The organism is Candidatus Accumulibacter contiguus, assembly GCF_012940005.1.
Classification (GTDB): domain Bacteria; phylum Pseudomonadota; class Gammaproteobacteria; order Burkholderiales; family Rhodocyclaceae; genus Accumulibacter; species Accumulibacter contiguus.
The window spans coordinates 1-49,588 of sequence record NZ_SPMX01000055.1 but is presented as its reverse complement, the minus strand read 5'-3'; the positions used below and the strand labels follow the sequence as shown (position 1 = coordinate 49,588).

The 49,588-nt window shown below is 59.3% G+C and carries 47 protein-coding genes and 1 pseudogene; 17 read left to right on the top strand and 31 right to left on the bottom strand.

The genetic code is table 11. The features are described 5' to 3' along the window. Positions 1-266, bottom strand: a 266-nt coding sequence (locus tag E4Q08_RS17130) for a DUF6431 domain-containing protein (RefSeq protein WP_248594977.1), incomplete at its 3' end; no start/stop codon positions are given. A gap of 125 nt (positions 267-391) precedes the next feature. Between E4Q08_RS17130 and E4Q08_RS17125 the strand changes: the two genes are divergently transcribed. From E4Q08_RS17125 to E4Q08_RS17090, 8 genes are all read left to right on the top strand, one after another. Next, positions 392-589 carry a hypothetical protein gene (locus E4Q08_RS17125; protein ID WP_169071255.1) on the top strand — a complete coding sequence of 66 codons (198 nt, stop codon included), beginning with the start codon at positions 392-394 and terminating at the stop codon, positions 587-589. Between the two features lie 80 nt (positions 590-669). Then, positions 670-942: a hypothetical protein gene (locus tag E4Q08_RS17120; RefSeq protein ID WP_169071254.1), complete on the top strand. Its 273-nt coding sequence runs from the start codon at positions 670-672 to the stop codon at positions 940-942. Between the two features lie 168 nt (positions 943-1,110). After that, entirely contained in the window at positions 1,111-2,187 is a 1,077-nt protein-coding gene (locus E4Q08_RS17115; protein WP_169071253.1) for a hypothetical protein, read from the top strand. 39 nt (positions 2,188-2,226) lie between these two features. Beyond that, entirely contained in the window at positions 2,227-4,128 is a 1,902-nt protein-coding gene (locus tag E4Q08_RS17110) for an ROK family protein (protein ID WP_169071252.1), read from the top strand. Between the two features lie 264 nt (positions 4,129-4,392). Next, positions 4,393-5,106 carry a hypothetical protein gene (locus E4Q08_RS17105; RefSeq protein WP_169071251.1) on the top strand — a complete coding sequence of 238 codons (714 nt, stop codon included), beginning with the start codon at positions 4,393-4,395 and terminating at the stop codon, positions 5,104-5,106. A gap of 47 nt (positions 5,107-5,153) precedes the next feature. Beyond that, positions 5,154-5,960 (top strand): LysR family transcriptional regulator, encoded by an 807-nt coding sequence (locus E4Q08_RS17100; protein WP_169071250.1) that lies wholly within the window; start codon positions 5,154-5,156, stop codon positions 5,958-5,960. 392 nt (positions 5,961-6,352) lie between these two features. Then, the gene (locus tag E4Q08_RS25830; RefSeq protein WP_169071249.1) at positions 6,353-7,999 is read left to right on the top strand and encodes a B12-binding domain-containing radical SAM protein; all 1,647 of its coding nucleotides are present in this window, start codon (positions 6,353-6,355) and stop codon (positions 7,997-7,999) included. Positions 8,000-8,784: 785 nt separating this feature from the next. Further along, positions 8,785-9,534 (top strand): UTRA domain-containing protein, encoded by a 750-nt coding sequence (locus tag E4Q08_RS17090; protein ID WP_169071248.1) that lies wholly within the window; start codon positions 8,785-8,787, stop codon positions 9,532-9,534. A 185-nt stretch (positions 9,535-9,719) separates the two neighbouring features. On the opposite strand, the gene E4Q08_RS24965 is transcribed toward E4Q08_RS17090, so the two are convergent. Beyond that, positions 9,720-10,391: an IS66 family transposase gene (locus E4Q08_RS24965; protein WP_248594976.1), complete on the bottom strand. Its 672-nt coding sequence runs from the start codon at positions 10,389-10,391 to the stop codon at positions 9,720-9,722. Between the two features lie 1,555 nt (positions 10,392-11,946). On the opposite strand from E4Q08_RS24965, the gene E4Q08_RS17080 reads away from it, so the two are divergent. The 4 genes from E4Q08_RS17080 (at position 11,947) to E4Q08_RS17065 (ending at position 15,655) form a co-directional block, all read left to right on the top strand. Next, positions 11,947-13,041 (top strand): isocitrate/isopropylmalate dehydrogenase family protein, encoded by a 1,095-nt coding sequence (locus tag E4Q08_RS17080; protein WP_034912885.1) that lies wholly within the window; start codon positions 11,947-11,949, stop codon positions 13,039-13,041. Between the two features lie 212 nt (positions 13,042-13,253). Further along, complete coding sequence (locus E4Q08_RS17075; protein ID WP_169071247.1) at positions 13,254-13,964, top strand: alpha/beta hydrolase; 711 nt, start codon at positions 13,254-13,256, stop codon at positions 13,962-13,964. A 136-nt stretch (positions 13,965-14,100) separates the two neighbouring features. Further along, the gene (locus tag E4Q08_RS17070; protein ID WP_034912882.1) at positions 14,101-14,865 is read left to right on the top strand and encodes a ParA family protein; all 765 of its coding nucleotides are present in this window, start codon (positions 14,101-14,103) and stop codon (positions 14,863-14,865) included. Between the two features lie 145 nt (positions 14,866-15,010). After that, entirely contained in the window at positions 15,011-15,655 is a 645-nt protein-coding gene (locus tag E4Q08_RS17065) for an NAD-dependent epimerase/dehydratase family protein (protein ID WP_034912879.1), read from the top strand. A 147-nt stretch (positions 15,656-15,802) separates the two neighbouring features. Here E4Q08_RS17065 and E4Q08_RS17060 read toward each other — a convergent pair whose 3' ends face one another. The 9 genes from E4Q08_RS17060 to E4Q08_RS17020 form a co-directional block, all read right to left on the bottom strand. Then, positions 15,803-17,032, bottom strand: coding sequence for an esterase/lipase family protein (locus tag E4Q08_RS17060; RefSeq protein ID WP_169071246.1), 1,230 nt, complete (start codon positions 17,030-17,032; stop codon positions 15,803-15,805). A gap of 82 nt (positions 17,033-17,114) precedes the next feature. Next, complete coding sequence (locus tag E4Q08_RS17055; RefSeq protein ID WP_034912875.1) at positions 17,115-17,690, bottom strand: sugar transferase; 576 nt, start codon at positions 17,688-17,690, stop codon at positions 17,115-17,117. A 44-nt stretch (positions 17,691-17,734) separates the two neighbouring features. Beyond that, on the bottom strand, positions 17,735-19,681 hold the full coding sequence (gene rpoD, locus E4Q08_RS17050; protein WP_211203471.1) for an RNA polymerase sigma factor RpoD: 1,947 nt from the start codon (positions 19,679-19,681) through the stop codon (positions 17,735-17,737). Positions 19,682-19,733: 52 nt separating this feature from the next. Further along, positions 19,734-21,479 carry a DNA primase gene (gene dnaG / locus E4Q08_RS17045; RefSeq protein WP_169071244.1) on the bottom strand — a complete coding sequence of 582 codons (1,746 nt, stop codon included), beginning with the start codon at positions 21,477-21,479 and terminating at the stop codon, positions 19,734-19,736. 89 nt (positions 21,480-21,568) lie between these two features. Further along, the gene (gene rpsU, locus E4Q08_RS17040; protein ID WP_034910746.1) at positions 21,569-21,781 is read right to left on the bottom strand and encodes a 30S ribosomal protein S21; all 213 of its coding nucleotides are present in this window, start codon (positions 21,779-21,781) and stop codon (positions 21,569-21,571) included. A 159-nt stretch (positions 21,782-21,940) separates the two neighbouring features. After that, on the bottom strand, positions 21,941-23,308 hold the full coding sequence (glmM, locus tag E4Q08_RS17035; RefSeq protein ID WP_034918910.1) for a phosphoglucosamine mutase: 1,368 nt from the start codon (positions 23,306-23,308) through the stop codon (positions 21,941-21,943). A gap of 102 nt (positions 23,309-23,410) precedes the next feature. Continuing rightward, entirely contained in the window at positions 23,411-24,235 is an 825-nt protein-coding gene (gene folP, locus E4Q08_RS17030) for a dihydropteroate synthase (protein ID WP_034918907.1), read from the bottom strand. Positions 24,236-24,297: 62 nt separating this feature from the next. After that, positions 24,298-26,181, bottom strand: coding sequence for an ATP-dependent zinc metalloprotease FtsH (gene ftsH, locus E4Q08_RS17025; RefSeq protein WP_169071243.1), 1,884 nt, complete (start codon positions 26,179-26,181; stop codon positions 24,298-24,300). 126 nt (positions 26,182-26,307) lie between these two features. Then, complete coding sequence (locus E4Q08_RS17020; RefSeq protein ID WP_034909157.1) at positions 26,308-26,928, bottom strand: RlmE family RNA methyltransferase; 621 nt, start codon at positions 26,926-26,928, stop codon at positions 26,308-26,310. A gap of 45 nt (positions 26,929-26,973) precedes the next feature. On the opposite strand from E4Q08_RS17020, the gene E4Q08_RS17015 reads away from it, so the two are divergent. Then, positions 26,974-27,333, top strand: a complete 360-nt coding sequence (locus E4Q08_RS17015; protein ID WP_034909155.1) for a YhbY family RNA-binding protein — start codon at positions 26,974-26,976, stop codon at positions 27,331-27,333. Positions 27,334-27,389: 56 nt separating this feature from the next. Here the strand turns inward: E4Q08_RS17015 and E4Q08_RS17010 are convergent, their stop codons facing one another. The 4 genes and pseudogenes from E4Q08_RS17010 to carA all read right to left on the bottom strand — a co-directional run bounded on the left by E4Q08_RS17010 (position 27,390) and on the right by carA (position 32,750). Continuing rightward, entirely contained in the window at positions 27,390-27,854 is a 465-nt protein-coding gene (locus E4Q08_RS17010) for a DUF4149 domain-containing protein (RefSeq protein ID WP_034909154.1), read from the bottom strand. A gap of 5 nt (positions 27,855-27,859) precedes the next feature. Beyond that, a complete protein-coding gene (greA, locus tag E4Q08_RS17005) occupies positions 27,860-28,336 on the bottom strand; it encodes a transcription elongation factor GreA (protein WP_034909153.1) in 477 nt (158 codons plus the stop codon). 59 nt (positions 28,337-28,395) lie between these two features. Beyond that, a pseudogene (gene carB, locus E4Q08_RS17000) lies at positions 28,396-31,609 on the bottom strand (carbamoyl-phosphate synthase large subunit). Then, positions 31,593-32,750 (bottom strand): glutamine-hydrolyzing carbamoyl-phosphate synthase small subunit, encoded by a 1,158-nt coding sequence (carA, locus tag E4Q08_RS16995; protein ID WP_169071242.1) that lies wholly within the window; start codon positions 32,748-32,750, stop codon positions 31,593-31,595. Before carA ends, carB begins: the two are co-directional and overlap by 17 nt. A 367-nt stretch (positions 32,751-33,117) precedes the next feature. Between carA and E4Q08_RS16990 the strand changes: the two genes are divergently transcribed. Together E4Q08_RS16990 and E4Q08_RS16985 are read left to right on the top strand one after the other, a co-directional pair. After that, complete coding sequence (locus E4Q08_RS16990; protein ID WP_169071241.1) at positions 33,118-33,594, top strand: CBS domain-containing protein; 477 nt, start codon at positions 33,118-33,120, stop codon at positions 33,592-33,594. 116 nt (positions 33,595-33,710) lie between these two features. Continuing rightward, positions 33,711-34,844, top strand: coding sequence for a cation diffusion facilitator family transporter (locus E4Q08_RS16985; protein ID WP_248594974.1), 1,134 nt, complete (start codon positions 33,711-33,713; stop codon positions 34,842-34,844). An 18-nt stretch (positions 34,845-34,862) separates the two neighbouring features. Here E4Q08_RS16985 and E4Q08_RS16980 read toward each other — a convergent pair whose 3' ends face one another. Together E4Q08_RS16980 and E4Q08_RS16975 are read right to left on the bottom strand one after the other, a co-directional pair. After that, positions 34,863-35,570, bottom strand: a complete 708-nt coding sequence (locus E4Q08_RS16980) for a DsbC family protein (RefSeq protein WP_034918424.1) — start codon at positions 35,568-35,570, stop codon at positions 34,863-34,865. Between the two features lie 27 nt (positions 35,571-35,597). Continuing rightward, complete coding sequence (locus E4Q08_RS16975; RefSeq protein ID WP_034918428.1) at positions 35,598-36,767, bottom strand: UbiH/UbiF family hydroxylase; 1,170 nt, start codon at positions 36,765-36,767, stop codon at positions 35,598-35,600. A gap of 85 nt (positions 36,768-36,852) precedes the next feature. Between E4Q08_RS16975 and E4Q08_RS16970 the strand changes: the two genes are divergently transcribed. Next, positions 36,853-37,233 (top strand): hypothetical protein, encoded by a 381-nt coding sequence (locus E4Q08_RS16970; RefSeq protein ID WP_169071239.1) that lies wholly within the window; start codon positions 36,853-36,855, stop codon positions 37,231-37,233. A gap of 43 nt (positions 37,234-37,276) precedes the next feature. Here the strand turns inward: E4Q08_RS16970 and E4Q08_RS16965 are convergent, their stop codons facing one another. From E4Q08_RS16965 to ribBA, 14 genes are all read right to left on the bottom strand, one after another. Further along, positions 37,277-37,480, bottom strand: a complete 204-nt coding sequence (locus tag E4Q08_RS16965; protein ID WP_169071238.1) for a PsiF family protein — start codon at positions 37,478-37,480, stop codon at positions 37,277-37,279. A gap of 49 nt (positions 37,481-37,529) precedes the next feature. Then, a complete protein-coding gene (hprK, locus tag E4Q08_RS16960; protein ID WP_034918435.1) occupies positions 37,530-38,474 on the bottom strand; it encodes an HPr(Ser) kinase/phosphatase in 945 nt (314 codons plus the stop codon). A gap of 2 nt (positions 38,475-38,476) precedes the next feature. Further along, the gene (gene ptsN, locus E4Q08_RS16955) at positions 38,477-38,923 is read right to left on the bottom strand and encodes a PTS IIA-like nitrogen regulatory protein PtsN (protein WP_169071237.1); all 447 of its coding nucleotides are present in this window, start codon (positions 38,921-38,923) and stop codon (positions 38,477-38,479) included. 98 nt (positions 38,924-39,021) lie between these two features. After that, positions 39,022-39,348 carry a ribosome hibernation-promoting factor, HPF/YfiA family gene (gene hpf / locus E4Q08_RS16950; RefSeq protein ID WP_034918439.1) on the bottom strand — a complete coding sequence of 109 codons (327 nt, stop codon included), beginning with the start codon at positions 39,346-39,348 and terminating at the stop codon, positions 39,022-39,024. Positions 39,349-39,364: 16 nt separating this feature from the next. Continuing rightward, complete coding sequence (locus E4Q08_RS16945; protein ID WP_372703768.1) at positions 39,365-40,681, bottom strand: RNA polymerase factor sigma-54; 1,317 nt, start codon at positions 40,679-40,681, stop codon at positions 39,365-39,367. Between the two features lie 189 nt (positions 40,682-40,870). Further along, positions 40,871-41,605 (bottom strand): LPS export ABC transporter ATP-binding protein, encoded by a 735-nt coding sequence (gene lptB, locus E4Q08_RS16940; protein ID WP_169071236.1) that lies wholly within the window; start codon positions 41,603-41,605, stop codon positions 40,871-40,873. A 3-nt stretch (positions 41,606-41,608) separates the two neighbouring features. Further along, positions 41,609-42,043, bottom strand: a complete 435-nt coding sequence (gene recX, locus E4Q08_RS16935) for a recombination regulator RecX (protein ID WP_034918253.1) — start codon at positions 42,041-42,043, stop codon at positions 41,609-41,611. 9 nt (positions 42,044-42,052) lie between these two features. Further along, positions 42,053-43,066 carry a recombinase RecA gene (gene recA, locus E4Q08_RS16930; protein WP_034918250.1) on the bottom strand — a complete coding sequence of 338 codons (1,014 nt, stop codon included), beginning with the start codon at positions 43,064-43,066 and terminating at the stop codon, positions 42,053-42,055. Between the two features lie 149 nt (positions 43,067-43,215). Further along, entirely contained in the window at positions 43,216-44,988 is a 1,773-nt protein-coding gene (locus E4Q08_RS16925) for a type IV pilus assembly protein FimV (RefSeq protein ID WP_169071235.1), read from the bottom strand. Positions 44,989-45,120: 132 nt separating this feature from the next. Continuing rightward, positions 45,121-45,630 carry a CinA family protein gene (locus E4Q08_RS16920; protein ID WP_034918245.1) on the bottom strand — a complete coding sequence of 170 codons (510 nt, stop codon included), beginning with the start codon at positions 45,628-45,630 and terminating at the stop codon, positions 45,121-45,123. Positions 45,631-45,684: 54 nt separating this feature from the next. Further along, positions 45,685-46,644: a thiamine-phosphate kinase gene (gene thiL / locus E4Q08_RS16915; RefSeq protein WP_034918242.1), complete on the bottom strand. Its 960-nt coding sequence runs from the start codon at positions 46,642-46,644 to the stop codon at positions 45,685-45,687. 41 nt (positions 46,645-46,685) lie between these two features. After that, on the bottom strand, positions 46,686-47,180 hold the full coding sequence (gene nusB, locus E4Q08_RS16910) for a transcription antitermination factor NusB (RefSeq protein ID WP_034918240.1): 495 nt from the start codon (positions 47,178-47,180) through the stop codon (positions 46,686-46,688). Continuing rightward, a complete protein-coding gene (gene ribH, locus E4Q08_RS16905; RefSeq protein WP_034918259.1) occupies positions 47,180-47,659 on the bottom strand; it encodes a 6,7-dimethyl-8-ribityllumazine synthase in 480 nt (159 codons plus the stop codon). Before ribH ends, nusB begins: the two co-directional genes overlap by 1 nt. Before the next feature lie 36 nt (positions 47,660-47,695). Further along, positions 47,696-48,832, bottom strand: coding sequence for a bifunctional 3,4-dihydroxy-2-butanone-4-phosphate synthase/GTP cyclohydrolase II (ribBA, locus tag E4Q08_RS16900; RefSeq protein WP_169071234.1), 1,137 nt, complete (start codon positions 48,830-48,832; stop codon positions 47,696-47,698). 364 nt (positions 48,833-49,196) lie between these two features. On the opposite strand from ribBA, the gene E4Q08_RS16895 reads away from it, so the two are divergent. Further along, on the top strand, positions 49,197-49,588 hold a 392-nt coding region (locus tag E4Q08_RS16895), incomplete at its 3' end, for a hypothetical protein (protein ID WP_211203469.1).

Here is a 49,588-nt window from a genome sequence, read left to right as displayed (position 1 = left end):
CAGTCATACCAGCGCCGCGGTGCGATGCACTCCGGTAGGCGCGAACACGTGCGCTGGCATCCGCTGCAAAGGTAGCGGCAGATCGGCACCGGATTGAGCGACCGCTGCTCCAGTTGCCGACCGGCCTTGCGCTCATAGTGCCCGTGCCGCCAAAGGAGCTTGATGCCGCAGTGGGGGCAGCACCGCGGCCGGTAGTGCTCGGGGTTGGCCTTGACTGCCTCGATATGCTGCTCAAGACTGGTGATGCCGATTACAATTCGTCGCATGGGCTGGGCTCCTTTCTATCCGGGTGGTCTCGATAACTTCCCACGATAGCAGAGGTGTCCCAGCCCTTCCTCTTCCCCCTTCGTCCCGACCTCTTTCAGGCAGTGCTTCTTTCTTCTTCCCGACCGTGCGCGGGATATTTCGAGCCCTTAGACCTCAGCCAGGGGAGGACGTAACAGCACCGAGCCGACGACCTTCGACATCGTGCACCTATCTGTATTTCTTCTACGACATCGATGTCGAGATCGTCGTCGTCGAGATCGCCGACGACGATCTCGACCTGCGGCAGGTCCAGGACACGCTCTACCGCTTCGGGCGCGCCTAAGCGCCCTCGGATAAGTTCTCCGATCTTCAGAAGGCTACGGGCCTCGGCAAACCGGGCACGGAAGCACGGAGAACTTTTTGATGGCCGCTTATCCGCCCTACTGGGACGACGACGGCAGCGGCGGCCACTGCCTTCGGCGTGCCGAATGGCTGACATCGGACGGCAAGGTTCTGGCTGTCTCCGATTACGAGAAGCGCAGCAAGTACCTCTCCTTCGTCAGTCGCTTCCGCGCGCCGTGCATCTCGTCCCACTGGGAATTCCTGTTGCGGCCGCTGGTCCTGCACCATTCCGACGAGGACGGCCCGGTCCGTTACCGACAGATCGAGTATCACCGCATGCCGTTGCTCGCCTAGCTCCCTGATCCTCCCAAGATGATGCCGACCCTGCCTTTATCAGACTGGCCATCTGGTGTATAGATAGTACAAGTAAACGGATATATACGCCTTTGAACCGTAGAATAGCTTGACATTTGCTGCATAGATAGTACACTTAGTTCAGTAGCAACGTGGAGGGGAATAGAGATGAAACCGAGAGATCTCTGTGGTTTGATCGTTCCGAAGACTGAGACTGTCCGTAACGACACGGAGCGGTTCTTTGAGGCGCTATCCGACGAGCAGGCTGTCAACACCGATGATTGGATCTTGGCCTGTAAGGGGAAGCAGTGGGTGCAGGACTTTCTGCTGGAAGCGGTCCGCGCGCGCTTGGAGGGCTCGTCGCAGCGCCTGGGTGCTCTCTTGGCCGGCACATCAGATCAAAGTCGCGAGGAGATGTACCAACTCGAACCCGACACCGATCTGGGGCGGACATCTTGGGCCGCCTTGACGTACCTCGCGGTCTTGCACAGCCACGATAGCTGGCACCAGCGATGGCACCATGATTTCTACTCCGCCGACGCTGCCTGGAATTCACTGCGCGGAAAACTCGGAGATAAGTCAGCAAGGCGGGTCTGCGCGATGATCGCCTTCCAAAATACGCTGCGCGGAATGCTCCATTCTCGACTTTCGTGTGAGGTGTCGACCTATGGACCTCCCAAGACGTTTTGTGATGACGGTGCGCGCTGCCTGGGCAAACTCAAGACGGTTATTTCAGCGGCGCTGGGCGAGACGCTTCCAACATCTTATTGGCGCTCCTGCGCATATGCGGCGCTTGCCCTCGACGGCCGTCGTCGGGTTTCCTCGGGGAATACAAACTCGGACCTGGACGACGACCTGCAGGAAGTCGAGAAATTCGTGGGAGCAGAGGAGGAACCCCAGGCCAAGCCTGAGGATTCCGCCCTCCTTTCATTCGAGTACGGCAATTATCTTGAGGAGGCTCTTTGTAAAATACGGCAGCTAATAGTGGAAAAGGTCCTAACTCTTTCTCAGCCAAAGCAGCATTTCTGTTCAATCAGCTTAGGCCGTCACTGGCGCAAATCTGACGTGGAAAACTTGCATATGGCAATTTGTGACAAGGAGTTTACAGTGGATGTCGATAGCGTCTCACGACGGTGGTGTGCTACTACCACTTCGAATAATTATTCGTTCCATCATGTCCATCTGCTAAAGCCCTTCAATCTTTGGCTTGACGTCAGAATCCCCGAACCCAGCACTGGCATGTAATGGTTCGCCATCGCCCAATCAGACGAGAGGAGCGCCACAATGAGCAATGACACGACTAGCGATCTTGATCCTTGGTCCCTTATCGGAAAAGGGCTCTTAAAGTATATAAAATGGAGCGCCCGATCTTGGGAATTTGGTGGCCATCATTTCCTGCCGGTTCCGTATGTGGACCGGCTGCTTCGGGAACTTCATCGAGAACATAGCAAACAATTTTGCCTGATGACGTTGAGGTGGTCGGCACCGGCGAACGAGAAGTTCACTGTTAGGGCTTTTGCACTGCCCCTACCATTGATCGCTCCAAAAACCCGCGATCTCCAAAGCACAGTCGACCGCCTGCCTGGGCCAGATAAAGGCGCAGAGCCGAGCACGGTTGCGGAGCTCTATAACAATGGAGGCTGGTGGAATCCGAAACTTGTAGTCGCTCGCTGTGCTGCTGCAGCATGGGTTAATCTTCGCATGTTGCTCGGACCAGGGGATCTTGAAGTCGACTTTTTGCAAGCAGAGTCTGGCAACAGAATTAATTCCGCTCGCCGGGACCAATGGATCAAAGCTATCAAGTGGGTTCAGGAGAAAGACAATCATGAAACTTTGCGGGCCTATTTGCTCCAGGTTGGCTGCCAGCGTTATCTCAATTTAGCTGACCAACCTGTCCGTACCGGAATTCAACATAACGCAGGTGATAAATCTCCCTATCTCCTCGGTATCGACATTGGAGGCACGAGCATCAAATGGTGCCTCTACAAACACGTCAAGGTTGAGGGCAAGCCCTCCGCCTTCGAACCATTTATTCCCGGTAAACTGCTCACAGAACGAGGAACAAAGTATAGGAACGGTGAGGATTTTTGTACGTATGTTTGCGGTCATATAAAAGCGGAGCTAAAAGCGAATCCAGAAGCGAAGGATATAGATCTGAAGGGCCTATGCGTGGGAGTAACGTGGCCGGGCCCGGTGCGGGGTGAGCCAGGACGAGAGTACGTCGCGGGGACGAGTGGGATTCTCGCAAAGTTTGAGAAGCTTAGCTCGACCATCAAGGACAATTCGCCCGATGATATTCACGGTTTGAAAATCCGCGAGGGTTTTGTAAGTCAATTTGGGGATTATGTTCGACTGATTAACGACGGTGACGGCCACGTCAACGCAGCTCGGGCCAGACTATTAGGCGAGTCGTGGACAGGGAAACGCCTGATGGTCGTGGTGGCCGGAACCGGAACGGCACTTGGGCTCGTCGAACACGACAAGATAACCCCATTTCTGAACGAAATCGGGAAAATGATCATCAATCTGGTTGAGCCGTTTCTTGACTACCAGAAGGGAGGCAACTTTCCTGCTGGGGTTGCCAATCAGCTATTCTCAGAAAAGACAAATCCTCGGATCGCAAAGGATCTTTTCAATTCCCCCATGAGCAACAGGGAAGTGAGCTGGCTGTACGAACTCTCCAAGTCCAATGAGAAGCAGTTTAACACCAACGAGTGGGAGAAGGAGGTTTTCGATAACTTGCCTGCGCATTTGACATGGATGAAGGATGACTGTAAATGCAGGGAATTGCTTAAGCAAGTGCGCGAGCAACAACTTAGCGGGTATTTGAGCAGCATGAGCAATCTGCTGGAAAGAGCGTCGTGGCTAACAGCGGATCTTATTGCTATGTGTGCCGACATCCTCAAGGCAGATGCTGTCTATTTGTCGGGTGGGCCTGTGACCGTTATCGGTGAAAAATTGGGGCAGGAAGCGAAGGAGCACTTGAAGACATTCTATGGCTTCGAGACCGAAAGCCCGGATGGGTCTCATGCTATCAAGGGCTTGAAATTTCTGCGATGCGAAGCAGGTGAAACTAATGCGGCGGAGGGAGCCGCACGCGCGGCATGGGAGACTTTTTTCTCTCCTTCGTCGTCGAGCGGCGGCGACGACTCGATCCGTGAGATCGACCCCGTGTTCCTTGTCTGAACCTGCGAAGACCGATCCGTGGCTTGTTTCGCCCAATTTGCACTTCTCGATCTCCCGGCGGGGACACCGGCCCGCGCGTTCTTCCCTGGAGCGGCGGCTGTGTCGAGTCCAAGCTACGGGTACGTACGATCATCCTTTCGGGCCGAACGTATTGCCCTGGCCCGGAACGAAGAACCACGCGTTGAACTCCCTTGGCGCGATTACGGCTCCGATGTCCGGTGCGCAGCCGATGTTCTGGCCCGCAGCGAAGGACGGGGGCATTCGATGCTTGTCGGTGCACGCAACGTGTTGAACGAGTTCGGTTTCCGGCTGCGCCTCAAAGGATCCTGGTTCGGTCGGGCCGGCGATCCGCCCCTTGATCCCTGCTGGCCGGTTGCGGCGCTTGGCGGGAGTGGTGTCTCGTTCCATCCATTGGGCAGCCTTCCGGAGGAACCCGATATCCTGACCGGACTGCCTCTGGTTATCGATGGCAGGCCTGTGTCGCGATCCTTTGTTGTTGCCAATTGCTCCGACCCCGCCCACGCCTACGAGGTGCACCCGAAAGGCTTGATCGGACCGTCGGCGCAGGCTTGGCATGAACTCGCTGATGCCTGGGAAGTCGGTAAGCAGGATGGCCTTGATGACGAATCCATTTGCATGCGGATCGATGCGATCGCGGAACGCCATCGCGCGAAGCCAAGCCGTAATATCCTGCATGGCGTGCTGGGCGGACGTGCCGACGGGTCGGTGCTGTGCGCGGCAATAACCGGCTCGCTGACCGACATCGCCTGCAGGCTGGTGGCTTTGGACATAGAGCAGGCGATTGTTCTGGATAACGGCGGCAGTGTCGGCTGGTATTACTGCCCGAAAACCGGCGCCACGCCGGTTGTCGTCGTCGCCGGCCCTAATCATCGTCCTTCCGGCACGGTATTCATTATGTTCGACTTGGGCAGCTTTCCGCAGCCGGTGAGTCATCCCGTGCTTGGCGGTCACTTGTAGGTAGGGAAGCGATGCCTCGCGAAAGGATGAGCCTCACGCGGCGAGACATGGATTCCCTCGTCCGACTGGTAGCGAGGAAACCTGCCTCCAAGAGCGAAGCGGCCATGTTTCTTGGGGTGGACCGAGCCTCCATCGACCGCCTATTAAATCGGATAGACGAGGTTGTCGGCGACACCGGCCTAAGCTGGAATGAAGGACACCGGTTGGTCTTCCCCGCAGAGGTCAAGCGGTTGGCTGAAGCAATTCGGCGCAATGACGACGAGATTGCCGCTGCCATACGGTTTCCTCGCGTTTCTGCGGGCAGTCTGTCGGCAATGCTCGTGCGCCAAGTCTTTGCCAGACTGGATTACACACCTCGCGCATTGCTTCTACGGTCGACGGCAGCGGTAGACGCCCTGCGCGACGGCGACATTGACCTTGCCATCGTGCACCGAGGCTCGGCAACCACGATCGACGAAGATATTGCTATGGTTTCTCTCGCCCCGTGGAGGGCCGTCATCGCCGCCCCACGGGGAACCAGCGCAAGAGTGCTCTCGACGCTGACCTGGGAATCCGGCGGTTATGGGGAAAAACTTAACCACCGCGTTGCGCTGGTCGAACCAGAGGTTATGACGCCTCACGGACCGCTCGCAACCTCCTACCTGTCCGCGCTCGAGATGGTTCGGCGCGGGCTGCCCTACCGCTTAGTGCTGCCCGACATCTATCTCAGCAAATTCGACTGGGAATACCTGTCGGTCAATCGTCCCGCGCGAGACGTTGTCGATGAGTTGGTCGCGCTTCATCGAAAGGTGGACGAGCGCAGACTAGGTGGCGTACTAGAACCGGACTTGTGGAAGGAGGTTGTGAAAGCATGAACACGACACGGTCGTCCACTAGCGAAGAAAGCCCCACCGGGTCGATGACAGGGCTCGTGGCACCTGGTTTCCCCCCGCCCACGCACTACCGGCTAAAGCACCTTCGGTCATCCATAGAGGATTTGATCAAAGTGTGTCCCTTGTCAGTGCGTCCACTGCGGGAGTTCGCACCCCAGATCAATCACAGCAACTCACCATCACGTCTCGTCATTGTCGGTAACCCCTCTGCTCAGGCTGTCTCCGGTCGGTCCATTCAGCCACCATGCGCGGCTGATTCAACTGGTTCGCACGGGAGCAACGCGTTCGCAAGCCACAGCCAACCTTTTCGGCGCTACTCCTTTCGCTGTAAAGGCGTTGACTTCCTGGTCGCTTGCGATGGGGATGCGATCTACGTGAGAGAGCAGCTCTTTAACGAGTTAGGTGTAGATTCCGATGATCTGCGTCAGTTACTGCTCTTTGCCGCATGTTACCACTCGCTGACGAGTCAAAATCGTCGCGACCCCGTGCCCGCCGGCACGCGTCGCTGGGTGCTCGATCGCCTGATAGTGGTAAACCAGCAGAGCCCAGGCCACGGAGTTACGCCTCTCCAAGCAGCCGAGCTTGCGTCCGATGAGGACTTTCTGGACAAGCTCGACCTCTTGCCTGGCATGGGCCGTCAAGTTCGCGCCAATGCCAGTTACTTCATCGCAGAGCGTCGCGCGAACGGCTTTCGACGCACAATTGGGCCGGACGATGGGCTCGTGCGGGACGCACTAGCTGATATCCTAGCCAAGGAGTTTCCCATCACGCCGACAAGCATCGAGTTCGTGACGTTCGGCTCTCCATGGCACTACGCCTTGTGGAATAACCTCAGCGTCGAAACGCTGACCGGTGATTTGCTTGGGGAGTATGGCGACGAAGTCGCCATCACCGTGCGTCGGCTAGATCGTCTCGACTTAGTCGATAGAGCATTCAATCGTGAGCGCGCTGCTTTCCCTGCTATCGTCGGATTGTCGGTCGAGCTCGGGACGCTACAGCTCGTAGACCGTTACCTTGACCTGTATAGCCAAGATCCCAGAGCACAGGGATCGATTCTTGTTCTTGGCAATCAGCTGCCAACCTATTTCCCTGAGCGCTTTCTAAATGACTTGCGCATACCTACGGCGATCGTCTGCCTACATGAGGGGGAATTGGTCATGCGCGGCCTCGTCGAGTTCATCCGCGGGCGGACCCAGCTCCAGTACATCAACAACATCGTTTACCGGTGCAATGAGACGCGCGCAATCCATCGCACACCACTGGTCAACTTGGACCTAACCGCGCTTCCGCATCCTCCGTCAGCCGACACGGTCAAGCCGGGCATCACAAACATGATCCAGACAAGCCGCGGCTGTGTGTTTAGCTGTACCTATTGCACCCGCTGGCGCAGCTTCAACGCCTCAACCAAGATTGACGCCATTGGCGACGTGACCACTCCGTCGCCCTCCACAAAGTGGCGGCATTTCTCCCTTGAGCGAGTATTTCAGAACGTCGAGATGTTCGTTTCTCGAGGAATTCGGGAAATCGAGTTCTGCGATGACGAGTTTTTCGGCGGCCGAAGCGTGACCGCTCTGAACCGGATTCATGATTTTGCCCTTGGGATGGCGTCGATAGCCCAGAAATGGGACACTCAGGTCTCGTTCCGAATTTTTACGACGCCTCTGATCATTTCCAGGGAGCCAAGAACGCAGAAGATCGCCGAAGAAAACAGGAGAATTCGATATGCGCTCCAGCTTCTTCGGAATGCCGGGTTGACCCGTGTCTATATTGGGCTCGAAAGCGGCAGTTGGGCGCAGAAACTCAGATACAACCGAAAAGAGACTATCGATGATACGTTGTGTGCTTTAAAGGTGCTTCAAGAGTTGGATTTAGACATTGATGTCGGCTTTATAATGTTCGATCCAAACTTAACAATTGAGGAACTTCTTGAGAACATCGCCTTTTTTCAGAGCGAACGGTCTCGTGCGCTACAACACATGGCCGTTTCGGCCACTAGTGGTCAACGAGGGGACTGCTATTAAGCAGACGCTAGACAGCCAGGGCCTCCTGACCGGGGAACAAGATCCGAACTTTATGTCATCCCGCTACCGGTTTGCTGACCCGCCAGTCGCCCAGTTAGCCGAGGCCGTTCACAGGATATCTCGGTCTAGTGCTCCGGTCTTCTACGCCTTAAAGACCATCTCGAAGAGCCATTGGCACGGGGGGAGATGAAGCGGTCGACTTCGCGACACAAACCGTTCAGGCTAATGCTGAGATCTATCTCGACATGATGGAGAGTCTAGGCGAGGCAGCCGTGATCGGTGGTATGGATGATCAGCTTGGGCAAATCTGCACCCAGGCGGAACGTGAAGTACGTGACCTTGTGAATCAAGTGTCGCAAATGATCGCTAGAGGTGTTTTTCGAAAGAGGAGTGAGGATGAGGCCATTCTGTTACGTCATATCGAGGCATATAGTAGAGAGCTCGATCGGCAGCACCTGCCGGTCGAGTAATTCAAGAACAAGACCCCGGGAACAAACGTGATAGGCGGGGTACGAGTTCTATCGCTGCTCACCGATCTGCCGAAGCCATCCAGAGTTGTCCTCACTACAACTCTCGCTGGTGCTAGGCAACCGGTCACAAAGCATGACAGTAGCTCCAAATACAGCAGCCATAGCGCTGCTCGAGGGTGAAGGCTGCAAGCCGCGGGGAAGAGGTATTCCATCAAGGAGTTGGCCAAGAAATCCGGCCACAAAACTATCCAAACACCAGGGACTGGGATGTTTATGACAAACGATCAGCATTCAATACAGGCACGAATTCAGCACTTGATCAGCGAGAAAGGCCTGGGCGAAGGTGCCTCCCTTCCGAGCACGGCAGAACTTGGCAAGATGTGGGGATGCAGCAAGGAGGCCATCACTGAAGGGCTAGAGGCCGCAGCGCAGAGCGGCTGGATCAAGCTTCAAGGGGACGGCTCTGCCATGGTGTTGTCCGCGCTCATCCACCATGAGGCTGAAGAGTTCAGCTTCACACGATCAGCCCATCTTCTCGGAGAAGAGGTAAGAACGGAGGTCATCGCGAGAGAAATGGTAATGCGTTTGCCATTTGCGGATAATCCCTTAACGCAAATGGAAACGCGAGCTTATACCGCTCTGGGCTTAATGGAGCCAGAGCCTTTCATAGTAATCCCACGGATACGCTATCTGGGGGGGAAGCCTCGAGCCCTCCACCGCGTTTACTTAGACCCAAAACGATTCAGTCCGACCTTCTTGGCCGACCATGACTTCGCGAAGGAGTCGCTAATCACTGTCTATGAGTCATATGGGTATACCTTGACTTCGCGAGACACAATCCTCACAGCGCGCTTCCCCAATCGCCTCGAATTGCACGATCTCGCTCTCCAAAACGAACCATCGTATACGCCGGTTCTCGTCGCCGAGCAACAACTTTTCGCGCTCGATCCCGCGACCAGGACTCCCTTTACTTTGGAGTTTCTGCAAGGCACGTACTTGCATTGGCAATACCGAATTCAAGACAGACCTCCACCTCGGATGCTTAAGAAAAACTCGGGTCGATGATTAAGCCGCTTAGATGCGTCGGACTGCAGTTACCCCAAAACTGCAGAGCGTTTGTAACCGTTCACTCCCCCTATGCGTAATCGTTCACTCCCCCTAAGCGGTCTTGGATAAGTTCTCCGACATTCCGAGACGGCATTTCCTCATGGATTAGCTGTTGAAATGTCGGAAGACTTCTTCACGACCGCTTATGCTGCTGCCGGGATGGCTGGGAGCGGCGGGAGCGGCAAGCCCTTGCGCGCGGCTGCGATGACGGTGCCGAGGTAGCGCCAGGAGGATGCCCCACGACGGCGGCAGGTTTCGATGACGCTGGCCAGGAGCGCGAAGGCGCGAGACCCCGCTTCGGAGCGGGTACCGTGGCTGATGTGGCGTGCAATCACCCAGTGGCGCAGCGCCTGTTCGGCAGCGTTGTTGGAAAGCGGCAGAGGGGGCTCGGCGACCGGGCGCAGGATCACCTCCCAGTCGTAGAGAAATTCGCGCACGACGCTGCGTAGCGCCGGGTGGGCATCCATCCAATGCGCCTCGCATAGGTGCCGGAGCCGCGCGATGTCGACCGCGTAGCGCACAGGCAGCCCTTCCGGCGGCGGATCGATCCTCGCCGCGTAGATGGCGTCCATCAGCGTTTGCATGAGGCCTTCCATTTCCTTGCCGACCCCGGCCACCCGTCTATCGGTCGATTCGGCCAGGCCTCGCAATTTGCGCATCAGATGCGGCCAACAGCGCAGGCGGTTTTTCCAGGCGCGGTAGACCACGTAGCCATCGCTGATGAGCATGCCGTGATAGCCGTCTTGCAAGGCGTTCTCCAGAATTTCCGCGGTGCGCGGGCCAATGAGGAACCGCACCGTGTGGGTCGTGACCAAAGCCCACAGCCACAGCAGCAGGCCGGATTCCTTCCATGAGGTTTCATCCCATTCAGTTGCGGCGCCGGCACGAGGTCCGCTACCAACCTATCCTCCAGCGGGAAACTGGCGCGCCCCGCTTCCCGGATCGTCTCGTCGATCACGCCGGTGCTCAGCATCAGGCCGAATAATTCCATCAGCCCCTCGCGAATACGCGCCCGCGACAGGCGCATGCGCAGCCCGAGGAAGACGAGGACTCCGGCCAACTGGGGGCCCACCAAGCGCCACTCGCCCAGCTCGACCTTCTCCCACTGGCTGTCCGGCGGCGCCCGCCAAGGCTGCGCACGGCTGACATGACCACAGGTACACTCCACTTCGAGCAGGAGATGACGCGTGACACTGAACAGCAGCCCTATCCTGCCTTCTGCCGGCGGGGCAATGTCGATTTCGTCCCAGCCCGTGTAAGCCTCTGACTTGGCGTCCGCCGCCAGCGCTAGCCCACACGCCGCACAGTTCTCCGGTCGGTGCTCGCAAGTGGCGGTGACCGTCAGTTTCTGGGTACGGCCAAAGCCCTGACTGCCGAGCGGCTTGCCGGCCTTCTTCTTTGCCGCCTTCGGCGCTGAGGGGGACTTCTCTTCCGATTGGGCCGTCTCTTCCCTTACCTCCCCGGTTTCCGTCTCCCCTTCATCCGCTTCTACCGGGTTGGTCTCGCTTGGCGAATCCTGGCCCACCTCCGCGTCGCTGGCTCTCTCCCAAGGGGCCTGGCTCGTGGGCGGGCGCGAGCTGTTGTCCGGGTTTTGGTTCAGCCGATCATGTCACTCTTTGACGTCGTCCAGCAAACGCTTCGACACCTCCAGCAATCGCTCCGCCGGCAGCTTCTTCAGCCACTCGTCGTTCATTTGCAGAAGGTCGTGCTTGCGCAGGTGCATCGCGTCGTGTCGTCGTTACGTTACGCCAATTATGACATAGAACTTGCCGCTGCGCGTGAATTTTTGCGGGGGTGTGAACGGTTACCCCGGCCGCTTACTTCGCCACCGACACCCATCTCGACCCCGGATCGTCCTACAAGATCAACCGCACCCAGGCGATCGACAAGATCAAGCGCCAGATCGGTCGCTGGCTGCTTCTCGGAACGGCCACCACGCGCAGTCTCCAATCCCTGATGCAGGAACTCGCCGCGAACCTTCAAAAATTCGTCCCCGATCGGTCCCGGCCTCGAAAACCTCAGCCCAAGCCTCATCTCTCCATGCCTATAAACTATTATGACAAAGTGCTAAGTTGTGAGGATTGATGCTTGCGCCCGGCTGCACGAAAACCGGGACATGCGGCAAAAAGCCCTTGACCGCGCGGCGCGTTTTCATTAAGTGTGCACGGATGTGGCCAGCATGGACGGCGGGCATGACCTGCGGCTGACGGATCTGGTACCCTTGCTGCAGCACCGCTGTCTGGCATGGGCGAGCAGCGCCATGCACGGGAATTGTGAAAGCACTTGCCTGACAATTCACTTGCCCATATCGTACTGGCCCGCAAGGGTCGTTCACCTCAGCAGCATTGCACTTTCAGGATAACGGAAACCATGAAAAGAGATTCTCGCTTTCATATCGCTGTCATTCCCGGCGACGGTATTGGCCCTGAAATCGTGGCTGCCAGCCTGCAGGTTCTCGACATCCTGCAAGAGCGCCTGGGTGGCATCGGTTTCGATTTTCGTCACCTCGAAGGTGGCGCCACTCTTTACCAGAAAACCGGCAACGCTTTCTCCGACGAGAGCATGGCCGTGTGCAAGAAAGCCGATGCCGTGCTATTCGGCGCCATTGGCCTGCCGGATGTTCGTTATCCCGATGGAACGGAAATCTCCACTCAGTTTGATCTGCGGGTTGAAATGGATTTGTACGCCGGTCTGCGCCCGATCCGCAGCTATCCCGGCTTGCCGCGAGTGCTTACCGACAAGCGAGCAGCGCTGATCGATCTCGTTCTCGTGCGCGAGCAGACCGAAGGGCTCCTCTACTCGCGCGGGCGAGGGACGCTGGAGGAAGACCGGATCGCCTGGGAGACGATGAAGATCTCGCGCAACGGCAGCCGCCGGATCTCCGAGTTTGCCTTCCGTATCGCCGCACGACGCTCCAAGAGCCGGCGGCGTTCGGGCAAGGTCACCTGTGTCGACAAGGCCAATGTGCTCTCTTCGATGGCCTTTTTCCGCAAGATCTTCGCCGAGGTGGCAGCCAATCATCCTGAGGTCAAGGCCGAGTATGCGTATGTGGATGCAACGGCCATGAACCTGGTCAAGGCGCCTTGGGAATTCGATGTCCTGGTAACCGAGAACGCTTTCGGCGGCATCCTTTCCGACCTCGCGGCTGGCGTCGTTGGCAGCCTCGGTCTGGCACCATCGGCCGACATCGGGGACAAGCACGCCGTTTTTCAGCCTGCGCACGGCAGTGCCCCGTACATGGCCGGTCAGGGGATTGCCAACCCGATAGCCCAGATCCTTTCGGTGGCGCTGATGCTGGACTGGCTGGCCGACCAGCATGGCGAACCCCGACTGGCGCATGGCGCACGCATCCTGGAGCGTGCGGTTGAAAAAGCACTGACCATGATCTGCCCGATCGAATTCGGAGGACAGGACGGAACGGCAGCAATTACCAAAGCAATCATGACCCAGATCCGCAAGGTCTGACCACTAACGGTCATGGCTATTGCAGGCACCCCCGATCATGAAAGGCATGACCGTTTCCCACTCCCCCGCCCCCTCACCCGCAAGTGGAGAGGGAGCCCTTCGACCAGGCTCAAGGCAGGATTCGTGAGTCGCGGATGCGATTTTCACATTAATCGATGCATGCGGTGCGACTGCTACAATGGCGACTACCGACAAGAACAAGGATCCCTTCAATGACTGCCAAGCCGACCCCTGCCACCGCTGATCGCCAGTTGCTGCCCACCGTCGAGCGGCAAACCGGGGAATCCCCAAGGTGCGCGATCATCTGGCTGCACGGCCTCGGGGCCGACGGGCATGACTTCGAGCCGATTGTCGATGAGTTCGACTTTGACCGCTTGCCAGCGCTCCGTTTTATCTTTCCGCATGCGCCCATGCGCGCAGTGACCATCAATGGTGGCTACGTGATGCGCGCCTGGTATGATATCGTCACGCTCGATTTTGCGCCGGGACGAGAAGAGGCAGAGGGTGTGCGTACATCGGCACGACAGATCGAGGACCTGCTCGATCGGGAAAATGCACGCGGGATAGCGGATGCGCGAATCGTGCTTGCCGGTTTCTCACAGGGCGGAGTGATTGCCTTGCACACCGGCCTGCGCCATCCACGGCGCCTGGCGGGGATCCTGGCGCTGTCGTGCTATCTGCCGCTGGCCGATACCCTGGCTGCAGAAGCGCAGCCGGCCAACCGCGATGTGCCGATCTTCATGGCGCATGGGCGTGCCGATCCGGTCATTCCCTACGACCTGGGAAAGCGTTCAGCCAAGTTGCTGAAGGCAGCGGACTATCCGGTACAGTGGCACGGCTACGCTGCCGAGCATACGGTGTGCCTCGAAGAACTGCATGACATCGAGGCCTGGCTGAGCAAAGTACTGGCAGACGTCTGCTGAGCATCCTGTCCTTACTGGGCGTAGCGCAACAACCTAGATCGAGTTGATGATGCCTTCTCGGGCATGCGTGCTCCTCGACTCGCCCCGCGGATTTGGCTACACTTCATGAAATCCTTACCATTCATGGGGAAATGTCATGCGCCGAGTCGTTTTCAATCAGAAGGGAGGCGTTGGCAAGTCGACGATCGCCTGCAACCTGGCGGCCATTGCCGCTGCGCAGGGCAAGCGAACGCTGGTGGTCGATCTAGATCCACAAGCCAATGCTTCCCGCTATCTGCTCGGCAAGGCACTCGACGAACAGACCAAGACCCTCGCCAATTTCTTCGAGGACATTCTTGGCTACAAGCTGTTTCCCGAGACACTCGATGCCTACGTTGTCCCCACACAGTTTCCCGATCTTGCCGTGCTGCCTTCTGACGCCAAGCTGGAGGAAGTGCAGTTCAAGCTCGAGTCACGCTACAAGATGTACAAGCTGCGGGAGGCGCTGGAGAAGCTGCAGGGGTATGACGAAATTTTCATCGATACCCCGCCGGCCCTGAACTTCTTCTCCCGCTCGGCGCTGATCGCCGCCGACACCTGCCTGATCCCGTTCGATTGCGATGATTTCTCGCGTCGCGCCCTGTACTCGCTGTTGGACAGCGTGCGCGAAATCCAGACCGACCATAACCGTGGCCTGCGGCTGGAAGGCATTGTGGTCAACCAGTACCAGGCACGTGCCAAGCTGCCCTTGCGTCTGGTCGATGAACTGCGCGCCGAAGGACTGCCGATCCTGGATGCCTTCCTGTCGGCGTCGATCAAGATTCGTGAGTCACACCATCAGGCGCTACCGATGATCCACCTCGACCCTCGGCACAAGCTGACCTGCGAGTTCACGGCTCTCTACGACCGGCTCCTTCGGTAGGTACGTGAAAGCCGTGACGCCATGACCGTTGACGCTGCTCCGACGCATTCCCGGCCGCATCTGCTTGCAGTTGTGCATCCAGAAAAGCATTCTGCTCGTATGCAGATGCATCGACCCACTCAACAATTCATCCGGGAAGGGCAAGATGCACGTATTCGTGACCGGCGGCACAGGCTACATTGGCAGCCACCTGATTCCGGAATTGCTCGCACGCGGCCATCGGGTTACGGCGTTGACGCGGCAGGAGTCGGCAAACCGGCTAGCACCCGGCTGCCGCATCGTCGTCGGCGATGCGCTCAATGCCGCAAGCTACGTGCAACAGATCGAGGGGGCCGACGTCCTGGTCCATCTGGTTGGGGTTGCCCACCCAGGGCCGAGAAAGGCTGCGGATTTCCGGAGCGTCGATCTCGCCTCCGCAGGCGCGGCGCTGACCGCAGCGATGGAGGCCGGAATCAATCACCTGCTCTACCTCAGCGTTGCCCAACCGGCACCGGTGATGCAGGCCTACATTGCCGCGCGTGCCGAGGGCGAAAGATTGATCCGCGCCAGTGGCATCGCAGCCAGCTTTCTTCGCCCGTGGTATGTGCTGGGACCCGGCCATCATTGGCCGTTGCTGCTTCTCCCAGCCTACCGCCTGTTCGAGCACCTGCCGCCAACACGCGAGGCGGCAAGGCGCTTCGGTCTGATCGACATCGAGCAGATGGTGAGAGCGCTGGTACGGGCAGTGGAAAACCCGCCCACAGGTGTGCGCATCTGGGGAGTACCAGAAATTCTGCTGGCAGCCGGGTAGACGAACCGGGCGGCGACGGGGCCAGCGTGCAATATGCCGGCGATGTACGGTCAGCTCAGGTGTATGCAACTTGACGCCGGCAAAGGGAAAGCAGGATCCCGCCTCCTGTCCTGCCTGCAACCCGAGACTGCGGCACTCATTGCGGCATCAGCGTTCTACCGGCGTTTCGGCTTCGTACAGCACACCGAGCCATTCCCTGATCTGCCGATAGACGCGCGTGTCGTTCAGCAATCCCAGGTGACCGAGTTTGCCGATCCTGGCGCTTTCGACGTCGCCTTCAATTTCGTGTGTGATCGCGCTACTCAGAGGCACCAGCCCATCGCCAAGGAATTCGCTGAGCGGATGCTCGACATTTTTGGCGAGACTGGCGCCAAGAAAGCGGAAAGCAATCGTGTGTGGCTCGGGTAGCGTCTGCGGAGCACCGGGACCTCGGCGCAGATCCTTGATGCCTTGGCTGCGCGTCGCGGCAATATTCCCGAGGGGACGGGTGACTGCGCTGAGTTTCAAGGCGGTGGTTGCCAACTGACCGAGTCGCTCAAGTGGTGAACCGAGATGCGGAGATCCGAGGCAGATCAGCATCCGTGTCGACTGCGGCCATTGCATTCCCGCCGCCACCGCCTGATCGCAGGCGCCACGCGCGATCAGTCCGCCCATGCTGTGACCGATGATCAGCAGTTCACTGGCTGGCTGCGGCCAGGCAGTCAGCAAATCCTCGAGAAAAACTGCCAGTTGCGCACAATTTTCGGCAATCGGCAGGCCGGTGTTGTAGCGCAGGTAGAGCGGTGTGCAGGCGAATTCCGCTTGCAGCTGGTGTCCAAAATGGCTTTCGCACGCGGCTGCAGGTTCGCCACGATCGGTACATTCCCAACAATGTTCGTCACAACCCAGTCCGTGGACGAAAACGCACAGGCGCCTGTCCGCTTCGGGAAAAGCGCTGCGCAGCGCATCGGTATTCAGCGGCACGCTGTTGCCGTGTACCCGAATCGCCATGTTAATCGCCAGCAAGTTGTTACTGGCAGCAAGATGGTCTCCGAAAGCGCCATTGAGTGCGCTGTGCAGGCCGCTTGCGAAGCGCCCCGGTGGCTTGCCAGGGGAAGAGTGCTGCCTTTCGAGTATTGCCGCAGCCTCGAGAATACCGCCGCTACCGTGGTGAATTGTTGCGTAGACGCCTGCTGAAATGCTGTCATGAACGGCTTGCACGAGCTGAGCCGGCCAGCAAAGCAGCGGAATTCGCCGAAAGACATTGAAAGATTTGTCGGCAATGGCGCCATGCATTTCCTTGACACACAGAGTGGTTTCCTGAACCGCAACTTTGGCGACCTGACTGTAACCAGTCCTCTGCGGCGTTGATCCGAAGTCTTTTCTGCCATGCGGCATGGGTTATCCTTCGCGGGTGGTGATTGGGAAAGATGAATCCGTGGTCAGTGCGTCCGTACTGCTTGTGCCCGAACAGCGACCGTCAATGAGTTACCCCCTCTCTGCGCAGAACCTTGGCAAAAGTCAGCCACAGTATCCGAATATCCAGCCACAAGGATTGGCGTTGCAGGTACTCGCTATCGAGCTTGACCTTTTGGGAAATCGGCAGTTCATCGCGGCCGTTGACCTGTGCCCAACCGGTCAGTCCCGGTAGCAACTCATGAACCCCGAGTTCGCTGCGCAGGGCAATCAAGTCATGCTGGTTATACAGGGCCGGACGCGGCCCGACAAAGCTCATGTCGCCGACCAGAATGCTCCATAACTGGGGCAGTTCATCGAGGCTGGATCTGCGCAGGAACGAGCCCACGGGCGTCAGGCAAGCCTGCGCATCCCTTAGTAGATGGGTCGCCACGACCGGGGTTCCAACCCGCATGCTGCGGAATTTCGGCATTCTGAAAATCCGGTTGTGACGTCCGACGCGATCAGACCAATACAGCACGGGTCCGGGCGACGTCAGCTTGACCAACAGAGCGAGCAGACCCGCAGGGAGCAGTAGCAAAACCGCCGCCAGGCAGGCGAGTGACAAGTCAAGAAGGCGCTTGACTGGAAAAAGCGGCATGTGCATGTATCTGCACCCTGCGGGAAACGGCGCAGCTGCAGGTGCTAGCTGTTGCCGTTGTCCAGAAAGCTGCGCAACTTGTCTGAGCGTGATGGGTGGCGAAGCTTCCGGAGCGCCTTGGCTTCGATCTGTCGAATTCGCTCACGGGTCACGTCGAACTGTTTTCCGACTTCCTCAAGGGTGTGGTCGGTGTTCATTTCGATTCCGAAGCGCATGCGCAATACCTTCGCTTCGCGCGGAGTCAGGGTGTCCAGCACGTCCTTGGTGATGAAGCGCAGGCTCGAGTAGAGGGCAGCCTCGGTCGGTGCGAGCGTCGCATGATCCTCGATGAAGTCGCCAAGATGCGAGTCATCGTCGTCGCCGATCGGCGTTTCCATCGAGATCGGCTCCTTGCTGATCTTCAGGATTTTGCGAATTTTCTCTTCCGGCATCTCCATCTTCTTGGCCAGTGTTGCCGGATCGGCTTCCAGACCGGTTTCCTGCAAAATTTGCCGGGAAATGCGATTCATTTTGTTGATCGTCTCGATCATGTGCACTGGGATGCGGATGGTGCGTGCCTGATCGGCGATCGAGCGAGTGATCGCCTGGCGGATCCACCAGGTGGCATAGGTCGAAAACTTGTAGCCGCGCCGGTATTCGAATTTGTCAACGGCCTTCATCAGACCGATATTGCCTTCCTGGATGAGATCGAGAAATTGCAGGCCGCGATTGGTGTACTTCTTGGCAATCGAGATCACCAGTCGCAGATTGGCTTCGGTCATTTCCCGTTTGGCGCGGCGTGCCTTGGCTTCACCGGTAGACATCTGCTTGTTGATGTCCTTCAATTCGCGCAACGGAATGCCGATACGGTCCTGCAGAGCAAGCAATTTCCTCTGCTCTTCCTTGATGTTCGGCGCGTTGCGCGAGAGGATCGCGCCATAGGTCTTGCCGGCCGTAGCGATCTCGGCATCCACCCAGTCGATGTTGAGTTCGTTGCCGGGGAAGACCTTGATGAAATGCGCCCGCGGCATGCGCACCGTGTCGACACAGATCCGCTGGATCTTGCGCTCGCAGGCACGCGCCTCATCGACCATCGCGCGGACCGAGTCGCACAGACGCTCAATCGTTTTCGAAGTAAAGCGAATGCCCATCATCTCTTCCGAGATCTGCTGCTGGAGCCTGAGGTAGGTTTTGTCCTGGGAACCTTTCCTGGGCAAAACGCCATGTGCTTGTGCGTAGTGCAATCTGATCAGTTCAAGGCGTGCAAGCCCTTCCGTCTTGAGTTTGAGCAACGAGGCGGCAGCAGCAGCGCCCTCGACCGCCTCGCCGCCTTCTTCCTCGTCTTCCTCATCGTCCTCAGCCACCTCCTCGGCCAACTCTTCGAGTGAGTTGTCAATTTCGGGGTCGATCAGCCCATCGATCAATTCATCGATGCGCATCTCATCGCGTGCGATCTTGTCGGCGCAACTGAGGATCTCGGCAATCGTTGTCGGGCAGGCGGAGATCGCCTGGATCATGTGCTTGAGGCCATCTTCGATGCGCTTGGCAATCTCGATTTCGCCTTCACGGGTCAGCAACTCGACCGAACCCATTTCGCGCATGTACATGCGTACCGGGTCGGTCGTCCTGCCGAACTCGGAGTCCACCGTTGACAGCGCCTGTTCCGCCTGCTCTTCCACATCGGCATCGTCTGCACCGGCCGCCGGGGTGGCATCCGACATCAGCAGCGTTTCGGCATCCGGCGCTTCATCATAGACCTGGATGCCCATGTCGTTGAAGGTGCTGATGATGCTTTCGATCTGCTCGGCATCGACGACATCATCAGGCAGATGGTCATTGATTTCGGCGTAAGTAAGAAAGCCTCGTTCCTTGCCGAGCTTGATCAGCGTCTTGAGACGCATCTTGCGCGTTTCGTCGTCAACCGGTACCGGTTGGCTCCCGACTTGCGCCAGAAGGTCTGCCGCTGCCTTGGCTTTCGCCGCCTTCGTAGTTACTACCTTTTCCCTTATCATGACCATTTCCCGAATAGCGTTAGACTGGAAAAACTCTTGATTGTATCATCCCTTATACTCCGGTGCCGTGCCGCCCACGCGCAGTGAGCGCCGCTAGATATTGCCGCTTTTCTTCGCTCGAGAGTCCGCTCACCCCAAGCCTCTGAGCCTTCTCCTGCAACTGCATGAAGACTCGTTTGTGTGCGCCTTCGAGTAGCTGCTGGACCGCGCCAGTAAATTCGGCATCAATCTCGTCTTCGGCAAAAGGCTCTTGCATTAGTTCAGCCGCGGCTGCACGCAGGATGCCCTCACATTCGCTGCCTCTGAGCTTTTCGATCAGGCTTGGGTAGGCCAGTGACTGGGTGCCGGCAGCAGCAATCGTTTCACATATCAGACGCACCGCTCCGGCTTCAGTCGAGTTGCCGGGAAGCAGGTCGAGTGGCAAGCCTGAGGCCAGTTGCGGTTTCTGGAGCAACAGGCGCAGCAATGGCCGTAGCAGCGAAGGTGCTTGTCGTGGCGCGCGCGCCGGCTCTGGCTGCGTCAGTGGTCGCAGTTCGCACAGCCCTTCCACCTCGGCTTGCGAAAAACCACTGACCTGTGCCAGGCGCTTGACCAGTTGCAGTCGAAGCAGGGAAGACTGCAGGCGGCCCAGCAGCGGTTTAGCGTCGGCGACCAGCCTCGCATTGCCTTCGGCACTGCTCAGATCGCAGTGTGCCGACAGTTCACTCAGCAGAAAATCGGAGAGCGGTGTCGCCTGCGCGATCATCTGCCGAAAAGCCTCGCCGCCGTGTCTGCGAACAAAACTATCGGGGTCCTCGCCGTCCGGGAGAAAGACAAAGGCAATGCTTTTCTGTTCAGTCAACGCCTCAAGACTGTTCTCCAGGGCACGCCACGCGGCCTTACGTCCGGCGGCATCGCCATCAAAGCAGAAAACGATCCGCTCCGCCTGGCGCAGCAGTTTCTGTACCTGCATGCTCGTGGTGGCTGTACCGAGCGTGGCAACCGCATTGCCGTTTCCGTACTGCGCGAGAGCCACGACATCCAGATAACCTTCGACGACAATCACCGTATCGCGCTCGCGTATGGCCGCGCGTGCCTGCGGCAGCCCAAATACCTCGCGGCCTTTTTCGAACAGAGGCGTTTCGGGAGAGTTCAGATATTTCGGCTCGCCCTGCCCAAGTACACGGCCGCCGAAAGCGATCACCTCGCCCTTCTGGTTGATGATCGGAAACATCACTCGCTCGCGAAAACGGTCGTAGAGACGCCCTCGCTCATTGCTGATCACCAGGCCCGATAGTTGCAGATCAGGACTGCTGTAATCATCGAAAGCGGCAGCGAGGTTCTGCCATCCCTCTGGCGCATAACCGAGGCCAAACCTGCGGGCAATTTCTCCGCTGACCCCCCGTTCCTTGAGGTAGCGGATTGCCTTTTCGGAACACTTGAGTTGCTCGTAGTAATATCTGGCGGCCCGCGCCATGCTTTCGGCAAGCGCTTGTGATTTCGGAGCGTGTGCTGGAGCATGTCCCTGATCCTCGGGAAACGGCATGCCGGCGTGAACAGCGAGTTCCTTGATGGCGTCAACGAAGCCCAGGCCGGCGTACTCCATAAGAAAGCTGATTGCATTGCCGTGCGCGCTGCAGCCGAAGCAGTGGTAAAACTGCTTGCTCGGGCTGACCGTGAAAGAAGGCGACTTCTCGCTGTGGAACGGGCAACACGCGGCAAAGTTGGCGCCCGTTTTCTTCAGCGGAACGTAGCCGTCGATCAGGTCGACCAAGTCGACGCGATACAGCAACTCCTGAATGAAAGTGTCCGGGATCAATGGGGCTCCCTTGAACAGCTACAGTTTCAGAAGCGACAAAAGCCGCCCGTCTACAGACGGGCGGCTATCCAGGCAACGCCAATCCGGTGTCAGTACATCTTGGGCGGCAAGGTCTGGCTGCGCATCCGCTTGTGATGACGTTTGACCGCTGCGGCCAGCTTGCGCTTGCGCTCGGCAGTGGGCTTTTCGTAGAACTCGCGAGCTCTCAACTCGGTCAGCAGACCGGTCTTCTCGACGGTTCGTTTGAAACGGCGGATCGCAACTTCGAACGGCTCATTTTCCTTGACGCGAATAGCAGGCATCGACTCTTCCCAGGTTCAAAAACATCAAAATATAGTTTAGCCGCATATTATAAACAGACTTGCCGCGGAACTCCAGGGAAATTTTTGAAGGATTTCGGTATCAATGCACATGCTGCATGTGATCGGTCAAAGCCATGCGCGCACCGCTGCCCGCCCGGATCAAGAAGAAACGGCTTCACGCACAGCGCTTGCCAACTTCTCGGCCGCTCGACAGACTGTCGCCAAGTCCTGACCCTCGACCATCACGCGCAGCAGCGGTTCAGTCCCCGAAGCACGCAGGAGCACCCGCCCACAACCATCGAGTTCGCTCTCCACCTCGTGCTGCGCGGCTCCGATCAGGGGGTGGTCTTTCCAGGGAAAGCCCTTGCTCAGCGCAACATTGATCAGCTTTTGTGGATAGAGCTTCAGGTTCCCGAGGAGTTGTTGCAGATCGCCCCCCGCGTCACGCAGCCCAGAAAGCACCTGCAGGGCGGAAACGATGCCATCGCCAGTAGTGTGTCGGTCGAGGCAGAGAATGTGCCCCGAATTTTCCCCACCATAAAGCCAACCCTTTTGCCTCAGCATGTCCATCACGTATCGGTCGCCGACATTGGCGCGGACAAAAGGTACATTGAATTCAGCCAGCGCATGCTCAAGGGCGAGATTGCTCATCAAGGTGCCCACGACACCTGCCACACTGCCCTGGCGCAGCCGGCTCCGCACTACCGCAAACAGGAGTTGATCACCATCGTAGATATTGCCGACAGCGTCAACCATCATGACCCGGTCAGCGTCTCCATCCAGCGCAATCCCGAGGTCGGCACCTTGTGCCACGACAGCGTCACGTAGGGCTCCGGGAGCCGTGGCACCGACCTCCTGGTTGATGTTGAGGCCGTTCGGTTCGGTGCCGATACTGCTCACCTCGGCGCCCAGTTCGTGGAAGACATGCGGTGCGATGTGGTAAGCCGCACCGTTTGCGCAGTCGACAACGATTTTCAGCCCCCGCAGATCCATTTCAAACGGAAAAGTGCTCTTGCAGAACTCGATATAACGACCATCCGCATCATCGATTCGCCGTGCACGGCCAAGACCGGCCGAAGGCACACAAGTCAGCGGCTCGTCGAGCGCTGCTTCAATCTCGGACTCCATCTCATCGGGCAACTTGGTGCCCCCTGCCGAAAAGAACTTGATTCCGTTATCATAGTAGGGATTGTGCGAAGCAGAAATGACGATTCCCGCCTGCAAGCGCAGGGCGCGGGTGAGGTAAGCAATGGCTGGCGTGGGCATTGGCCCGACCAGGCAGACATCGACACCGGCGGCAGAAAACCCGGCTTCCAGCGCGGCTTCCAGCATGTAGCCGGAAATACGTGTGTCCTTTCCGATCAGGACCGCTGGCCGCTCTCCCGCCTTGACATGGCTGCGCGCCGTGTCGCGGGCAGCGAGCACCCTTCCTGTCGCATGCCCCAGGCGCATGACGAAATCCGGCGTGATCGGGACTTCCCCAACACGCCCGCGTACGCCGTCCGTCCCAAAATACTTTCTTGTCACGATTTTCTCTCCCTCGGAGCGCAGATGAGTCGACGTCTGTCGAATGGGTTCCATTCTACGCAAACGCCGGTGAAGCGACTGTCAAGAAAGACACAAACAGGCTTATTGATCTTCCACGGCTTGCCAGATGGCCAGAGCGTCGCGTGTCTGCGCGACGTCGTGAACACGCAACAGGCGTGCACCGCGTTGCACGGCCAGCAAGGCGGCGGCGACGCTGGCAGCCAAGCGGTCTCCGACCGCCCGCGCGGTAATGGCACCGAGCATCGATTTGCGTGATATGCCCGCCAATACGGGCAGTCCGGCAAGCGGTAACTCGGCGAAGCGACGCAGAAGTTCGAGGTTGTGCTGCAGCGTCTTGCCGAAGCCAAAACCCGGATCAAGCACCAGACGATCACTCGCTATCCCGGCTGTTCTGACCTGCGTCACACGGCTATGGAGAAAGTTCAGGACCTCGGCGACGACATCGGTGTAGACGGGACTCTCCTGCATCGTCAATGGCTCGCCGCGCATGTGCATCAGGCAGATTGCACAGTTGCTGTCGACCACCGCAGCAAGTGCACCGGGCCGGCGCAGCGCGTAGATGTCATTGATCATCGAAGCGCCGTGCAGTAACGCTGCACGCATCACTTCAGGCTTGTAGGTATCGACCGAAATCGGCACACCGCATCCGTCCAGCGCATCCAGCACAGGCAGCAGGCGGCTGAGTTCCTCTTCAACGGTTGTCGGAATGGCACCTGGGCGCGACGATTCGGCTCCGATATCGAGCAGATCTGCACCTTCTTCGATCTGTCGGTGAGCGCGCACGATTGCCCTTGCGGCGTCGCCCGCCAAACCGTCACCGGAGAATGAATCCGGGGTCAGATTGACGATGCCCATCACCAGAGGACGGGCGAGTGTGAGTTGAAAATCCCCGCAGCGAAGCAGCATAAAAAAGCCGAACAAGCGTTGGACCGGACCCGCTGACGCGGGTCCAACTGGCGCTACTCCACTCAGGCCGGCGCGGTTGCGCTGGGCGCGGCATCCGGCGTGTTGTGGTCCGGCTTGCTCGGCGACGGTGCCTGTGGCTGCTTGGGTGGGCGTGGTGGCTTGCCTTCCATGATGTCATTGATCTGGTCGGCGTCTATCGTTTCCAGTTCAAGCAGCGCTGCTGCCATTGCCTCGACCTTGTCGCGATGATTTTCGAGCATTCGACGCGCCAAAGCATACTGCTCGTCGATGATCCGGCGTATTTCCGCATCGACCTTCTCCATCGTCGCTTCGGACATGTTCTTGTGCGTGGTCACCGAGCGTCCGAGAAAAACCTCACCATCGTTTTCCCCATAGACCATCGGACCGAGTGCATCGGACATGCCGTAGCGGGTGACCATGTCACGCGCCATTTGCGTTGCCCTTTCGAAGTCATTCGACGCCCCGGTGGTCATCTGGTTCATGAACAGCTCTTCAGCAATACGGCCACCGAACAGAACGGCAATCCGGCTCATCAGGTAGACGCGGTCGTAAGCGTAGCGATCCTCCTCCGGCAATTGCATGGTCAGGCCGAGCGCACGACCGCGCGGGATGATGGTCACCTTATGCACCGGATCGGATTTGGGCATCAACTTGGCGACCACTGCATGCCCGGATTCGTGATATGCCGTATTGCGCCTCTCGTCCTCGTTCATGACCATGCTGCGACGCTCGGCGCCCATCATGATCTTGTCCTTGGCCTTTTCAAAGTCTTCCATGTCGACCAGGCGCTTGTTGCCACGCGCGGCGAACAGGGCCGCCTCGTTGACCAGGTTGGCCAGGTCGGCTCCGGAAAAACCGGGGGTCCCGCGGGCGATGATGTCCGCTTTGACGTCGGGGGACAGCGGCACCTTGCGCATATGCACCACGAGAATCTGTTCCCGCCCACGGATGTCGGGAAGTGGGACGACGACCTGACGGTCGAAACGTCCCGGACGCATCAGCGCCGGGTCGAGCACGTCGGGACGGTTGGTGGCGGCGATCACGATGACCCCGACGCTGGCCTCGAAGCCGTCCATCTCGACCAGCATCTGGTTGAGCGTCTGCTCGCGTTCGTCATTGCCACCGCCAAGTCCGGCGCCACGCTGACGACCCACCGCATCCAGTTCATCGATGAAAATGATACAGGGAGCATGTTTCTTGGCGTTTTCGAACATGTCGCGAACGCGCGCAGCGCCGACACCGACGAACATTTCGACGAAGTCGGAACCCGAGATCGAGAAGAAAGGCACCTTGGCCTCGCCGGCAATCGCTTTGGCGAGCAGCGTTTTACCGGTACCGGGGTTGCCAACCAGTAGCACGCCCTTCGGGATACGCCCACCGAGTTTCTGGAATTTTGACGGATCGCGCAGGAAATCAACGAGTTCCGAAACCTCCTCCTTGGCCTCGTCGCAACCGGCAACATCGGCAAAGGTAATGGTATTGGTCGATTCGTCGAGCAGCCGTGCCTTGCTCTTGCCGAATGAGAAAGCGCCGCCGCGTCCGCCGCCCTGCATCTGGCGCATGAAGAAAATCCATACGCCGATCAACAGCAACATCGGGAACCAGCTGACGAAGATGCTCATCAGGAACGATTGCTCTTCCTCGGGCTTGGCCTCGATCTTGACTCCGTGTTTCAGCAGGTCGGAAACCATCCATAGATCCGGTGGCGCGTAGCTGGTCAGTTTGCGGCCGTCGGTCGTCGTTGCCTTGAGCACACGCCCCTCGATGACCACCTTGGCAATCGTACCCTTGCCCACTTCCTCGATAAACTGCGAATACTCCATCGACGACTGGGTTACTTGGCGATTGTTGAACTGGTTGAACACCGTCATCAGAACAAGACCGATCACCAGCCAGACTGCCAGATTTTTGAACATGTTATTCAATGCGTTACCTCTTCCACGTTACCCGATCCGGGATTTCTCGCGAAACCTTGCCATTTCACAAGTTCACATTAGTACATTCTAAACCGATTCGCCCCTGCTGAAGCAAAAGCGACATCGAAGATACTCTCACTCTTTCAAGGTCCTGCCCAGCAGATATACTTCCGGGCTGCGATCACGCGAGGCGTCCGGCTTGCGTGCGGACACCACATTGAAAGTCTTGCGCATTTCCAGCAGAAAATCAGTAAAACCCTGACCCTGAAAAACTTTGACCAGAAAAGCGCCTTCGGGTTTCAGCCAGTTGCGGGCGAATTCCAGAGCCAGTTCGGCGAGGTGCGAGCCACGGGCCTGGTCGCAAGCCGCAACGCCGGATATATTGGGCGACATGTCGGAAAGAACAAGCCCTGCTTTCTCACCCCCGAGCAGGTTTTCGAGGACATCGAGTACTTCCTGCTCGCAGAAGTCTCCCTGGACGAAGGTCACACCGTGCAAAGGCACCATCTCCAGCAGATCGACGGCGATGATGCGGCCCCGGCCCTGCATCCTCTTCGCTGCGACCTGCGACCAGCCACCGGGGGCCGCCCCCAGGTCAACGACCACGTCGCCAGCGCGGATGAGATGATCCTTGTCATCCATCGCAAGCAGCTTGTAGGAAGCGCGCGAACGATAGCCTTCAGCCCGCGCCCGCTGCACATACGGGTCGTTGACATGTTCACGCAACCAGGCATTGCTCGATCTACTTCGATTCATTCGCCAAAACCCGCTAAAATGGATGCTTCAACAAAGGTACCCTGCATGCTCAACCTCAGTTCCAACGAGCGACGCGCCTTGCGCGCCCGCGCGCATTCCCTGCATCCCGTGGTCTCGATCAGCCAGAACGGCCTCTCCGAATCGGTCGTCAAGGAGGTCAACGCCAGTCTCGCCAGTCATGGGCTGATCAAGATCCGGGTCTATCACGATGACCGTGAAGTCCGTGAGCACTTCCTCGCGACAATTTGTGAGCAGCTCGACGCGGCGCCGGTCCAACATATCGGCAAACTGCTGGTGATCTGGCGCCCGCCAGCGGACAAGCCAGCCCAGGCTGCCCGGCCACACACCAGACCCCTTGGTCGGCGCCCCAGCAAGCGCAGCTTCCAGGGAAATTCGGAGCGCTGATTCTGCTGTGACCGGGGAAATCGCCGGAGGAGGTGTCTCTCGGACAGCGCACGTCCTTATCTGCCGCCGCGCTCGGCACGGGTCACGAGCAGCAGGCCGAGCACGCTCTGAACAAGGTAGAGAATGCTCGAAACGCCATGCCAGGCAGCGAAGCGGTTCCGCAACACGCTCTCCATCACTTCGCGCGGCAAGGCGTCGGCCCTGAGCTGCGCCAACAGCGGCTGCAGTCCGAACAGACTGACCGCGGTGAGTACGAGCATCAACAGCAGCAACCAGAAGTTCCAGCGCCGCATGACCACGCTGCCGCTACGCAGCAACAGGAACAACAACAGGTAGGTCGCACAGGCCAGGCCCACCCAGCCCATCAACTCGAAGAGCTTGCCGGCAAGCATGCCTGCCGTCTGACGGTCTCTACTCATCGCGGCGAACAGGGTCGGCGCCACGAGATAGCCGATCGTCCACAAGCCACCAACCCAGAGGGTCAGCGCCACGTCGTACAGTGCATCCGCAAGGCGTCGCATGCTACCTACTCGTAGCGGACTTCAATGATTTCGTATTCGCGAATACCACCGGGGGCCTGAACCTCGGCGATGTCACCGGCAAACTTGCCGATCAGCGCACGTGCGATGGGCGAGTTGATCGAAATCTTGCCCGCCTTGATGTCGGCCTCATCCTCACCGACAATCTGATAGCTGACGCTGAGGCCGGTTTCCTGGTCCTCGAGATCGAGCGTTGCCCCGAAAACGCAACGCCCGTCGGCGTCGAGCAGCTTCGGGTCGATGATCTGCGCATTCGCGAGTTTGCTCTCGATTTCCTTGATGCGGCCTTCGACAAATCCCTGCCGTTCCTTGGCTGCGTCGTACTCGGCGTTCTCCGAGAGATCGCCGTGCGAACGCGCCTCGGCAATCGCTGCGATGGCGCGTGGGCGTTCGACGGTTTTCAAATTATGCAGTTCGGCGCGGAGTTTCTCGGCGCCATTGACGGTCACAGGTATTTTGCTCATCTTATCCGTTGCCAAACCACCGGCACCCTCCAGATCGGCGGATTCGGCGCGTCCATGGGTTAACTAAGTTTCAGTTGTGCGTGCAAATCCTGTATCGGATAGACGACCAGCTCGCCACGATTCCTGATCCCGTCCGCTGCCGCTTCGGCGCCCCAGATCGTTGTGTAGATCGTCACTCTTGCCGCGAGGCCAGAGGTGCGGATCGAGCGAGAGTCGCTGATGGCCTTGCGCTTTTCGTCCACGGTATTGATGATCAGGACGATCTCGTTGTTCTTGATCATGTCGACCACATGTGGACGACCTTCGGTCACCTTGTTCACTGGCGTCACGGCAATTCCTGCTGCCGCGATTGCCGCCGCCGTACCGCGCGTGGCAATCAGTGTAAACCCTGTCGCCTGCAGTTCGCGGGCAATATTCACCGCCTTCGGCTTATCCGATTCCTTGACGCTGATGAACACCTGCCCCGAACTCGGGAGGCGAACGCTTGCTGCCAACTGACTCTTGACGAAGGCCTCGGAAAAGCTGAGACCAACTCCCATCACCTCGCCCGTCGACTTCATTTCGGGACCCAGAATGGTATCGACGCCACGGAACTTCGCGAAAGGAAAAACGGCTTCCTTGACCGAGAAATAATTCGGGACCACTTCCTGGGTGACCCCCTGGCTGGCGAGTGATTGTCCAACCATGCAACGGGCAGCGATTTTTGCCAACTGTAGCCCGGTGGCCTTGGAAACGAAGGGAACCGTACGCGATGCGCGCGGGTTGACTTCGAGGACAAAAACGACTCCCCTCTGGATCGCGAACTGGACGTTCATCAGACCGCAGACCTTCAGCCCCATGGCCATCAGCCGCGTCTGCCGGCGCAGTTCGTCCTGCAATTCGGTCGACAGCGAATACGGCGGCAGCGAACACGCCGAATCACCGGAATGCACGCCGGCCTGTTCGATATGCTCCATCACTCCGCCGATCAGCACCTCCTGGCCATCGCAGAGCGCATCGACGTCCACTTCGCAGGCATCGTTCAGGAAACGATCGAGCAACACCGGCGAATCGTTGGAAACCTTGACTGCCTCACGCATGTAGCGTTCGAGGTCGCGCTCTTCATGGACGATTTCCATTGCCCGGCCGCCGAGCACGTACGACGGACGAACTACCAGCGGATAACCGATTTCGGCTGCCAGGCGCAGTGCCTCGGGTTCGGTTCGTGCGGTACGGTTGGACGGCTGTCTGAGGCCCAGATCCTGGAGCAGCTTCTGGAATCGCTCGCGATCCTCGGCAGCGTCGATCATGTCCGGGCTGGTGCCGATGATCGGTACGCCATTGGCTTCGAGGTCACGTGCAAGCTTGAGTGGGGTCTGCCCGCCATACTGGACGATGACGCCGATCGGTTTTTCCACGGCGACGATTTCCAGCACGTCCTCGAGCGTAAGCGGCTCGAAGTAGAGACGATCGGAGGTGTCATAGTCCGTGGATACCGTTTCCGGATTGCAGTTGACCATGATCGTCTCATAACCTTCGGCACGCAGCGCGAGCGCAGCATGCACGCAGCAGTAGTCGAACTCGATCCCCTGGCCGATGCGGTTCGGGCCGCCACCAAGGACCATGATCTTATTCCGGTCGCTGGGATTCGCCTCGCACTCTTGCTCATAGGTCGAGTACAGGTATGCGGTATCGGTCGAAAATTCGGCTGCGCAAGTGTCGACACGTTTGTAGACCGGGCGAATCAGCTGCGCATGCCGGCGCTCGCGAACCGCCGTCTGCGTCGTCCGCATCAGGGTCGCCAGGCGTTTGTCCGAAAAACCGGCACGTTTCAGATACCACAACTCGTCGCGTGACAGCGAAGCGAGCGGCCTGCCGCGGATATGTTCGGCCTTCTTGTAGAGATCCTCGATCTGCGCCAGGAACCATGGATCGATCGCCGTCAGCCGATGAATCTCGCCCAGACTCAGACCGATCCGGAAGGCGTCGGCCACGTACCAGATACGTTCCGGGCGCGCTTCGCTGAGCGCCATCTCGATTTCCTCGCGATCGACGCTGCGCTCGTCGAAGCCGTCGACGCCGATCTCAAGGCCGCGCAAGGCCTTTTGCAAGGATTCCTGGAAGGTTCGCCCGATGGCCATGACTTCGCCCACCGATTTCATCTGCGTGGTCAGCCGCGAGTCGGCCTCGGGGAATTTCTCGAAGGCAAAACGGGGCACCTTGGTGACCACATAGTCGATTGATGGCTCGAACGAGGCCGGGGTCTTGCCACCGGTGATGTCGTTGGCCAGTTCATCGAGCGTATAACCTACCGCCAGTTTTGCCGCCACCTTGGCGATCGGAAAGCCGGTGGCCTTCGACGCCAGCGCCGAAGAACGCGAAACACGCGGGTTCATCTCGATGACGATCATCCGCCCGTCCTGTGGGCAGATCGCAAACTGGACGTTCGAGCCGCCGGTATCGACGCCGACCTCGCGCAACACCGCCACTGAAGCGTCGCGCATGATCTGGTATTCCTTGTCGGTCAGCGTCTGTGCCGGAGCAACGGTAATCGAGTCGCCGGTATGCACCCCCATCGGGTCGAGGTTCTCGATCGAACAGACGATGATGCAATTGTCCTTGCGATCGCGCACCACCTCCATCTCGAACTCTTTCCAGCCGATCAGCGACTCCTCGATCAGCAACTCGCTGGTCGGACTGGCTTCGAGGCCGCGTTTGCAGATTTCGACGAACTCTTCCTGGTTGTAGGCAATGCCGCCACCCGAACCGCCCATGGTGAACGATGGGCGGATGATTGCCGGATAGCCGATCATCGCCTGCACCTGCAGCGCTTCCTCCAGCGAGTGCGCCATCGCCGAACGAGCTGAACCGAGACCGATGCGGGTCATCGCCACCTTGAACTTCTCGCGGTCCTCGGCCTTGTCGATGGCTTCCCTGGTGGCACCGATCATCTCGACGCCAAAGCGTTCGAGAACACCATGTCTGGCCAGATCGAGCGCACAGTTCAGCGCCGTCTGCCCGCCCATGGTCGGCAGCAGCGCGTCTGGACGCTCCTTGGCGATGATTTTTTTCGACGACTTTCCAGGTAATCGGCTCGATATAGGTGACTTCCGCCATTTCCGGATCGGTCATGATCGTGGCCGGATTGGAGTTCACCAGAATCACCCGGTAGCCTTCCTCGCGCAGCGCCTTGCAGGCTTGCGCACCGGAGTAGTCAAACTCGCAGGCCTGTCCGATGACGATCGGACCGGCACCGATGATCAGAATGCTCTTGAGGTCAGTGCGCTTGGGCATGAGTCGCCTTTTCGTCTTGCATCATCTGGACAAAGCGGTCGAACAGATAGGCGATGTCGTGCGGCCCCGGACTGGCTTCCGGGTGGCCCTGGAAGGAAAAAGCAGGCAGGTCGTTACGCGTCAGGCCCTGCAGTGATCCGTCAAACAGCGACACGTGCGTTGCCTGCAGGTTCGCCGGCAGGGTATCGGCATCCACCGCGAAGCCATGGTTCTGGCTGGTGATCAGGACCTGCCCGGTCTGGAGATCCTTGACCGGGTGGTTGGCGCCATGATGGCCGAACTTCATTTTCATCGTCCTGGCGCCCGAGGCCAGCGCCAGCAACTGGTGACCCAGACAAATCCCGAAAATCGGTAGGCGCCTGGCGAGGATTTCACGGATCGCCGTGATTGCGTAATCGCAAGGCTCGGGGTCGCCAGGTCCGTTCGAAAGGAATACTCCGTCCGGTTGCAGCTTGAAGACCTCAGTCGCCGTGGTCTCTGCCGGCACCACCGTCACCCGGCAAGCACGCGCCGCCAGCAAGCGCAGAATGTTGTGTTTGACGCCGAAATCGTAGGCGACGACATGCCACAATGGTGTCGGCGCAGCACGATAGCCGCCCAAGTGCCATGGCCCGCCGGACCACTCGTAGGACGCCGCAACGCTGACCACCCTGGCGAGGTCCATTCCGGCAAGACCGGGGAAGGCACGTGCCTCGGCAAGCGCACGTTCCTCATCGACCTCGAACGCCATGATGCAGCCCGCCTGCGCGCCCTTTTCCCGCAGCAGGCGTGTCAGCTTGCGCGTATCGATACCGGCAATCGCCACGATGCCATGTTTCTGCAGATACCCGGCCAGTGTCTCCTGCAGCCGCCAGCTCTCGGCGCGAACCGGCAGATCACGAATCACCAGACCCGCGGCATGATTGCCTGGTGACTCGAAGTCCTCGGCATTGCAACCGACGTTGCCGATGTGCGGGTAGGTCAGGGTGACGATCTGGCGACAGTACGAGGGATCGGTCAGTATTTCCTGGTAGCCAGTCATCGCCGTATTGAACACGACCTCGCCGCTGGTACTGCCGCCGGCGCCGATCGCCAGGCCGCGGAAAAGCGTGCCGTCGGCCAGTGCGAGAAGCGCGGGCGGAAGAGTGGGTAACAAGGACACGAAGGACTCCTGTGGTGGCTGCGGTTGAATTTGCTGCCTGTCCAAGCTGTAGATACGCAAAAGCGGGACGGGCACACAGCCCTCCCGCTCGGTTCTTTGCAAGCCGCAGGATTATACCGGAAAGAACCCTTAATTGGGCAATTCGCAGGCTGCCAGCGTCTGAAACCTGTGCAGCCAGCGCTTGTCAGAAGCCCGGCACAGTGCTTTAATCCCTGCACTACCACAGATCAGGAGAAATCAGGAAATGCCAGATACTCGATTCAAGCCTTTGCCCTGGACCCGGCTCAAGAGAGGCGTCCCCTGTTACCTGCCAAGAAGGGCAGCAACGAGCACTCCGGTTGATGCCCATTCGCCGGCGCTGCGGGTGATGACCGATTTTCAGCGCATGACGCCGATCACGATTGCGCGCGATGCCTCGCTTGACGATGCCAACCGGATCATGGCGCTGTGCCATGTGCACTACCTGCTGGTGGCCGACGAGCAGAGACAGTTGCAGGGGATCGTCACCGAAGCCGGGACCAAGGGTCACCGGCCGCTGGCCGTAGCCCATACGATGGGCGTTCGTCCCAGCGAACTGGTAGTCGGCGATGTGATGATCAAACAACACGATGATGTCGAAGTGATGCATCTCAAAGATGTGAGCCTGGCCCGGGTAGGCAACGTCGTGGCAACCCTGAAGGAGCTGGGGACGCCTTACTGTCTGGTCGTAGACCACGATGAAGAAGACCATCACATCCTCTGTGGCATCTTTTCCCTGGCCAAGATCGAACGTGAGATGGGGCTTGCACAATCGGCGGAAATCGCACAAACCTTTTCGCAGGTAGTGAGTTCACTTGACCACTGAGCATCGCACCACCCGTTCGCGATCCCATGCCGGGCGGTATTTCCGAAAGTAGCCGAGCCATGAGCGGACGTAACGACACCCCTGCAATCTCATTCGACGACCCAGGGCGGCACGGTATGACACAGCGTGTCACCTGGGTCAGCGTGCTGGTCAATATTTTCCTGACCAGCGCGCAGGTCGTCGCGGGCATCGTTGCCCATTCCCAAGGTTTGATCGCCGACGGCCTGCATTCGCTATCCGATCTGGTCTGTGATTTCCTGGTGCTCTTCGCTGCTCACCACAGCAAGGATCCTGCCGACGAACGCCATCCCTATGGCCATGCCCGCATTGAAACGGCGGCATCGTTTGCGCTGGGAGCCATTCTCGCAGTCACTGGCGCCGGGATCATCTGGGGCGCCGGGGTGAAGCTGCAGAACCTCGACAACCTGCCACCGGTACAGCAGCTGGCGCTATGGACCGCGATCCTTGCACTGGCGGCGAAGGAGGGCCTGTTTCGCTACATGCTGCACGTGGGTGAGCGCCTGCGTTCGCCGATGCTGATCGCCAATGCCTGGCATGCCCGCTCCGACGCCGCCTCGTCACTGGTGGTGGCCTTGGGAATCGTCGGCAATCTGATGGGCTACAACTTTGCCGACTCGGTGGCAGCAGTGATCGTCGGCTTCATGATCGTCCGCATGGGCGTGGTGTTCGCCTGGGATGCCATTCTGGAACTGATCGACACCGGCTTGTCGGTCGAGGAGGTCGACAGCATCCGCCAAGTGATCGTTGATACCCCCGGCGTCAGGAATCTCCACGAGCTGCGCACCCGTCGCATGGCGCATCGCTCACTGGTCGATGCACATGTTTGTGTCGACGCGCGCATTGGTGTTTCGGAAGGTCACCGTATTGCCGAGATGACCCGCAAGCGCGTCCTCGACAGCCATGCCTCGGTTTCGGACGTGCTCGTTCATGTCGACGTCGAGGATGATATGGATCACGACAGCAAGCTCCAGAGCATGCCCGACCGTAGTGAACTGATGAAGGAGTTGGCCCCCATGCTCGCCGATCTTCCGGAACCCCGGCGAGTCATCCTGCATTATCTCAATGGCCGCATCGAAGCCGAGTTACTCCTGCCTCGCCAGGCCCTCGGAGATCTTGCCGCGGTCAACAAGGCTGAACGCGAGATCGCCAGGCAACTGGCGGAATATCCACTGATCAGTTCCCTGTCGATCCACTACGGTCGGCAGGTTTTTCCCGCCAGGGGCCGCTGATTCCTGCGGGAAACGGGGTCACTTGGCCGGGTTCTGGGCGAGCTTCTGTTCGATCCTGGCCAGAGGAATGGCACCAGGGATCCGCTCCCCATCCGCGAAGAAGACCGTCGGCGTGCCGTTGATCGCCAACTTGCGGCCTGTCTCGATGGTTTTCTTGACTGCTGTCGTATCGCAATCCCCCTTGCCTGCTGGCGCCTTGCCATCGACCATCCAGTCATTCCATGCCTTGGCCTTGTCGGCGGCACACCAGATCTGATTCGACTTCTCCAGCGAATCCGGCGAGAGGATCGGGTAGAGAAAAGTGTAAATCGTCACGTTATCCAGCTTGGCGATGTCCTTGGCCATTTTCTTGCAGTAACCGCAGTTCGGGTCTTCGAAGGTGGCGAAGACACGTTTCCCATCGCCACGCACCTGTTTCACCGCCAATGTCAGCGGCAAGTCCGAGAACTTGATTGCGGTGAGTTTCTGCATCCGCTCCTCGGTCACGCTCTTCATCGTCTTGGCATCGATCAGAGCACCCAGGAGCAGCGCTGAAACCTTCTCGTCCGTATAGACGATCTGGCCATCGACGTAGACTTCGTAGAGACCCAGGTAGGGGGTCTTGGTCACGCTGCTGACCGGACGTTCGAGCTTGCCTTCAACCGCTTTCTTGACGCTGGCCTCGTCCGCAAGGGTTGGCAGACTGAGGACTGCGGCAAGTGCAAACGGCATTAGTTGTTTATACATCAGTAGTTTCTCCGGAAAGGGAACGCATCAGAAAGCGCCAATGGCATAGCGCACAAACAGATTCTTTAAGACTGGCAAAGCGTTCGTCAGGTTCATTCCGAAATTGCGCAATGGTTTGACTCCGGGAAAGGTTTGCTGGAAAAGGTGGTGTAGTGCGTGCGTAAAGGTTTGCATGAGCAGCGTTTCCTCGCGCCTTTGCCGTTGATAGCGAAGCAGCAGACGCTCACTGCCGATGTCCTGCCAGTCCGGTGTGGCCCCCAGCAGACCGGCCAGTACCTGCGCATCCTGAAAGCCGAGGTTGATGCCATGCCCGGAAAGCGGGTGAATGCCGTGTGCCGCGTCGCCAAGCAGCGCCAAGCGCGGCGCAACGATCTGCGGCACCCGTATCAGGCGTAGCGGGAAGGCGGCTGCCGGGGTCAGCAACTGGAAAGCGCCCAGCTCATGATTGCCAGCAGCGGCAACCCGGGTGCACAGTTCTTCGGCTGGCAGTGCCAACATGGCCAGTGCGTTTTCGTCAGGCGTGGACCAGACGATGGAAACGCGATTGCCCGCCATCGGCAGCCAGGCCAGCACCCCGTCGTGACGAAACCATTGACGTGCGATGCCGCGATGTGGACGCTGGCACTCGAAATTGGCGACTAGCCCCATCTCGCCGTAGGGCGTATTGATCGCCCGCAAGCCAAGTACTTCACGTACCCAGGAGTCTCGTCCGTCAGCGCCGACGAGCAGCCTGGCAGACACGGTTTGGCCGTCGCCGAGGGTCAGCGCCGCGGCCACTGAAGCCATTTCCAGGGCTTTGGGCGTCGCCGGGCAAAGCAGGGTGAGGTTGCCCTGCCGTTTGACGCTCTCCCAGAGTTCGCAGGCCATCAGCGATGATTCAAGAATCCAGCCAAGTTCGGGAACACCCGTTTCGTAAGCCGAGAAATCGAGCTTTGCGCTGCGGTCGCCAACGATTTTCATGGCTGAAATTGGCGCCATGCGCTCGGCCGGCATGTGCTTCCAGACGCCGATTGCTCGCAGGAAGTCAGCGTTGACCGGGGAGATCGCGTAAACGCGCGCGTCCCAGCCCGGTGCAGGAAGCGGCGGGCGCTGTTCGACCAGGGCAACCCTGAGGCGCGTGTCGCGCAGTGCGCAGGCCAGAGAAAGGCCCGCCAGTCCGCCACCAACGATAAGGACGTCGAAGTCCGTGACTTGCATACTGTGAAACCCAGAGAAATGAAAGTGCTGCCGCACACGATCGGGAATGTACAAGCGCGGCCAAGGGTGCTAGAAGTTCACCATCATGAACTCATCCACCAAACCACCTGATCACGGCTATTTTCCAGCCATCGTTTGTGTCGAGTGTGATTCACCCATAGACGCACTGGTCGCTTTGTGCATACCGCGCCACGAAGCAACGGACCTGGTTGCCGCTTCCTGGGTCGGGAGTGAGTCCCCTTGCCTGGTCGCTGTTCTTGACGGCGGTCGCCCAGTCGTCGTATTGCCTACGCCGGAAGGGCGCTGGGCCGCCTGCAATGCTTTCTTGAACGATCTCTGTGCCACCCATCAGGAAGCCGATCGGCGCCTGGCCAGGCTGCTCAAACGCCATCGCCACGGCTACGTGGCGTGCCTTCGGCAAGCAGACCTGCTGGCTGCAGATGCCAGATCGGAATCCCTTGACTGATGGCGCGGTGAGTCAGCCTGACCAGGCACGGGCGACGCAAGGCTCAGGTTGGGTTCGCTTTGAGACACTCGCTCATGAACTGCTTGCGTTCATTGCCTTTCAAATTCTTTTCTTTGGCCTGTGCGTTACAGGCGGACATTCTTTCCTGCTGCGCCTTCTGGGCTGCTGAGGGCGCCTTTTTCTCTTCGGCGGCAAAGGCGCCGCCGGTAGCGAAAGCAAGAGTGACAAGGGCGATTAGGGCTTTCATCGGGAGTTTCTCCTTTTCGAGGTGAAGAAGTCTGGTGATTAAGCCACTGCTACAGGTCGTCGTCAAGGAGAGCCTGCTGTTGGCGGTTAATGAAATCTCCCATGCTGTCGATACCGCGAAGCTGGAGGATGCTGTTGCGCACCGCCGCCTCGAGGAGAACGGCAATGTTTCTCCCGGCAGCGACGGGAATGACGACCTTACGTATGGGAACGCCAAGAATTTCCTGGGTTTGCGCGTCGAGGGGCAGGCGCGGACCATCCGAACCACTGATCTGCCTTTGCAGATGAGCGATCACCTTGAGCTTCATCTTCCGGCGCGAAGCGGTTTCTCCGAAGATGGTGCGGATGTTGAGGAGGCCCAGGCCGCGTACTTCAAGATAGTCCCGCAGCATGCTCGGACAGCGCCCCTCAATCGTTGTCGGCGCGATGCAGGAAAGCTCGACGACATCGTCGGCAACCAGACCATGGCCGCGCGAGATCAGTTCCAGAGCGAGTTCGCTCTTGCCGACTCCGGAATCACCGGTAATCAGAACACCCATGCCGAAAACATCCATCAGCACGCCGTGCACCGATGTCGAACCGGCTAGTCGACGGGAAAGATAGATGCGCAATAGCTCGATCACCGCCGAGCAGGGTTTCGGACTGACAAACAGCGGCGTCTGTGTCGATTCGCAGGCCTCACGAATCGTCGGCAGGATTTCAAGGTCGTCAGCGATAATCAGCGCCGGGGGCTTGGCGGCCATCAGTTCCTTCACCTGTGAGCGCAGACGTTCCGCGGTCACGCGGCAGCCCCAGGCTTGTTCGGCTCGGCCGATCACTTGTAGCCGTTCCGGATGAATCAGGTTGAGGTGACCGACGACGTCGGCGCCGAAATAGCCCTGCTCCTTGAGCTCGATCGCTCGGTCAACGCCGACGGCAATGACCCACGAAAGCTTCAATTTATCGCGGTGGTCCTCATACAGCTGGGCTACACTGGACTGACGCCGGGCGTTCATGCTCAGTCGGCAAAAAGCTGGCGAATATTGCTCGGGTTGGCTGCCTTGGACAGCGCTTCTCGACAGTTGCGGTCGGAAAAGTGCTGCGCCAGTTCGGAGAGGATTTGCAGGTGTTGCTCGGTCGCCACCTCCGGGACCAGCAGGACAAACAGCAGCGAGACCGGCTTGCCGTCGGGAGAATCAAACGGTACCGGCGTAGCAAGTCGCAGAAAAGCGCCCGTGGCATCTTTCAGTCCCTTGATCCTGCCATGCGGAATCGCCACACCCTGACCGAGACCGGTCGAGCCGAGTTTCTCGCGCGCAAACAGACTGTCGAACACAGTACTGCGAGCGATGCCGAGGTAGTTTTCGAAAAGCAGCCCCACATGTTCAAAGACGCGTTTCTTGCTGCTCGCGTCGAGATCAAGAATGATGTTTTCGAGGGGTAGTAGTTGGGTGATCTGGCTCATGCGACAAAAACCCGAAAAAACGGACGTGGATGAATCAAGACAAGGAAGCGCACGGCATCAACGGACTTGCCGCCTGGCCCGTGCGCGGACTACTTCTATCACTCGGCAACGATGTGATCGGTAATCTTGTTTCCGCGATGGTGGTCCTGCAGCTTCTGCTTGTACTTCTGGACCTGACGCTCCAGTTTGTCGACCAGACCATCCACCGCGGCATAGAGGTCTTCGTCTACAGACTCCACGTAGACATCCTTTCCTGCGAGATGAACTGTCACTTCGGCCTTCTGGTTCAGCTTGTCCACCGACAGAATCACGTTTACGTCGATCAGGTTGTCGAAATGACGAATGATTCGCTCGAGCTTGCCGGTGACGTAATCGCGTAGGGCCGGGGTGATCTCGAGGCGGTGTCCACTGACTTGCAGGTTCATGATGTGGCTCCTTCTTCTAAATGGACTTGCGTAAATTGACCGGCGGGATACTGAGCGCTTCACGGTATTTTGCAATTGTTCGCCGTGCCACGACAATGCCCTGCTGGCCAAGAACCTCGGATATCTGGCTATCCGAGAGAGGCTTCTTCGGCTCTTCTGCGCTGATCATTTGCTTGATCAGTGCGCGAATAGCCGTTGCTGAACAGGCCCCGCCAGCTTCCGTGCTGACGTGGCTGCCAAAAAAATACTTCAATTCAAAAATCCCGCGAGGTGTCGCCATGTACTTGTGGGTCGTCACCCGCGAAATGGTTGATTCATGCAGTCCCAAGGCTTCAGCGATCTCGCGCAGGACCAGTGGCCGCATCGCGACTTCCCCGTGATCGAGGAACTGGCGCTGACGTTCCACAATAGCCTGCGCCACACGCAGGATCGTGTCAAACCGTTGCTGCACATTCTTGATCAGCCAGCGAGCCTCCTGGAGTTGTCCGGCGAGACCAGAGCCACGCTGTCTGGAAAGAATCTGGGCGTAGAGACTGTTGATGCGCAGCCGTGGGAAGGCGTCGGCATTGACGTTTACCGACCACTGTCCGCGGATTTTGCGCACTACCACATCCGGTGTGATATAACGGGTTTCAGGACAAGCGTATGCGGCTCCGGGCCGCGGATTCAGGCTGCAGATCAGCAAATGCGCGGCACGCAGGGCGTCGTCCTCACAACCCGTCAGCTTCTTGATCTTGGGAAAATCGTGACTGGCCAGCAGTTCCAGGTGCTCACCCACGATCTCCTGCGCCAGCGTGCAGGCGTCATCATCTGGACGCGCTGCGAGTTGCAGTAGCAGACACTCCTGCGCACTGCGCGCGCCGACGCCGGTCGGGTCAAAGTGCTGCAGATGGTTGAGCGCGATCTGCAGCTCTTCCGGTGCAATCTCCAGTTCGTTCGGCATTACTTCAACCAGTTCATCGAGCGACTGGGTCAGGTAGCCGTCATCGTCCAGTGCTTCCACCAGGCAGCGCACCAGCACGCGGTCGCGGTCGGGGAGCGTCATCAGGCCAAGCTGCCACAACAGGTGCTCGCGCAGCGAGACGGTGGCCGCCTGGATGTCCTGATAGTCGCCATCGCCATCGTCGTCGTCGAAGGACCCGGAGGTGCCAAAGGATGCGGTTTGATCGTCCAGCCAGCTTTCATCATCGATAGGGGTGTGCTCGCCTGGCGAGTCGACACCTCCGGCATCCGGCGGAGAGGCATCATCGCTCCCGTCGCCATGCGCCGCTGCAGGCGCAGAGTATTCTTCTTCCCGTTCGAGCAGCGGGTTATCCAGCAAGTATTTCTCCAGCTCGTGTTCGAGTTCGATCGTGGACAGCTGCAGTAATCGGATCGATTGCTGCAGCTGTGGGGGTCAACGCAAGATGCTGCGTAAGCTTGAGCTGAAGGGATGGTTTCATGTACGGAACCGGGTAAGCCACCGCATTGGCATGGGAACTGCCCGTATGGTTCTCGAATTATGGCTGAAGGACCGTCGGGTTCAGAGGCGGAAATTCTCGCCCAGGTACACCTTTCGGACATTTTCATTATAGATGATTTCGTCCGGCCGACCAGCGGCAAGGACGCTACCCTCGTTGATGATGTACGCGTGGTCGCAGATCCCCAGCGTTTCGCGAACATTGTGGTCCGTAATCAGAACCCCGATGCCGCGTTCCTTGAGAAAGCGGATGATCTTCTGGATGTCGAGCACCGCGATCGGGTCGACACCAGCGAAAGGCTCGTCGAGCAGAATGAATCGTGGTCCGCTGGCAAGGGCACGGGCAATTTCAACTCGCCGCCGTTCACCTCCGGACAGGGAAGTCGCGGGGCTGGCGCGCAGGTGACTGATGTGCAACTCTTCGAGCAGATCACCGGTGCGAGCTGCGATTTCGTCTGCCGACAACTTTTGCAATTCAAGCACGGCCTTGATGTTTTCACTGACCGTCAGCTTGCGAAAAACGGAAGCTTCCTGCGGCAGGTAGGAAACGCCCAGGCGGGCGCGCTGGTGAATCGGCAAATGTGTAAACTTGACGCCGTCGAGATGAACGTCGCCACCATCACACGCGACCAGACCGACCACCATGTAGAAACAGGTCGTCTTGCCGGCACCGTTCGGACCGAGCAGCCCGACGACTTCACCGCTGAGCACGTCGAAGGAAACATCATGGACCACCGTACGGGACTTGTAGCGCTTGTGTAGGTGATGGGTTGACAATGTGCTCTGCTGGTCTGACATGGCTCAATCGTCTTCAAGAGTGGCGCTCAGCAAGCGCCGAATGGTCTCACCCGAAAATCCTCGGCCGGCCAGGAAGCGCATTTGCCGAGTACGCTCGACGGTATCTGCCGGAATGTTGCCAAAGCGCCGCTGCCAGACCCGCCGCGCGCGCGTCAACTCGTCTTCTCCGGCGGCCAGGGTAGTGCGCACCAGTTCAGCTGCAACTCCCCTGGAGCGAAGTTCATAAGCCAGTCGCGCGTCGCCCAGGCGCGGCGCTCGCGAATTGCGCCGCGCTTCCGCATAACGTTCATCGGAAAGCAGATGTATTCTCGTCAGATCGTCGAGCAAGACTTCCAGTTGCTCTGCCGATTCGGCAAGGGGTGCGATCTTGCGTGACAGCTCCTGACGCGTGTACTCGCGTTGGGCGAGCAGGCGCAGAGCACGTTCGCGCAAGGCCATCGCTGGACCTCATGAAGTGATGATCGCAGGGGATGGGACTTTCACCGCCACACGGATCCTGGCCTCGATTTCCTCGGCGATTTGCGGCTTGCTCTTGAGGTACTCACGGGCATTGTCCTTGCCTTGGCCAATTTTTTCGCCATTATAGGCGTACCAGGATCCTGACTTGTCGACCAGTTTGTGCAGCACCCCGAGTTCGATGATCTCGCCTTCGCGCGAGGTTCCTTCACCATACAGGATATCGAAGATGGCTTCGCGGAAAGGGGGAGCGACCTTGTTCTTGACGACCTTGACCCGGGTTTCGTTGCCAATGACTTCATCACCCTTCTTGATGCTGCCAATGCGGCGAATGTCGAGGCGCACCGAAGCATAGAACTTGAGAGCGTTGCCACCAGTGGTGGTTTCCGGACTGCCGAACATGACGCCGATTTTCATGCGGATCTGGTTGATGAAGATCACCAGAGTGTTGGTGCGATTGATATTGGCCGTCAACTTGCGCAGCGCCTGGCTCATCAGACGGGCTTGCAGGCCGGGTAGGGAATCGCCCATTTCACCTTCGATCTCCGCCTTCGGGACGAGTGCCGCTACTGAGTCGATGACCACCACATCGACGCTGGCCGAACGCACCAGCATGTCGGCGATTTCCAGAGCCTGTTCGCCGTTGTCCGGCTGCGAGATGAGCAGTTCATCAAGATTCACGCCCAGTTTCTGGGCATAGCCGGGATCGAGAGCATGTTCGGCATCGATGAAAGCGGCCGTGCCACCGAGTTTCTGCATTTCAGCAATCACCTGCAGGGCCAGAGTTGTCTTGCCCGAGGACTCCGGGCCGTAAATTTCGACCACGCGACCGCGTGGCAGGCCGCCAATGCCCAGAGCGATGTCGAGCCCCAGCGAGCCGGTGGAAACGACCGGGATGTCGGTCACGACGCTCCCTTCGCCCATCTTCATGATCGAGCCCTTGCCAAAGTGCTTTTCGATCTGGGCCAACGCGGCGGTCAGCGCCTTCGACTTGTTGTCGTTCATTGTTGCTGTCCTTTTCCTTGACTTTCCTTGATTGAGAGGAATTATCCCACGTTCGACCGTGCTCGAGATGCTCGCATCCACATCACCATAAAAATGTCCTCATATACAGGAGTGTATAAATAAGCAGAACCTTCCGCCGGCGCGCGCAGTCATTCCGTCTGCAGGATTCCGGTCTGGTGCGCGAGGCGGCTTTCGAGGAGGTCGATCAGAAACAGCAACTCACGCGCGGTGCCCAGAGGAAAGCCTCTGCGCTCGCCATCGCGGTTGTTGCGCAAGAGTTTGTGCAGGTAGGCCAGACATTCGGGGGAATTCCAGGTACGTGTCACTGCAACCCGGATATGCGGCAATTGCCCCACCCTGGGGAGGCGCTCCAGCAGTTGTTCGATCGACGCAGCCTGCCCATCGCTGGCAGCAAAGACCGGTTCTACGAGTTCCTCGGCGCTTTCCCAGTCCGCTGCAGCGACATTGAAGTGGCGTGTAAGCCTCAAGCCGAGTGCTTCGAAGGCCTCACGCTGCTCATTCTGACGGTATACCTCAAGCAGTTTCAACCAGGGCGTCACAGCTAGCGTCGGCTTTTGTTCGACAAACTCTTCGAGCACCTGTGCCGCTCCCGTGACACGTCCGAAGGAAATCATGATCTCGGCGAGTTGGAGTACCGCAGTCGCCTCATCGTCGTCGCGCGCAGCCGACTCCCTCGCGACGCCGTCCGGAACCAGAAGAGTGGTGTCCATAACTGGCTCGCTCTCGGTAGTCATCGCCGGACGTTCCGCGAGCCCAATGGTCTGGTGTCGATTATCGGCATCGTCGCTGGAATCACCCGGCCGAGGCATGGGCTCGGCAATATCCGGCAGGCGAGACGCACGGCCAGAACGGCGGCGAAGCAGCCAGGTCAAGCCAGCAACCAGCCCGAACAGAAGCCCGGCCTCAAGCCACCAATCCTTGTTCTCGTTCACTCGCGCTACCGGCGCGGCCGCAATCCGGGATGGCGCTGTGGCCGGCTGGGGCATGCCTGCCGGCACAGCCGCCGCGACGAATGTCTGCTGCTTGCTGCTCTGACCCAGGCTCTTCCTCTGCAGGTCGTTGAGCGCCGCATCCAGCCGCCGTACCTGTTCCGCGACCACCAGTTGCTGCTCCGCCTGCGTGTGTAGTGCCGACAAGAGCTGGTACTCGATACGCAGCATCGAGCGCTGATTGTCGGTGGTCTTGTTCAGTAGTTGGGCAGATAGCCTGGTACTCAGACGCAGAGGCAGGTCGTCAGCGATTCGTGGCTGCGGGCTGTCGGCGCCGCCGGAAAGGAGCAGGCGATCGGTCGCACCATAGCCGGGGAAGGGTTTCCGGGGAAGCTGCCGTTCCGGTGGCAAGCCGGTCTGCGTATCGCCTGCCGAAGCCGCTCCGGGGTTCGTGACAGGACGCGCAGCCGCTAGCACTTGGCTATCCGGTGTGCCGGGTGGTGAGTTTGTGGCCGGTCGCTGGCGGGAGACTGGCTCCGCTACTGCTGCCATTCGGACAGCAGGCAGGTCCACCGGTGGCTTGCTGGCCAGGGGAGGATCGACCAGCAGCAGGTACTTGTGTACCACCTCGGCGCCGCAACCGGCATGCAGATTGACCTGCAATACCGGTTCGCTGATGGTCTGCTCGGAAACGATATGCAAACGCAACCCGCTGCCGCGCTGCTCAACGGTGAGACGAGCGCGCGTCAGCAATGGGATGTCGCTTTCGCCTGACTGGCCCCTTTGGCCAAGGCGAAAACATTCCGCCAACGGCTGCTTGCCGGCAGCCGTATCCAGGAGTTGGACCTCGGCTTCGAAGCGCGATCCGAGGTGTGACAGCACGGTCATCTTGCCGAGAGCCACCGCCTCGGCTACTCCCGCAGAACACAGCAGGATCGGTAGTAGCGGAAGCCGGAATAAAGGTAAATACATGAGGCCGGAGCGCATGGGGCGGAAGGTAAGGCACGTTCGAGTGACTCATCTTATTACAAGGCTGCATGGATTGGCCGAAATGGCTTGCGAGATTACTCGTCTGGTCGAACCGGCGGGTCATTGCTGCGACCGTCAAACCAGACGGCTTCCGGCATGTTCGAGGAGCTCGCTCAGGGCATGCGCAACCGACTGCGCTCGCACCGATTCGCGGTCGCCCTGAAAATGACGGGTACAGGTGGCCGCGCATCCTGCCAATCCGGCCCAGGCGAAGCAGACAGTGCCGACCGGCCTGCCCGGGGAACCCCCGCCCGGACCCGCGACGCCGGTGATGGCCAGAGCCCAGTCGGCACGGCTACGCTGCAGTGCTCCCAGGGCCATGGCCCTGGCTGTCGCTTCGCTGACCGCGCCGTGCGCCGATAGGGTGTCGGCGGCAACGCCGAGAAGCTCGATTTTGGCGTCGTTCGAGTAGGTGATGAAACCGCGGTCGAACCAGGCGGAACTCCCGGCGATCGCGGTCAGACACTGTCCCACCCAGCCACCGGTGCAGGATTCCGCCGTCGCCAGGCGCTCGCCATTCGCCAGCAGCAACTGTCCCACTGCGGCGGCCAGGGTTTCAAGGGCGGCCTGATCGTGTCGGATCATTCGCGTATGTAGCGCAGCATCGCCAGCAGGAGCAGGAAGTGAAGCGAAGGCGAGCTAGCCAAAGTGATCATATCCCTTGTCCTTGATGGGCACCGCTTGCCCGTCGTCGTCGACCAGCGTCAGTTGGCCGGGAGTTGCTCTGATGACACGGCCGCAACACCAGAGCGGCAACGCCAGCCGGACTGCGAGTTCGGCGATCTCGGCGCGTCTTGCCGGTGCTGCGGAGAATACCAGTTCGTAGTCGTCACCGCCAGCGAGCTGACATCGGCGAGCCAGTACAGGGTCTGCTGCCGCCGGCAGCGGCGGTAGCTGCGCCACGAAAAGCTCGGCGGCAACTGCCGAACGCTCGAGAACATGGCCAAGGTCAGCGAGCAGACCATCGGAGACATCGATGGCGGCATGCGCCAGGCCACGCTGGCGTAGCTCAAGCCCCAGTTCGACGCGCGCCAGCGGCCGTTGCAGGGCAGCCAGGCAGGGTTTGACGAGCACCTCGGCAAGCTCGGTCCGCCCCTGCAGGTGCGCCAGACCCAGGGCCGCGAGACCGGGCTGCCCAGAGACCCAGAGGTCGTCGTCGAGCAATGCCTGGTCACGGCGCAGGGCCGTGCCGACGGGGACTTCCCCGATGGCGGTGAGGCAGAAAGTGAGCGGGCCACGCGTCGTGTCGCCACCGATGACGTCGACGCCGTAGTGACTGGCGCAAGCAAAGAGTCCGTCGGCAAAGGCCGCGATCCAGGGCTCGTTCGCTGCCGGCAGGCTGCCGGCAAGCAAAGCCCAGCGCGGCCTGGCCCCCATCGCGGCGAGATCGGAAAGATTGACCGCCAGCGTTTTCCAGCCGAGCTGGTGGGGATCCGTATTCGGCAGGAAATGTGTACCGGCGATCAGCATGTCAGTGGTAATCGCCAACTGCATGCCTGGCGAGGAAGCGATGAGCGCACAGTCGTCGCCAGGGCCGAGGATTGCCTGCGGCGTCGGCCGCACGAAATGGCGTCGGATCAGTTCGAACTCGCTGGGCATCACCGCATCCGGGTAAGGGGTTGAATGTATCGACGCTCCGCTCAACGGCCTCTGGCGCGCCCCGCCCGTCTGGCTTCGACCTCGGCCGGACGCAAGCTGGCGGCGAGTCTGTCGAGAACGCCGTTCACGTACTTGTGGCCATCGGTTCCACCATAAGCCTTGGCCAGCTCGATCGACTCGTTGATAATGACCCGGTACGGCGTTTGCGGGTAATTGCTCAACTCGAAAGCACCGGCCAGCAAAACACAGGCCTCGATCGTCGAGAGTTCGCTGAACGGACGATCGAGATAGCCTTGCAATTTTCCCTCGAGCATCTGCCGCTGCGCGAGAACGCCACGCAGCAGACCGACAAAGAATTCACGGTCGGCCTTGTCGAAATCGTCAATGTCGCGCAGATAGGCTTCAATCGCCGCTTCGTCGTTACCGCTCACCCGCCACTGGTAGAGTCCCTGCAGGACAAACTCGCGCGCCCGTCGGCGCGGAGACCTGAGCGCAGCCGGTTTGCTCGCCGGAGTTGCTGGCAACTGCGCTGCCATCACCATTGCTCCCCGAGTGCGCGCAGCAGATTGGCCATCTCGACTGCCACCTGTGCGCAATCGGCCCCCTTCTGCTGCATGCGAGCCAGCGCCTGATCGTCGTCTTCACAGGTCAGAATGCCGTTGGCAATCGGAATGCCGCTCTTGATCTGCACGTCCATCAGTGCCCGGCAGGAATCATTGGAGACGATCTCGAAATGATAGGTTTCGCCGCGGATCACCGCACCCAGTGCGATCAGGGCATCAAAATGGCCACTACCTGCCATGCCCTGCAGCGCCAGGGGGAGTTCCAGAGCGCCTGGGACGGTGGCGATGCGAATGCTGGCTTCAGCGACACCGAGACGCTTGAGTTCGCTCGTACAGGCGCTGAGCAGACCTTCGCCGATGTCCTGGTTGAAGCGGCTCATGACCACGCCAATCGCCAGTCCGTCGCCCTTGAGCACAGCTTCGTATTCGTGGATATTCTCGTAACGTGCCATGGCTGGAGTGTCTGCAATTTTTTTTTGGGGTACCCATCAGAGTCTTTCAAGGTCAGCCGGGGTGGCGATATGGCCAGTCACTTCGAGGTCGAAACCGGTCATGCTCGGCATCCGGCGTGGGCTGGAGAGGAGTTTCATCTTGCCGACACCGAGGTCGCGCAGGATCTGCGCGCCAATGCCGTAGATGCGAGGATCCCAGCGTGTCGCCGCCGGACGCTTGCCAGAGACTGGCGCACGGAGCAGCGCGAGCAGATCCTGGCCGCTTTCGGGACGATGCAGCAGCACGATCACGCCGGCGTTCACTCGCGCCAGTGCGGCCTGCGCATCATGCAGTGAAAAAGTATGTCGACCCCCGCCGGGATCCAGGAAATCGACGACCGACAACGGTTCGTGGACACGCACCAGTGTCTCCTGGTCGGGACGGATTTCGCCCTTGGTCAGCGCCAGGTGCACTTCGTTCGAAGTGCAGTCGGTATAGGCGTGCAGAGTGAGTTCGCCGTATGCAGACTGCACGGTTTTGGAGAGGGTGCGCTTGATCAGCGTTTCGTGCCGGCTACGGTAATGAATCAGATCGGCGATGGTGCCAATCTTGAGACCGTGCGCATGCGCAAACTCGACAAGGTCGTCGAAACGCGCCATGCTGCCATCTTCCTTGAGAATCTCGCAGATTACCGCCGCGGGTTCGAGTCCAGCCAACAGCGTCAGATCACAGCCAGCTTCCGTGTGACCTGCGCGCACCAGGACGCCGCCGGGGCGAGCCATGATCGGGAAGACATGGCCTGGCTGCACGATGTCGTCCGGTTGTGCGTTGCGGGACACCGCAGCCGCAATGGTCAGCGCGCGGTCGTGAGCCGAGATGCCGGTGGTCACGCCTTCTGCCGCCTCGATCGAAACCGTGAATGCCGTACTGTAAGGGCTCTTGTTATCGCGCGCCATCGGCGTCAGGCCCAGTTGCCGGCAGCGCGCCTCGGTCAGCGTCAGGCAGATCAGGCCGCGGCCAAAACGGGCCATGAAGTTGATTGCCTCGGGAGTGACATGCTCGGCGGCCAGCACCAGATCGCCCTCGTTTTCCCGATCCTCCTCGTCCACCAGGACAACCATTCGCCCGGCGCGTATTTCGACAAGGATCTCGTCGATCGGTGAGACATCGGCAGAAGTGCTTTGTGGTGCCATGGATACCTCCTCTGCTTGCCCGCTCGTTTGTCGAGCGGGCAAACCGTGTGTTGTCCAGGATTCGCTGCCGATCCTGATGCCCGTTGGCGTCGATTCATGCCGATCGGAGGGCTCCCGATTGGCTGGAATGGTTCGCAAAGGCGGATTCTCTCAGTTTCCAGGCATCTCCGCCATGTTCGGATGTGGCTCATGATTCATCGGAGACTGTCGAACTGTTGCCAATCGATCACCCAACTGCCTGGTCATTCGTTTTATCATGTTGATATGGATGGAGTGGCTGTATCGGCCAGGGCATGGAACAGCGGCCGGTTGGGCGTCGGCAGCTGCCGGTGTTTGTGATGCCAATGATGAAGGGAGCAATTCAATGACCATGATTCAGACCTTGCTGTTGATCGCTGTAGCTGTGCTCGCGGCTTTTCTCCTGATCCGCTTCTTCGTCGCTCGCCGTTCAGCGGCTGAGCGAGCGGATCGAGAAGCGCGTGAACAGGCCACCCGCGAAGCCGAACGTCAGGCTGCCGAGCAGGCCGCACGCCAGGCGGCAGCGGCCGCCGCACGTCGCCTGGCCGAACGCCAGGCCGCCGAGAAGGCCGAGCGCGAGGCGGCCGAGGTGGCTGAACGTCAGGCGGCCGAGGCGGCTGCACGTCGCGAGGCCGAACGTCAGGCGGCCGAGGTGGCCGCTCGTCGCGAGGCCGAACGTCAGGCGGCCGAGGTGGCCGCTCGCCGCGAGGCTGAACGTCAGGCGGCCGAGGCGGCTGC

Bases quoted from the DNA above. Each gene is read 5' to 3' on its own strand.
- E4Q08_RS17120 (WP_169071254.1), top strand. From the start codon at position 670: ATGGCCGCTTATCCGCCCTACTGGGACGACGACGGCAGCGGCGGCCAC.
- E4Q08_RS17115 (WP_169071253.1), top strand. From the start codon at position 1,111: ATGAAACCGAGAGATCTCTGTGGTTTGATCGTTCCGAAGACTGAGACT.
- E4Q08_RS17110 (WP_169071252.1), top strand. From the start codon at position 2,227: ATGAGCAATGACACGACTAGCGATCTTGATCCTTGGTCCCTTATCGGA.
- E4Q08_RS17105 (WP_169071251.1), top strand. From the start codon at position 4,393: ATGCTTGTCGGTGCACGCAACGTGTTGAACGAGTTCGGTTTCCGGCTG.
- E4Q08_RS17100 (WP_169071250.1), top strand. From the start codon at position 5,154: ATGGATTCCCTCGTCCGACTGGTAGCGAGGAAACCTGCCTCCAAGAGC.
- E4Q08_RS17080 (WP_034912885.1), top strand. From the start codon at position 11,947: ATGAAAAGAGATTCTCGCTTTCATATCGCTGTCATTCCCGGCGACGGT.
- E4Q08_RS17075 (WP_169071247.1), top strand. From the start codon at position 13,254: ATGACTGCCAAGCCGACCCCTGCCACCGCTGATCGCCAGTTGCTGCCC.
- E4Q08_RS17070 (WP_034912882.1), top strand. From the start codon at position 14,101: ATGCGCCGAGTCGTTTTCAATCAGAAGGGAGGCGTTGGCAAGTCGACG.
- E4Q08_RS17065 (WP_034912879.1), top strand. From the start codon at position 15,011: ATGCACGTATTCGTGACCGGCGGCACAGGCTACATTGGCAGCCACCTG.
- E4Q08_RS17060 (WP_169071246.1), bottom strand. From the start codon at position 17,032: ATGCCGCATGGCAGAAAAGACTTCGGATCAACGCCGCAGAGGACTGGT.
- E4Q08_RS17055 (WP_034912875.1), bottom strand. From the start codon at position 17,690: ATGCCGCTTTTTCCAGTCAAGCGCCTTCTTGACTTGTCACTCGCCTGC.
- rpoD (WP_211203471.1), bottom strand. From the start codon at position 19,681: ATGATAAGGGAAAAGGTAGTAACTACGAAGGCGGCGAAAGCCAAGGCA.
- rpsU (WP_034910746.1), bottom strand. From the start codon at position 21,781: ATGCCTGCTATTCGCGTCAAGGAAAATGAGCCGTTCGAAGTTGCGATC.
- folP (WP_034918907.1), bottom strand. From the start codon at position 24,235: ATGCTGCTTCGCTGCGGGGATTTTCAACTCACACTCGCCCGTCCTCTG.
- E4Q08_RS17020 (WP_034909157.1), bottom strand. From the start codon at position 26,928: ATGAATCGAAGTAGATCGAGCAATGCCTGGTTGCGTGAACATGTCAAC.
- E4Q08_RS17015 (WP_034909155.1), top strand. From the start codon at position 26,974: ATGCTCAACCTCAGTTCCAACGAGCGACGCGCCTTGCGCGCCCGCGCG.
- E4Q08_RS17010 (WP_034909154.1), bottom strand. From the start codon at position 27,854: ATGCGACGCCTTGCGGATGCACTGTACGACGTGGCGCTGACCCTCTGG.
- greA (WP_034909153.1), bottom strand. From the start codon at position 28,336: ATGAGCAAAATACCTGTGACCGTCAATGGCGCCGAGAAACTCCGCGCC.
- E4Q08_RS16990 (WP_169071241.1), top strand. From the start codon at position 33,118: ATGACCGATTTTCAGCGCATGACGCCGATCACGATTGCGCGCGATGCC.
- E4Q08_RS16985 (WP_248594974.1), top strand. From the start codon at position 33,711: ATGACACAGCGTGTCACCTGGGTCAGCGTGCTGGTCAATATTTTCCTG.
- E4Q08_RS16980 (WP_034918424.1), bottom strand. From the start codon at position 35,570: ATGTATAAACAACTAATGCCGTTTGCACTTGCCGCAGTCCTCAGTCTG.
- E4Q08_RS16975 (WP_034918428.1), bottom strand. From the start codon at position 36,767: ATGCAAGTCACGGACTTCGACGTCCTTATCGTTGGTGGCGGACTGGCG.
- E4Q08_RS16970 (WP_169071239.1), top strand. From the start codon at position 36,853: ATGAACTCATCCACCAAACCACCTGATCACGGCTATTTTCCAGCCATC.
- E4Q08_RS16965 (WP_169071238.1), bottom strand. From the start codon at position 37,480: ATGAAAGCCCTAATCGCCCTTGTCACTCTTGCTTTCGCTACCGGCGGC.
- hprK (WP_034918435.1), bottom strand. From the start codon at position 38,474: ATGAACGCCCGGCGTCAGTCCAGTGTAGCCCAGCTGTATGAGGACCAC.
- ptsN (WP_169071237.1), bottom strand. From the start codon at position 38,923: ATGAGCCAGATCACCCAACTACTACCCCTCGAAAACATCATTCTTGAT.
- hpf (WP_034918439.1), bottom strand. From the start codon at position 39,348: ATGAACCTGCAAGTCAGTGGACACCGCCTCGAGATCACCCCGGCCCTA.
- lptB (WP_169071236.1), bottom strand. From the start codon at position 41,605: ATGTCAGACCAGCAGAGCACATTGTCAACCCATCACCTACACAAGCGC.
- recX (WP_034918253.1), bottom strand. From the start codon at position 42,043: ATGGCCTTGCGCGAACGTGCTCTGCGCCTGCTCGCCCAACGCGAGTAC.
- recA (WP_034918250.1), bottom strand. From the start codon at position 43,066: ATGAACGACAACAAGTCGAAGGCGCTGACCGCCGCGTTGGCCCAGATC.
- E4Q08_RS16925 (WP_169071235.1), bottom strand. From the start codon at position 44,988: ATGTATTTACCTTTATTCCGGCTTCCGCTACTACCGATCCTGCTGTGT.
- E4Q08_RS16920 (WP_034918245.1), bottom strand. From the start codon at position 45,630: ATGATCCGACACGATCAGGCCGCCCTTGAAACCCTGGCCGCCGCAGTG.
- thiL (WP_034918242.1), bottom strand. From the start codon at position 46,644: ATGCCCAGCGAGTTCGAACTGATCCGACGCCATTTCGTGCGGCCGACG.
- nusB (WP_034918240.1), bottom strand. From the start codon at position 47,180: ATGGCAGCGCAGTTGCCAGCAACTCCGGCGAGCAAACCGGCTGCGCTC.
- ribH (WP_034918259.1), bottom strand. From the start codon at position 47,659: ATGGCACGTTACGAGAATATCCACGAATACGAAGCTGTGCTCAAGGGC.
- ribBA (WP_169071234.1), bottom strand. From the start codon at position 48,832: ATGGCACCACAAAGCACTTCTGCCGATGTCTCACCGATCGACGAGATC.